Raw genomic sequence first — 40,539 nt, forward strand, 5'->3', positions numbered from 1 at the left:
CGCACTGCAAAGACGATCACCAACCGCACCGCATTGGCAGATACGATCCGCCGCGCCGGCACACAGGGCTACGCGATCGTCGACGAGGAGCTGGAACCCGGATTGCGCTCAATCGCCGTGCCGATCCGCAACAGGAAGGGTAGGATAGAGGCGGCGATCAACGTGTCGACGCAGTCGGCTCGCCTGTCAGTCGCCGAAATGCGAACGGAAATCCTGCCGCATTTGCAGACGGCAGCCGTTCGCATCGAGGCATTCTTCGCTGTCGGCTAGGCCGCGAACGCGAAACGAATGTGCCGGAAGATCCGGCGGGCTACGCGTCGCCGCTCAGCCTCTTCAACTGCTCGGCAAGCGATGCGACCTGCTGCTCGAGGGCGGCGACACGCGTCTCGAGATCCTCCGGATAGGCGCTGACGGCCGGCCGGATGGCTGCCGGCTGGCTCGACACCTCCACCGGGCCGGAAAGCAGGTGCGCATAGCGCTCCTCGCGCTGGCCGGGCCCGCGCTCGATCAGCTGCACCAGCGGCGGCCTGCGGCCGATCATCAGGTCGAGATTGCTGCGAACGTCGTCGATCGAGGAGAACCTCGCCATGCGCTCCGCACGGGCGAGCAGTTCGTGCGCCGTCTGAGGGCCGCGCAGGATCATCAGGCCGAGCAGGGCGATCTGCGCCTGCGTCAGCGAGAAGCGCTGCGCGAGCAGATGCTCGTAGCGCTCGACGCGCGAGGCGAAGGCCTGCCGCACCAGTCCCTTCTGCTCCAGCGTCGAAAGCGCGCGCCGCACATCCACCAGTTCCAGCGCCATCACAGGATCGCGCGCCGTCTTCTGATTGGCGGCCGCATGTGCGCCATTGAGCGTCAGCGGATAGACGTCCGGCGTCAGCTCCTTCTTCTCGACGAGACAGCCGAGCACGCGGGCTTCGATGGGGGTGAGGAGGGGGAGGTCAGGCTGATCGGTCATGGTCCGCACGCACTACACGAGAGACACCGGCGCGGGCAAGTCGCGTCAGGCCCGGCGCTGGCGTCGGCCGCCACGCGAAGACTGGACAGCTCGCGAAGATGTGATCTGATGCGGCGTTTCTCTTGCAGGAGGGGTGCAATGTTCTTCGGGGTTTCCACGCTTCAGACATTCCACGTGCTCGTCAGCCTTGTCGGCATCGTCAGCGGACTGGTCGTCCTCTACGGCCTGCTGACGTCACAGAGGATGAGCACGCTCACCGCAATTTTCCTGGCCACGACGCTGGTGACCACGCTCACCGGGTTCCTGTTTCCCATCACAGTCTTCACGCCTGCGCTCGGCGTCGGCGTCATCTCGACGCTGGTGATGATCGTCGCGCTTCTGGCGCGCTATCCGCGCCGGATGCGGGGCCCCTGGCGCGCGATCTATGTCGTGACCGCTGTTCTGTCGCTCTACCTGAACGTCTTCGTCCTGGTGGTACAGCTGTTCCTGAAGGTTCCCGCCCTCAACGCGCTGGCGCCGAACGGATCGGAACCGCCCCTCGCGGTCGCGCAAGGGCTGGTCCTGCTCTTCTTCGTGGTCACCGGCTACCTTGCGGTGCGCCGGTTCCACCCGGTCGGAGCGTTCGGCCGCGCAGCGGCCCAGGGCAATCCCTAGACCCTGCGCTCCACCATCATCTTCTTGATCTCGGCGATCGCCTTGGCGGGGTTGAGGCCCTTGGGGCAGGTCTGCGCGCAGTTCATGATGGTGTGGCAGCGATAGAGGCGGAACGGGTCCTCGAGATTGTCGAGGCGCTCGCCCTTTGCTTCGTCGCGGGAATCGATCAGCCAGCGATAGGCCTGCAGCAGAACGGCGGGGCCGAGGTAGCGGTCGCCGTTCCACCAGTAGCTCGGGCATGACGTCTGGCAGCAGAAGCACAGGATGCACTCGTAGAGGCCATCGAGCTTCTGCCGGTCCTCGTGGCTCTGCAGCCATTCCTTGGCCGGCTCAGGGGAGACGGTCTTGAGGTAGGGATCGATCGAGGTGAGCTGCGCGTAGGGCACGGTGAGGTCGGGCACGAGATCCTTCACCACCGGCATATGCGGCAGCGGGTAGACTTTTACGGCCCCCGAAATGTCGTCCATGCCCTTGGTGCAGGCCAGCGTGTTGGCGCCGTCGATGTTCATGGCGCAGGAGCCGCAGATGCCCTCGCGGCATGAGCGGCGCAGCGTCAGCGTCGGATCGACCTTGTTCTTGATCCAGAGCAGCGCGTCGAGAACCATCGGCCCGCAATCGTCGAGATCGACGAAGTAGGTGTCGATGCGGGGGTTCTCGTCGTCGTCCGGCGACCAGCGGTAAATCCGGTACTCGCGCAGGTTCTTCGCGCCTTCCGGCTTCGGCCAGGTCTTGCCGGGGCGGATCTGCGAGTTCTTGGGAAGGGTGAGTTCGACCATGGTTCCGTCCCTGCCTCAGTAAACCCGCGCCTTGGGCGCGATTTTCTTGGGGTCGATACCGCCCTGTTCCACCGGCAGCATGGTTTCCGTCTTCACCGGCCTGTAGTCGAGCTTGACCTTGCCGTTGGCATCCACCCAGGAGAGCGTGTGCTTGCGCCAGTTGGCGTCGTCGCGGGAGGAGAAATCCTCGCGGGCGTGCGCGCCGCGGCTCTCCTTGCGCGCCTCCGCGCCGTAGACCGTGGTGATGGCGTTGGCCATCAGGTTTTCCAGTTCCAGCGTCTCGACGAGGTCTGAGTTCCAGATCATCGAGCGGTCGAACACCTTGATGTCCTTCAGCTCGCCCCAGATTTCCGAAATGCGCTTGCAGCCGTTCTCCAGCGATTCCTGCGTGCGGAAGACGGCGGCGTCGTCCTGCATGGCGCGCTGCATCTTCTCGCGAAGATGGGCCGTCGGCGTCTTGCCGTCGGCATGGCGCAGCCGGTCGAAGCGATCCATGATCTTGTCGACCGCGGCCGTGTTGAGATCGGGGACCTTGCTCTCGCGGTCCACCACCTCGCCCGCCTTGATGGCTGCGGCGCGGCCGAAGACGACCAGATCGATCAGCGAGTTGGAGCCGAGGCGGTTGGCGCCGTGCACCGATGCGCAGCCGGCCTCGCCGACGGCCATCAGGCCGAGGATCACGCGGTCCGGATCGAGCGGGGTGGGGTTCAGCACCTCGCCCCAGTAGTTCGTCGGGATGCCGCCCATGTTGTAGTGGACGGTCGGCAGCACCGGGATAGGCTCACGCGTCACGTCGACGCCGGCGAAAATCTTCGCGCTCTCGGAGATGCCGGGCAGCCGCTCGTGCAGCACCGCCGGATCGAGATGGTCGAGGTGCAGGAAGATGTGGTCCTTGTTCTTGCCGACGCCGCGCCCGTCGCGGATCTCAAGCGTCATGCAACGCGAAACGACGTCGCGCGAGGCGAGGTCCTTCGCCGACGGCGCATAGCGCTCCATGAAGCGCTCGCCTTCGGAGTTGACGAGGTAGCCGCCTTCGCCTCGCGCGCCCTCGGTGATCAGGCAGCCCGCGCCGTAGATGCCGGTCGGGTGGAACTGGACGAACTCCATGTCCTGCAGCGGCAGGCCGGCGCGCGCCACCATCCCGCCGCCGTCGCCGGTGCAGGTGTGGGCGCTAGTCGCCGAGAAATAGGCGCGGCCGTAGCCGCCGGTCGCCAGCACGACCATCTTGGCCGAGAAGCGGTGAATGGTGCCGTCGTCGAGGTTCCAGGCGACAACGCCGGTGCAGGCGCCGTCTTCCATGATCAGGTCGAGCGCGAAATACTCGACGAAGAACTGCGCGCTGTGGCGCAGCGACTGGCCGTAGAGCGTGTGCAGGATGGCGTGGCCGGTGCGGTCGGCGGCAGCACAGGTGCGCTGCACGGGCGGGCCGTCGCCGAAGTTCATCATGTGGCCGCCGAACGGCCGCTGGTAGATCTTGCCTTCCTCGGTGCGGGAGAAGGGCACGCCGTAGTGCTCGAGCTCGTAGACGGCGGCCGGCGCCTCGCGCGCCAGGTACTCCATGGCGTCGGTGTCGCCCAGCCAGTCCGACCCCTTGACGGTGTCGTACATGTGCCACTGCCAGCTATCCGGGCCCATGTTCTGCAGGGAGGCGGCGATGCCGCCCTGTGCCGCGACGGTGTGGGAGCGCGTCGGGAAGACCTTGGTGATACAGGCCGTCTTCAGACCCTGCTCGGCCATGCCGAGGGTCGCGCGAAGTCCGGCCCCGCCGGCGCCGACCACCACCACGTCGAACTTGTGGTCGACATAGTTGTAGGCCGCTCCGGCCTTCTTTTGTGCGTCAGCCACGCCTCAGCCTCCGAATGCGATCTTGAGCAGCGCGAACACGCAGGCCGCCGCGACAACGGCGGTGAAGAAGGTGTTCAGCACGATCAGCGCGAGCTTGTTGCCCTCGCTGTGAACGTAATCCTCGATGACGATCTGCATGCCGAGGCGCATGTGGTAGAGCACCGAGAGCACGACCAGGATCATGACGAGCGCAACGAATGGCTGGCCGAGCGCGGCGCGCACCTCGGCATAGCTCGCCCCGTTCAGGGAAATCAGGAACCCCACGAAAAACAGCATCAGCGGGATGTTGGCGATGGCCGTGACCCGCTGCCGCCAGAAATGGCCGGTGCCCTCGCGAGCGGAACCCAGTCCGCGGACCTTGCCGAGCGGAGTGCGCATGTCGCTCATGATCAGAAACCCCTCGCGGCGTAGCCGGCGATCCAAACCAGCACGGTGAGTACGATCGAGCAGACCAGGGTCGCCCAGGCGATCTTCGACGCCGTCTCCTTCTCGAGTCCGGCTCCGGTGTCCCAGATGAGATGACGGATGCCGCCCATCATGTGATGGAAGAGCGTCCAGGTGTAGCCGAACAGGATGATGCGACCGAACCAGCTGCCGAAGACCGCGTTGGCGATCTCGAATTGGCGCTCGGAGCTGGCGGCGGCGATGAGCCACCACGCGACGAGCAAGGTGCCGAAGTAGAGCGCGCCGCCGGTGATGCGATGCACGATCGACATCGTCATCGTGATCGTCGGACGATAGATCGAAAGGTGCGGCGATAGCGGTCGCTGGCGGGTGGCTGTGGATCTGCTCATGGCTCCCCCGGGATTGATGTCACGAGTATCCGCAGGACGGCATGGATGTTCCGTCTCGCAACCCAGGACGATGGCGTTCTAATGCGGTTTTTGCAGTGCGTCAAAGCCGAAAAATCATTCAACTATAGTGATTTACTCTGCACGCGGCGGTGCGGCGCACTTCAATCGATTTGACGTCGTCGCCCCTTGCGGGCGTCGGCCGCCACCGCCGCCCGTTAATCACAAATCGGCACCGTTGCCAACAAATGCTGCCAGCCCCTTAACAAACGTTAACAAAAGGTTAATTTGTGCGGGGAGGCCGCGGCTTCTGATTTGGGAGATCGCTGATGGGTTCGTTGAAGGTTGCGCGTAGTTTCAAGGCTGGCTTGCTGTTCGCCTGTGTGGCCGGCTTTGCCGGTCTTGGGACGCCCGCTCTGGCGGGCGAACGTCTGCGAGATCACGTCTACTCCGATTCGTACGGCAACCTCGTCGTCTACAGCAGCGCCGGCTACAAGCGCATCGTGGTTGGCCAGGGGCACTTGGCAAAGAAGCTGGCGGCCGAGACCGGCGCAGCCCTCGGCGAGCCCAAGGTGGTCTATCTCGACGAGAACGACGCATACTATGTGGCCGACTGCTACCGGCCACCGGTGTTCGTGAAAGGCCGCAGCTACATGTACGGGCTGGCCGATGGCGAAATGCCGGTCTTGTCCGGGTGCGCGCGCCGGTAGCGGCTAGTCCATGACCAATCGCGGCGGACTCGCCGTGACCGTCCGCTCCGACACTCTTACACAATCCCTGCCGCTGCGCTTGGCGGCATAGAGCGCCGCGTCAGCGCGGCGCATCATGTCGTCGGCCCGTTCTCCCGGCGCGAGTTCCGCCACGCCGAAACTTGCCGTGAACCGACGGTCCTCCGGCAGGCCGTCGATCTGCATGGCGCTGAAGGCCGTGCGCGCGCCCTCGGCAAAGAGGCGGGCCGCCACCAGGTTCGTCCCCGGCAGCATGATGGCGAATTCCTCGCCGCCGATGCGCCCCGCGATCTGCGCATGGGTGGCCGCTTGCTGCAGGAAGCGCGCGAAGGCGACCAGCACCTGGTCGCCCGCCGCGTGACCGTAGCTGTCGTTGATCGACTTGAAGTGATCGAGATCCGTGATGACCAGCGAAACCGGCATGCCCTGCCGCAGCGCGCGTTCGACGGCAAGAGACGCCCGGCGTTCGAAACCGCGCCGGTTGTGCAGGCCCGACAGCGTATCGAGCTCCGACTTTTCCGTTGCTTCCTGCAGGATGTCGCGGACGAGCACGACCATCGCCGACAATGCGATCGCGATGGCGAAGACGGTTCCGAGCGCCTGCGACACCATCGCGTAGTTGCTATCGAGGTAGGCGCTCGGGTTCTCGCCCCAGCCGCCGACCGCATGCGCGATGAAGGGCTTTGCCATGAAGTGCAACGCACTGAAACCGAGCAACGCCGCCATTGCATAGTCCATCTTGCGCTTTCGAGCCGAAACCAGCACGACGGCCACGGCAATCGCCTGCATCGCAAAGTATGGCGTCTGGTAGGCGATCATGCGCGTCAGCGAGTGGCGGGGCAGGCCGTCGACGAGTACAGTCGCCAGAGTGCCGAGCAGGACGATCGCAAGCGACGCCACGAACGGCTGGCGAACCTGATAGCGGCAGGCAAGGCCGATGTTGAACGCGCCCATGCCGAGCAGCAGCGCGGCGGCCCCAGCCGCGACGACCGGCGGAGAGCCATTGATCCAGCGCACGCTGAACTCGATCAACGAGTAGGTAATGCCGAACAGGTAGGCCGCCGCAAGCCACCGACCCGGCTCGCGGGTCCTGTCATAGGACGCGATCGCCAGGAAAGCCGCAGCCATCACTCCGGCAACAGCCAGATTGATCGCCAATATGAAAATCGCTCCGCCCATTCCATCCGACCGATTTTGGGAGGTAAAAATCACATCCACGCGAAAAAGCCGTTAACGCGAGACGTTGAAGAGCCAGCGGAGCGACACAAGGCGCAACTATTCGGAGCGGACTGCCAGGGCAAGACGGCCGGGGAGAGCAGCGTCCCCGTCGTGCGTGGAGAGTTTGACCCTGTCGCGTCCGTTCCGCTTCGCCTGATAGAGCGCCTCGTCGGCGCGGCTTACCATGGAGGACAGTGTCTCCTCGCCGTCCTGGACGGCGACGCCGAAGCTGGCAGTAAGCCGGGCACGGTCAGGAAGCCCTTCGATCGTGGAACCGCCGAAGGACGCCCGTACGCCTTCGGCGAAGAGACGGGCTGCTGTCATTCCGGCTGCGGGCAGGAGGATTGCGAATTCCTCGCCGCCGATTCGGCCCAGCACGCATCCGGAACCGGCCATCTGACGCAAGTGATCGGCGAAAGACATGATCGCCCGGTCTCCGGCTGCGTGCCCATAGGTGTCGTTGACCACCTTGAAGTGGTCCAGATCGCACAACACCAGCGACATCGGCACGCCGCGATGCCGATTGGCCGTGAGCGCCTTCGCGGCACGGGCTTCGAAGCCCCGCCTGTTCAACAGGTCGGAAAGCGGATCGGTGTGGGATTCGGCCTGCAATTCCTCGACGAGGGAAAGCGCCTTGGAAACGATCAGGCTGACCGCGATAAGGACGGACAGGACCGCGTGCGACAGCATCACCGTCGTCCAGTAGGCGGATTGATGGAAACCGACGTCGCTGCGATAGGGGCCGTCGAGGCTGATCACAATCAGCGTGCGCACGAGGAAGTTGAACGCGGCGAGGATGGCGACGCCGTACAGCACCTTGTCGATGAAGCCCTTCTTCGCAACGGCGCGGAGCTCGAAGGCGGCGACAAGAGCGATCCCGCCCAGCGCAAAATTGATCGTCAGTATGCGCCAGGTCAGGTCTGGCATGACGAAGGTGAACCACAAAACCGCGGCGAACCCGCCTCCGGTCAGGACCGTCAGGGCAGCGACGGGAACCCGGCGACCATATCGCGCAATGATAGCCCCCGCTAGGCATGACACCGCCACGAGGAACAGCGCATTGGATAGAAGCCTCGTCGGCAGGAGACCTGCCGGCAAGGTGAAATACTGCAGGAGGAAGGCGACGGCTGCCGCCGCGTAGCCGGCCGCTACGACCGCCACGTGGCGATGCTCGCGCTGGTTCAGCCATAGCACGAAGAATGCCGCCCCGAGAACGAACGCAATCGACGGGTTCAGCAGCGCGATATAAAGTCCGTTCTCCAAAACCCTCCGCCCCGTCAGCTTACCTTGCGGCACAACTTAGGGGCGAGACGGAAACAAGCGGTTAAGCCCGTCGGAAAATGCCCGGGTTGGGCGGCCGACACTGGGGCCGCCCGGAAGCGTCACTTCCAGTCGCGGATGTCGACAAAGCGACCGGTGATCGCGGCAGCCGCCGCCATCGCGGGCGACACCAGATGGGTGCGGCCCTTGAAACCCTGGCGGCCTTCGAAATTGCGGTTCGAGGTCGAAGCGCAACGCTCGTAGGGCGCCAGTCGATCGTCATTCATGGCAAGGCACATGGAGCACCCGGGCTCGCGCCAGTCAAAGCCGGCTGCGATGAAGATCTTGTCGAGGCCCTCGGCTTCCGCCTGCTCCTTCACCAGGCCGGAGCCCGGAACGATCATGGCGTTGACCGTCGGAGCGACCTTCTTGCCGTCCACCACCTTGGCGACGGCGCGCAGGTCCTCGATGCGGCCATTGGTGCAGGAGCCGATGAAGACGCGGTCCAGCGTGATGTCGGTCATCTTCGTGCCGGCCGTGAGACCCATGTACTCCAGGGCGCGCTTCTTCGAGTTGCGCTTGTTCTCGTCGGCGATCTCGTCCGGGTTCGGAACCACGCCGAGCACCGAGACAACGTCCTCGGGCGAAGAGCCCCAGGTGACGATCGGCGGCAGCTTGGCGGCGTCGAGCACGACGACCTTGTCGAAATGCGCGCCTTCGTCGGACTTCAGCGTCTTCCAGTATTCGAGCGCCATGTCCCACGCCTTGCCCTTCGGGGCCCGCGGCTTGTCCTTGACGTAGGCGAACGTCGTCTCGTCGGGGGCGATCAGGCCGGCGCGGGCGCCGCCCTCGATCGACATGTTGCAGATCGTCATGCGGCCTTCCATCGACAGCGCGCGGATCGCCTCGCCGGCATATTCGATGACGTAGCCAGTGCCGCCGGCCGTGCCGATCTCGCCGATGATGGCGAGAACGATGTCCTTGGCGGTCACGCCGAGCGGCAGCTGGCCGTCCACACGCACCAGCATGTTCTTGGCCTTCTTCTGGATCAGCGTCTGGGTGGCGAGCACATGCTCCACCTCCGAGGTGCCGATGCCATGCGCCAGCGCGCCGAAGGCGCCGTGGGTCGAGGTATGGCTGTCGCCGCACACGATGGTCATGCCCGGCAGCGTGAAACCCTGCTCGGGACCGACGATGTGGACGATGCCCTGGCGGATGTCGTTCTCGGAATAGTACTCGACGCCGAAGTCGGCGGCGTTCTTGGCGAGAGCCTCGACCTGGACGCGGCTTTCCTCGTTCTTGATGCCGTGCTTGCGGTCGGGCGAGGTCGGCACGTTGTGATCGACCACGGCCAGCGTCTTCTCAGGCTGGCGAACCTTGCGCCCGGACATGCGCAGGCCCTCGAATGCCTGCGGGCTCGTCACCTCATGCACGAGGTGACGGTCGATGTAGAGCAGGCAGGTGCCGTCGTCCTGACGATCGACAACGTGATCGTCGAAAATCTTGTCGTAGAGGGTGCGCGGTGCGCTCATTTGCGTAAATCCGTCGATATGGAGAGCAGGAAAGGCAGTGCGGCATGGCCGCGGGGCGGCGATCAGCTAAGTCGGCTGGTCAGCGCGCCGGAAATCCGCGCAAAGAAACGTGCCGGCAGGCGCTTCTTGTCCTGCAGCACGAAGCCCTTGTAGGCGGGATCTCCGAAGAGTTCTTCCATGGCTGGGTCCATACCAGCCTTTTGCGCGCTCGGCAATTGAGAGCGGTGCGCCGAGGGCCCCTCCGCTCACGCGCCCTTGCTTGGCTTCATATGGGACGGATCGTCTGCGTCCGGAGCGACACGCTGCTCGGAAGCGGCGCCCTTCTCGCCTGGAGCGCCCTCGTGGCGCTTGTCGTCGCTGATGTCGAGCTTGACCTCCAGGACGTGCAGCAGCCCCAGCACGATCAGGACCAGCAGGGTCCCGAGCGCCGCGATCTGCCAGTAGCCGAATCCCGCAGCCAGGCCGATCGCGCCCGCGAGCCACATTCCGGCGCCCGTGGTGAGCCCCTGCACCTCGCCCTTCGAGAACATGATGGTGCCAGCGGCGAGAAATGCGATGCCGGCAGTGATGGCCTCCACGGCCCTGATTGGGTCAAACCTGACAGCGCTTTTCACGTCTTCCAGCTGGAACATCGGCGCATGGGAGATCTCGATGGTGAGTATGCCGAACGTAGCGGCTGCAACGCAGACCAGTATGTGCGTGCGCAAACCCGCGGGGCGGCTGCGCCATTCACGCTCCAGGCCAATCAGCCCGCCGAATAGCGCGGCGAGCAAAAGCCGCGCCACGATGACGGGAAACGAGGTGAAGGTCGGATGACCGAATTCCTCGACGATGGATTCCATGAAGCGCCCTCGACTGCCTGCCGTAACGCCGGCGTCCATCCGAGGTTCCACGGCGGGCGCAGCGACGACACTGATTCCGATGGCCGGCCTGCAGGCAGGCCGGCCTATTGTCCCAGCTGCGTCCCGGACGCGGGCCAACGGCTTGACAGGCGGCTTTTGAAGCGGCGTCCTTGCCCACGATTCGACCGAGATCGCGCGCACAGGGAGAGACCTCATGAGCGAAGTGACAGTCCGCCCCCTGGAGCAGGAGGATCATGCCGCATGGCGCGAGCTGTGGACGGCTTACCTTACCTTCTACGAGGCAACCGCCCCCGAAGAGGTCTACAGGTCGACGTGGGAGCGGCTGTTCGCGGCAGGAGAATTCGAGCCGAAGGGCTTCATCGCGCTGCTGGACGGGAAGCCGGCGGGGCTCGTCCACTACCTCTTCCATCGGTCCTGCTGGTCGATCGAGGGCAACTGCTACCTGCAGGACCTCTTCGCCACCCCCGCAACGCGCGGCAAGGGCGTCGGCGCGCAGCTCATCGACGCCGTGAAGGCGGCCGCCGCCGAGCGCGGCGTCAGCAACGTCTACTGGATGACGCACGAAACCAACGCGACTGCACGAAAGCTCTACGACCGGGTCGCCCGCCGTACGGGCTTCATCGAGTACGATCTGCTCTAGCGGGGTCGGGCGTCGGCCATCTGGCCGTGCCCGCATGAACGACGCCCGGCGAAGTTCGCCTTCAGCCGTTCGCCGAGAGCCATTTCCGCCACGTCTCCTCGCTGCCGTGGAAGACATTGAGATCGATCTTGCCCGTCACGCCGTGCGAAAGCCCGGAGCCGGAATACTGCCAGAACACCCACTTGCGGTTCGGATAGACCTTGGACGGGTGGGCCGCCACCGAACGCAGCCAGAATGGATGGTTCGGGAATTCGCCCTCGAGGTTGTCGCGGTAGAAGTCGGGCGCCGTGTAGATGATCGGACGCTGGCCGTAATGGGCTTCCAGCTTGTCCATGAAGACCTGCATCTTCTCCAGGACCACCGCGCGCGACAGGCGCCGCTTGCACTTGGATTCACCGTTGTATTCGACGTCGATGACAGGCGGCAGCGCGCCTTCCACCTTGGGCACGTTGCGGATGAACCAGTCGGCCTGCTCGCCGGCCGTGCGGCACCAGTAGAAGAAATGGTAGGCTCCGCGCTTCAGTCCGGCCTCGGCGGCTCCCCGCCAGTTCTTCCTGAACATCGGATCGAGGTGGTCGCCGCCGTCGGTCGCCTTGATGTAGGCGAAATTCGCCCCTTGCGTGCGCAGCTTCGCCCAGTCGATCTCGCCCTGCCAGCGTGAAACGTCGACGCCGTGAACCGCCAGCTTCTTGGGCGACTTCGGCCCGAAGTTGATGGGCTTGGCGTCGCGGAACTGGCGGCTGTAGATTTTTCCGGAGGCGAACGGCGATGCCTTCGGTCTATCCGGCGCCATCAGCGCCAAGGGCCTGGCCGAGGGCACGGCCACTGCCTCCGACGGAAGCACCCGTGCCACGGCGAGTTCCGGAGCCGGGGCTGCGGCGACGGATACCGCCGGTTGCGGCTCCTCGCGGCTGGCAACGCCGACGTCCACAGCCGGAACCGGGCCGCTCGGCCTGATGATGGAGCTCGTCGTCTCCAGCGATGGCGTCTGCGGCAGAAGGTCGCTGAGGCCGACGCTTGAGGAGCAGCCGGACAGAGCCAGGCAGACGAACAGGATGGAAGGCAGGCCTGAGAAACGCATGGAGCCCCGTACGCATGAACAAGACGGACTGGCCCTAGAATCCAACCCCCCCAGGCGCCACCGGGGAATTGCTAACAGGAGATTACCAATAAAGACTGAATCCGATCTTTACCTTGATGTGTGGCCGGGGCGCACCGTCGCGACGGCCTTGCCATGACACGCCGGCGCGGCGCAAAGTGCCAGGCATGTTCATCCCGTTCTTCCTCGAGCTGAAAGCTGCGCGCGTTCCGGTTTCGCTGCGCGAATATCTGACCCTGCTGGAGGGACTGGAGGCCGATCTGGTCACCTATGACGTCGAAGGCTTCTACTACCTTGCCCGCTCGGCGCTGGTGAAGGACGAGCGCCACATCGACCGGTTCGACCAGGTGTTTTCCCACGTCTTCAAGGGCGTCGAGGCGCTGTCCGGCGAAGCCGCGATCGACGTTGCGGCGCTTCCGGAAGAGTGGCTGCGGCGGCTCGCCGAAAAGCACCTGACGGAGGAGGAGAAGAAGCTTGTCGAGGCGCTGGGCGGTTTCGAGAAGCTGATGGAGACGCTGCGCCAGCGCCTGGAGGAGCAGAAGGGCCGCCATCAGGGCGGATCGAAGTGGATCGGCACGGCTGGAACCTCGCCTTTCGGCGCCTATGGCTACAATCCGGAGGGCGTGCGCATCGGCCAGCACGAAAGCCGCCACCGGCGGGCCGTAAAGGTGTGGGACAAGCGCGAGTTCAGGAACTTCGACGACGCCGTCGAGATCGGCACGCGCAACATCAAGGTTGCGCTGAAGAGGCTGCGGCGCTGGGTGCGCGAGGGTGCGGACGAGGAACTCGACCTTCCGGGCACCATCCACGCCACCGCCGAACATGGCTATCTCGACGTCCAGACCCGCCCCGAGCGACGCAACGCCGTCAAGCTGCTGATGTTCTTCGACGTGGGCGGCTCAATGGACGACCATATCCACACCGTCGAGGAACTGTTCTCGGCGGCGCGGGCGGAGTTCCGGCAGCTCGAGTATTTCTACTTCCACAATTGCCTCTACGAGGGGGTGTGGAAGGACAATCGCCGCCGCCATTCCGAAGTCATTCCGACCTTCGACGTGCTGCGCAAATACGGCCACGACTACAAGGTCATCTTCGTGGGCGATGCGGCGATGAGCCCTTACGAAATCATCTCGCCCGGCGGCTCCGTGGAGCACTGGAACCAAGAGGCGGGCAGCGTGTGGCTGTCACGGGTGCTCCAGCAATGGCCGCATGCGGTCTGGCTCAACCCCACCGCGGCCAAGCACTGGAGCTACACGCACTCCACAGGGCTGATCCGGGAGATCTTCGGCGATCGCATGTATCCGCTGACGCTCGCCGGACTGGAGGCCGCCACGCGGGAATTGTCGCGGCGGCACTGACGCTCAGATCAGCGTGGCGACGACCAGCCAGGCCGCCGCACCCAAGGGCGCAAGCTGGGCGACCCAGCCGCCGGCGCGATCAGAGGTCCGCCAGACGGCAAGGAACAGGAAAAAATTGTAGGGCAGCGGCGCGAGGTGCGCAGCCAGGCTCACTGCGAGCGAGAAGCCAAGGCCGAGCAGGGCAAGCGCCAGGAGCGTCGTGGCCAGGTTGATAGCGGTTCCGACCACCGCCATGTCGCGCCAGAACAGCGTCCCCAGGGCGACCTCGCCGCGCCAGCGCGAGCGGAAGAAGCCGACCGGGGCTCTTCCGTCTTCATTCGGCGATGGAGCGGCGGACAGATGGTCCATGTCGCCTCAAACGGGCCTGCGCGCGCAGGCGTCACTTGCAGTTATGTCACGTCAAGCGCGGCCTGTGAAAGCGACAGCAGGAACATCAGGCTCTACGGAACCCTGTCGAACGCGGTGATGCCGCCCTCTGCCTCCAGGCGGGCGATCCGCTTTGCCTCCGAATCGGTGAACTTGAGCCGGACGCCGATGCCGCCGCCATTCTCCTCGAGGAATACGGCGCCGAATTCTTCCAGCGCTCCCTTGAGCGCGGCGACGATGGGCGGCTCCGGCTCGTCGATCTTGCGCTCGAAGTTCTCGATGACCGCTTCATCCACTCCGGAACGGCTGGCGAGCTTGCCACGGGTAACTTCGACGAGCGCGCGACCTGCGCGGCATTGGGAGCCGGTGATCATGACAGGCCTCCTGTTTGCGGAGCCAAGGAGCGAAACCGATTCAAGCGATATGCTTGCTCAAGATAGATAACCGGGTTCGCGGCAGCGGCAAACGAAAATCGAAGTCGCGGGACGGGCCGCCTGGCGACGGCGCGTTCCGCATGCGACCCGGAGATGATCAGACCATTCCGAGCGCGGCCTTGTAGAGGTCGAGAATCGACTCTTCCTCTTCGCGCTCGGCCTGATCCTTCTTGCGCAGCCTGACGATGGTGCGGATCGCCTTGGTGTCGAAGCCGTTGCCCTTGGCTTCGGCATAGATGTCCTTGATGTCGTCGCCGATCGTCTTCTTTTCTTCCTCCAGCCGCTCGATGCGCTCGATCAGCGCGCGCAACTGGCCAGCTGCAACGGTCTGGCTGGTTTCGGTGATTTCATCCGCCATCAGGATCTCCGGAATGTGTTTGGATGGGGCGACTCGGGGGACGCCAATTCGGCCGGTTCGATGCCCGATGGCGGCCGGACGGTCAAGCGTTTCGGCAATCGGCTTTCAATCGAGCTGCCAAATCCGGACGGCCGGGCCACAATCCCGCCTCATTTTGAAAAGCGCCCCTTTCCAACGGGAATGCAGGAGCGCTAAGGTCCCCGCCGCATCTCATACAGCCGGCTCGCTCGCTTCAAGGAGTTTCAAAGTGGTACTTCGCGCTCTTTCGATCGCCCTCACGGCGCTCTTCGCCACCACGCTCGGCGCGGCCGCGCAGACGCTGCCGGACCTCGGCGGCAAGACGGTCGTCGTGGTCACCGAAAACGCCTACTTCCCGCTGCAGTTCGTCGAACCCGCAACCGGCAAGCCGGCCGGCTGGGAGTACGACGCGATGGACGAGCTGTCCAAGAAGCTGAACTTCAAGGTCGAGTACCAGAACACGTCGTGGGATGCGATGATCCAGGCGGTCTCCGACAAGCAGTTCGACTTGGGCATGACCGGCATCACCATCAAGGACGACCGCAAGGAGAAAGTCGACTTCTCCGACCCCTACATGCGCTCGGAGATCTTCATGCTGGTGCGGGGCGATGAAACGCGCTTCACCGACGGCAAGTCCTTCGCCGCCGACGAAAAGCTGCTGGTCGGCGCCCAGGCCGGCACCTCGCCCTTCTACGTAGCCGTCTACAACGTGCTCGACGGCAACGAGCAGAACCCGCGCATCAAGCTGATGGAGACCTTTGCGGCGACCGTCGCGGCGCTGCAGGCCGGCGACGTCGATCTGGTGCTGACCGACAGCGCGGCCGGCAAGTCCATCTCCGAGAACTCCGGCGGCAAGCTGAAGATGATCGGCGAGCCGCTGCAGGCGGAGGAATTCGGCTTCATCTTCCCGAAGGGTTCGGACCTCGTCGCGCCGATCAACGCCGGAATCGCCGCGCTCAAGGCCGACGGCACCTTCGACAAGCTCACGCAAAAGTGGTTCGTCGACTACAAGCCGGCCAACTGAACGGCCAGGACCCTGCCGAGACTGTGTTGCGCTTGACCAGCTTGCGGCGCCGGGCCGCCTGACCCATGGCCGCCTCGAACCGCTCCGAGCGCTCGTTCCCATACTGGCTTGCGGCCGCGATCTCCATCGCGGTCGTCGCCGGCGTGCTGGTCGCGGCGAGCGACCTCTACACGCAGGTCTTCACGACCGTCGCCAAGGGCATCGGCATCACCATCTTCGTGACCGTGGTGGGCTTTGCGCTCGCCTCGGCGCTCGGCCTCGCCGTTGCGCTGATGAGCCTCTCGGGCGCGACCTGGCTCAACCAGACGGCGCGCTTCTACGTGGAGATCATCCGCGGCGTGCCGATCATCGTGCTGCTGTTCTGGATCGCGTTTGCCGGCGTGCCGGCCTTTGTCGCCGCCTGGAACTGGCTGGCCACCCCGCTGCGTGATGCGGGCTACGCGGGAGAACTCCTCGTCCGCGACGTCTCTCTGCTGTGGCGCGCCATCATTGCGCTCACCATCGGCTACTCGGCCTTCATCGCCGAGGTGTTCCGCGCCGGTATCCAGTCGGTCGAGAAGGGCCAGGTCGAGGCAGCCAAGGCGCTCGGGCTGTCGCGATTCCAGCGTTTCCGTCTGATTGTCTTTCCGCAGGCCATTCGCACCATATTGCCGCCACTCGGCAACGATTTCGTGGCGATGGTGAAGGACTCCTCGCTGGTCTCGGTCCTCGGGGTCGCCGACATCACCCAGATGGGCAAGGTCTATGCGGCGGGATCCTTTCGCTTCTTCGAGACCTATTCGATCGTCGCCTATATCTACCTGATCCTGACGGTCGGTCTCTCGCTGGCGCTTCGCGCGCTCGAACGCAGGCTGCGCCGGCAGAACGGCGCCTAGGACCCGAGCCCGGGGCGCTGCTCGCTTGCAACTCCCGTCGAACTTGTGATGATGTCGCCGAGTTCCGTTGGGTGAAGCGGGTGCGCGGCACTCGCCTGCCTGCAATCGATTTCGTTCGGGAGGGAAGATGACGACGTCATACTACGAGGTGCTGGACCCGCGTTTCGCGCGGCTTTTCAATGGCACAGCGCATGTCGACAAGCTGTACACCGGCTGCCGCTGGGCCGAAGGCCCCGCCTACTTCGCGGCCGGCCGCTACGTGGTGTGGTCGGACATCCCGAACGACCGCATGCTGCGCTACGACGAAACCGATGGCTCGGTCAGCGTCTTCCGCCAGCCGGCCGGCAACACCAACGGCAACACCACCGATCGCCAGGGCAGGCTGGTCAGCTGCGAACACGGCGGCCGTCGCGTCAGCCGCACCGAGCATGACGGCACCGTCATCACCATCGCCGACAAGTGGAAGGGCAAGCGCCTCAACTCGCCCAACGACGTCGTCGTGAAGTCGGACGGCTCGATCTGGTTCACCGATCCCGCCTACGGCATCGACAGCGACTACGAGGGCAACAAGTCGGAGAGCGAGATCGGCGCGTGCCACGTCTACCGCGTCGATCCCTCGAGCGGCGAGGTGGAGGCGGTGATCACCGACATGGTGCGGCCGAACGGCCTCGCCTTCTCGCTCGACGAGAGCCTGCTCTACGTGGTCGATACCGGCCGCACGCACGGACCGCAGAACCCCGCGCACATGCGGGTCTTCAAGGTCGGCAACAAGGGAAAACTGTCCGGCGGCGAGGTATTCGCCGATTCCACGGTCGGTTTCTTCGACGGCTTCCGTCTGGACACCGACGGCCGGATCTGGACCAGCGCGGGCGACGGGATCCATTGCTACGACCCCGACGGTACGCTGATCGGAAAGGTTCGCGTGCCGGAAGTCGTAGCAAATTGCGTCTTCGGCGGACCGAAGCGCAACATCCTCTACATCTGTGGCACCACCTCGCTCTATGCGGTGCGGCTGATGGTGAATGGGGCCAAGCTCTACTGAGCGGGGCTCCCGACCGGCAAACTCGCGACGCGGCCCCGGCGGCTACATCTGGTCGTTGTAGGGCCTTTTCGCGAGGCCGACGCCGCGTGTCAGCTGGGCGAACGACTGAACCTGATCCTGCGGCTGCCGGAGGTTGGCGAGCTGCAGGAAACGGATCGGAAAACATACTGCGTCGCGGTTGGACGGCGACATGTCCGCGTTCAGCCGCTCGTCGCCGGTCATGGAGGCTTCCGCCTTGCGCAACGCCTCGTCGATCTCGTCGACGGTGAGAACGCCTTTCTGGACGAGGACCTTGTTGACCGAGGCAACGGCCATGAGCAGTCCTTCGAGCTGCAGATTTGCCACGTCCATGATGATCCTCTCCTATGGTTCTGCGGACCTTGCCGTCGGGCGCGGTCGATCAGCCTTCGGCCTTGAAATTCCTGGCGGCTTCCATCAACTTCTCGCGATCATGACCGTATTTGCGGATCAACTCGCGTGCCTGCCTGGGCGACAGGTCCGTGGTTTCTGCGAGATGCAAGGCGAATTCCTCCTCACTGTCGTCGCGATTTTCGATCTCCTTCATAGCACGTCTCCGGCAAACATCATCGTAAACGGTGGAACGTGCGCGGCGTTCCGCGGTCGCGCGCAGAGCCGGCGCATCGGTCTTGCCCATGCGCCCCCACGGGTCCATTGTAGGACATGCGGGCGTCTTCGACCTCGCCGCGCCGTTGACCGGAGTTGCCTCTGCCATGGAGTGCACAGGTTGTGGCTTCGACCTCCAGGAGGGCTTCGCCTTCTGCCCGCAGTGCGGCGCCCGGCAGCCCAAGGCGTGCCACAAGTGCGGGTACCTGTGTTCTTGTGAATTCGCCTTCTGCCCGCAATGCGGCACACAGCTCGACGCGGCGAAAGCCGCCCACAAGCTTGTAGCCATCCGGGCCAGCGAGAGTGTCCCCCTGGGTCGGCGCCCGGGTCTGGGCGGATCGCCTGGGGATGACCTGACCACTCGACCTTCCGCGCAACAATCACCTGCGGAAGCCGACCGCCGCACCGTCACCGTCCTGTTCGCCGACCTGACCGGCTTCACGGCGCTGAGCGAGTCGCTCGATCCGGAAGTCATGCAGACGCTCCAGAACGAAGTCTTCGAGGAACTGACGGCAGCTGTGCAGAATTTCGGCGGCTTCGTCGACAAGTTCATCGGCGACGCGCTTCTGGCGCTTTTCGGCGCGCCGGCCGTCCATGAGGACGATCCGGAACGCGCGCTGCGAGCCGCGCTCGACATGATCGACCGCATGGCCCGCATGAGCGCGCGTTCGGGCCTGAGCGCCGGAGCGCCGCTGGCGCTCCACATAGGCATCAACACGGGACCGGTCGTCACCGGCGGCCTGGGTGTGGGAGCGGCCAAGTCCTACTCCGTGACCGGCGATACGGTGAACGTCGCCCAGCGCCTGCAGGGCATGGCCGCGCCCGGCGCCATCCTCGTCGGGCCGCTGACGCAGCGGCTCACCCGGCACGCCTTTCGCTTTGAGTCGCTCGGCGACGTCACGCTGCGCGGCAAGAGCGGCAGCGTGCTGGCGCACCGGCTGGTCGAACCGCTGGCCTCGCCCCGCACCGCGCGCGGACTGGAGACGCAGGGCCTGAAGGCCCCGCTGATCGGTCGGGATGCGGAGCTGGCGCGTCTTCTCGGCTGCCTCGACCTGACCTGCGCCGGTGAAGCCCAGCTCGTCCGCATCTTCGGTGAGGCGGGAATCGGGAAGTCCCGCCTGGTGCGGGAGTTCGTCGCCCGTGTCGCCGGCCAGCCGCGGTTCCGCAATGTCGCCATCCGGCGCAACGCCTGCTCGCCGCTCGGCGAACAGCCTTACGGCGCCATCGGCGCAGTCGTGCGAAGCGCTGCCGGAATGATGCCCAACGAGACGGCCGCCGACATGCGGGCGAAGCTCGGGACGTTGCTTTCCGAACTGGGCCTGGGCCCGGAGGATGCGCGGAGCCTGATGCCGCTGCTCTACCACGTGCTGGGGATCGAGGATCCGGACGATGCGCTACGCCATGTCGAGCCCGAGCGACTGCGGCGGCAGATCCTCTATGCGGTCCGCACGATCGTCGAGCGGCGGCTCGAACTGTCGCCGCTTCTGATCATCATCGAAGACCTGCACTGGGCCGACAAGGTATCGCTTGAGGCCCTGCGCTTCGTCATGGATCGGCTGGAGCGCGCCAGCCTCATGCTGCTGGTGACGCAGCGGCCGGGACAAAGCCCGGACCTGCCGGCTTCCAGCCGTGTCAGCCAGACGACGTTGCGCCTGACGCCGCTGAGCGCGGACAACGGGCGACAGCTGCTGGAAGCCCTGTTTGGCGACGCCTGGACGGAAGCGTCGGCGCGCACGCTCCGCGACCAGATCCTCGATCGGGCCGACGGGAACCCGCTGTTCATCGAGGAGATCCTGCGCGGCTTCATCGATACCGGCGTGCTGAAGCCCGACGGCGGTCGATGGCGGGTTGCGGGCGAAGCCGCCGCCGACATTCCTGCGACGATCGAGGCGATGCTGCTGTCCCGCTTCGAACGGCTGCCGCAGAACGTACGCAGGCTCGCGCAGGAGGCGGCGGCGATCGGTCCTCGGTTCGAGGCCGGATTGCTCGGCGCCGTCGCCGTCGACCCGACCGGGCTGGAGGCGGGGCTGGAGACGCTGTGCGAGGCGGAGATCGTTGAGGAGGTCGCGGATGGCGCATCCTCCTCGTCCTCCTATCGCTTCAAGCAGACGCTTCTCCAGCATGTGATCTACCAGAACCTGCTGATGCAGAGGCGGGTCGAGATGCACGAACGCATCGGTGCGGCGCTCGAACGGCTATGCGGTGCGAATCCGGAGCGTCTCGAGGATCTCAGGATGCTGGGCCATCATTTTTGCCGCTGCGCCATGCCGGCCAAGGCGGCCCGCTATCTTACCACCGCCGCCGACCGGGCGCGCGCGGTCTATGCGAATGACGACGCGTGCCGCCTCTATGAGCAGGCGGTCGCGGCGCTTGCGGCAGGGGGAGACGCCGGCCATTCGCAGCAGGGCCTGGAGTTGCGCGAACAGATCGCCGATCTTGGCGCGACGGCCGGCCGGCGCGACGTGGCACGGGAGCAGTACATCGCCATCCTGGAAGCGCACAGGGAGCGTGGGGACAGCGTCGCGGTCGCGCGGATACTGCGCAAGCTGGGCGGCCTGCTGTGGCACGCCGGCAAGCGACAGAAGGCCGAAGGCTATTATGCAGAGGCCGCGATCGCCCTCGATGGACGCAATGCGCCTGTGGAACGGGCCCTGCTCCTGCAGGAGCGCGGCCGCCTGGCGTTCCGTGCCGGCGACTTCGCGGTCGCCGCGGAACGGGCGGAGGAGGCGCTTCGCAGCATAGAGGTCGTCGCCGAGGGCGCGGACGCGGTGCCGGAAGGCGCGCGCGCCACCGCCGAAGCGCTGAACACCAAGGGTGTCGCCCTGGCGCGGCTGGGGCGCAACATGGAGGCCATCGCCGAAGTTGAGCGCAGCGTCGCCACCGCCGAGGCGGCGGGGCTGCTCGGCGCGGCGTGTCGGGGCTATACAAATCTTGCCGTCCTCTACACGCTTGTCGATCCGGCGCGGGCGATCGACGTGTGCCGGCGCGGCCTGGAGGTGGCGGCCCGCATAGGGGACCTCGGCTTCCAGGCGCGCCTGTTCGCAAACCTCGCCGTCGCCTCGTGCACCTTCACCGACCGTTGCGCCGACGAAGGCGTGCCGGCGGCCGAAAAGGCGATCGAGATCGACCGCGCGCTGGATCAGCGCGAGCACCTTGCCGTGCCGTTGATCGTTCTCGGCCAGATCCACCAATGCAAGCTGGAGCCGGGCCTGGCGGAACGCTGCTACAGGGAAGCGCTGGCCGTCGCCGAGGAGACCGGCGATCCGCAGCAGCTGTTCCCTTGCTATGACGGGCTGGCGACGCTGGGCCTCGACCGCGACGACTATGCGGAGGCCGAGCGGTATTTCTCGAAGGCTCAGGAGCTGTGCAGCAAGCATGGCCTCGATACCAGCACGCTCGTCGTGCTGCCGTTTCTCGATTGACCGAATGAGGAGAACCGCAAATGTCCGAGCGCTCACCGACAAGCCCATTGCAGCCTGGCGACCGGGCTCCCAACATCGTGCTCGATGCGATCACGCAGGAGGGGCAGATCGCCATCGGGGATTTCCGCGGCCAGAAGCCCTTGCTGGTCGGTCTCTTCCGCGGGTTGCACTGCCCCTTCTGCCGGCGCCACATCGCCGCTCAGGCGGAACTCGACAAGACGTTGCGCGAGCGCGGCGTCGAATCCCTCACTGTCGTCAACACGCCGATCGCGCGGGCCCGGCTCTACTTCCGCTTTCATCCGATACCCGGCCTGCTGGCCGCGGCCGATCCTGACAGGGCATCGCACAGGGCCTTCGGCCTGCCGACGCTGGAGTTCACCGAGGACGAAACGTCGTGGCCGCACAAGGTCAGCATGAATGACGCCATGCAGATGCAGGTGGACGTGCCCGGCGAGCTGCCGGAGCCCATGGATCCTTTCCGCGGGGCGGAACTCCTGAACAACAAGGACGGCTACGAGATGACCGAGGCGGACCAGCAGATGATCGCCGGCGGGCACGGGCAGCTGTTCGGCCAGTTCCTGCTCGACCGCGACGGCGTCGTCCGCTGGACCTTCACCGAGGTGCCAGACGGGGGCGCGAGGATGTTCAGCAAGGCGAACTCGGAAGAGCTGATGTCGGCGGCGTCGCGGGTCGCCGCATAGCGCCGGCGCTGCTCGCCGGCCGGCAAGGCGGCTCTCCTCGGTCGCCGCCGTCATGGCGGCCGTCAGGCGTCCTTCGGCAGGACCTGCAGCACCCGCGCGATGAACAGGCGGAACTCGGCCATGTAGTTGCGCAGAAAATCCTCGGTGGATTTGACCGTCACCTCGCCGTCGTCGGTGATCAGTCCCGGCGTGAACTGGATATAGGCTTCCGGGGCGTTCATCTGCGGCGAGTTGCAGAAGCTGAGGACGCTGCGCAGGCTCTGCTGGGCGACCGCCGTACCGATCGCGCCGGGCGACGTGCCGATAACGGCTGAAGGTTTGCGGGTGAACGAGTTCTTGCCGTAAGGGCGGCTGGCCCAGTCGATGGCGTTCTTCAGCCCGCCGGGGATGGAGCGGTTGTACTCCGGCGTCACGAACAAAACGCCCTCGACAGATGCGATGGCCTTCTTGAAGGCCCGCACTTCGGGCGGGAAATCAGCGTCGTAGTCGTAGTTGTAGAGCGGGAGATCGCGGAAGGAGATCTCCGACATCTGAAGCTCGGGCGGGGCTAGCCGAACCAGCGCCTTGGCGAGCTTGCGGTTGATCGAGCCTTTGGCGAGGCTTCCGATGAGGTATCCGACTGTATGTGTGGTCATGTCACGCTCCGCGGTCTGCGCTCCGCCGCCGTCCACCCCTTAGAGAACATGAAGATGAACTATGGCGGCGGCGCATGGAGGCAAGTCCGGGATTGCACCGGCGACGAGACCCCCCCTCAGGCGAGGTCGAGCGGCTGGACGATCCACTTGCCGCCGGTCTTGGCGGAGTATGCCGTCACCCCATACACCTCGCGGATGCGTTCTGGCGTCAGCACGTCTTCGGGCGCGCCGTCGGCGATGATCCGCCCGCGCTCGAGCAGCAGCAGCCGCGAACACCAGCGCGCCGCCAGGCCGAGGTCGTGCAGGGTGGCGAGGACGCTGCGGCCCTCGGCTGCCAGATCGGTAAACATGCGCATCAGCGAGACCTGATGCGAAGGGTCGAGGCCCGCGGTCGGCTCGTCGGCGAGAAGCAGAGGCGTCTCCTGCGCCAGGGCGCGCGCGATCAGGACTCGCGCCAGCTCGCCGCCGGAGAGTTCCGTGGCCGACCGATCGCGGAAGGCCTCGACGTCCATGCGGCGCATCGCGCTGTCGATGGCTTCGCGATCCCCCGACGTCAGGGGGGCGAACGGCGATCGGTATGGGGCGCGACCCAGCGACACGACCATCTCCACGGGAACGGGCCAGGCCACGTCGCGCTCCTGCGCAAGATAGGCCACGCTGGCGGCGCGCTCCCTGGCCGACATCGAACCGGCGTTCCGCCCATCGAAGGCGACCGTGCCGGTGGACGGGGTCAGGCCGAGGATGCTTCGTAGCAGCGTCGACTTGCCGGCGCCATTCGGTCCAATCAGCCCGACGAATTCGCCCGGCCTCACCGCGAAGGAAACGCCATGGAGCACCGGTACGCCGCCGAGCGAGGCGGTGACGTCGGAGACGGAAAGCAGCGTCATGCGAGCTTCCTCCGGGTGCGGTAGACGAGCCAGAGGAAGAACGGCGCGCCGATGAGCGCGGTGAGAACGCCGAGCTTCAGATCGCGCTCCGGCGCGACGACGCGGACGAGGATGTCCGCTGCCATCACCACGCAGGCGCCGCCAAGCGCGCTCGCCGGCAGCAGGCGGGACGGCCGCGCTCCGACCATGGGGCGCAGGATGTGCGGAACCACCAGGCCGACGAAGCCGATGGCGCCGGCGACGGCGGTGGCCGCGCCGACCGATGCGGCAGTGCCGAACACGGCCAGGAACTGCACGCGGCGCATGTCGATGCCGAGGCTCGCGGCCGTCTCGCTGCCCAGCGTCAGGGCGTCGAGGGCGCGTCCCAGCATCGCCAGCAGTGCCCAGCCCAGGATCATGAAAGGACCGGCCAGCCAGACATGCGTCATCGACCGGTCGGCCAGCGAGCCGAGCATCCAGAACATGATCTCGAGCGCCGCGAACGGATTTGGAGACAGGTTCAGAGCGAGGGACGTCGCGGCGCCGGCGAAGCTCGACACCGCGATGCCGGCAAGGATGATGGTGAGCATGCCGCCGCGCACTCCGGCGAGCGCCTGCACGACGACGACGCCCAGAACGGCTGCGGCAAGCGCTGCGAGGGGGAGAGCCAGCGGCACCGTTGCCGCGAGGCCCGTATATATCGCAAGCACTGCGCCGAGCGACGCCGAGGGGCTGACGCCGATCAGGCCGGGTTCGGCGAGCGCGTTGCGCAAGTAGCCCTGCAAGGCGGCGCCGGAAAGGCCGAGCGTTGCGCCGATCATCAGCCCGAGCAGCGCGCGCGGCAGCCGCACCTCCCGCATGATGAGCGCGATCGAATCCGCCTTGTCGGAAAACAGCGCTGCGATGCTGTCGCCAAAGGCAATCGCCGCCGGCCCCACGGTGAGCGACAGCAGGAAAAGCAGAAGCGTCGCTGCGCCAAGCGTTCCGAGCGTAAACCGATAGCGCGCGCGCTCGCTCATTCGGCCGGCCCGCCTTCGAGCGCGCGCGCCGCATTGCTCAGAATGCGGGCCGCCTCCAAGGTGAACGGCGCGCCGCAGGTGGTGTAGCTTGCCGGGACGATGGCGGATGCGCGTTGCTTGGCGAGCGTGCGATAGGCCGGATGCAGGAATATGTCCTGTGCGAGAGCAGGAGCGGCGTAGTGGGTGTCGTCCTGCGCCAGAAGGTCGGGCTGGGCCACGATCAGCAATTCGAGCGGCAGCCGAGCCGCGCCGGAGAAGCCGAATTCGGCTGCGATGTTGGTCAGCCCCGATGCGGTGATGACGGCGTCGGTCAGCGTTCCGGCGCCGGCCGTAAAACTGTTCGGATCGTAGTTCGCCACCCGGATGCCCGCTTTCGACACCTGCAGCCCGGCCAGCCCGCGGTCGAACTCGTCGACCAGTTCTGTGGCCCGCTGCTTGCGTCCGAGCACCTCGCCCATCCGCTCCAGGTTTGCGCGAATGTCGTCGAACGAGCTTTCGGGCGCGAATTCCTCGACGCGGATGCCGAGCCGCCGCAATAGGTCGACGGTCGCCCGCGTCGTGTAGGTGCCTGCCAGGACAAGGTCCGGCCGCATGAGGAAGATTTCCTCGGCGAGGCCATGATTGGAGACATAGCGCGCGGCTTCCGTGACCAGAACCGAGGATTCGGGATCGGATGCGAGGAAGGACACGGAGTGCAGCTGGCCGGGGCCGGCGACCAGCATTGCAAGTTGGTCGGTGCAGATGTTCATCGACACGACGCGGCGCGGGGGCTCGGCGGCAAGCGCCGAACCCTTGAAGCCCAAGGCGAGCACCACCGCCAACGCCCGCCAGAGACTGCCGTGAACCATTTGCGTCAGAATGCGCCCTTGATGCCGACGAAGGCCGTGCGGCCCTGCGTGTTGTAGCCGAAGACCTCTTCATATTGCTCGTCGAAAAGGTTCTCAACGCGGGCGAAGCCTTCCAGCTGGTCGCTGAATTTCAGGCTGCCGCCGATATTCACGACGGTGTAGGCGTCGAGCCAGACACGCGATGGCAGGGTCGGCACGAAGGCGACGTCTTCCGTCTTGCCGTTGAAGACGGCTTCGCCGAAGACGCGGGCCCGGTCATCGTAGAACGTGTATGCGGCGCCGATCGACCCGGAATGCCGAGGCCGGCGGATCTCGTCGAGGCGCGGTCCGCCCGCTCTCGTCTGCTCCGTCGCATCGGTGTAGGTGTAGGACGCCGTGGCGGTGAAACCGTTGAACAAGTCGACCGTCGCCGAAACCTCGACGCCCTGGCGCTTGCTCTTGCCTTCGCGGTTGACGGGCGACGAAAGAAAGTCGGGCGGCCCGCCGAAGACGACGGCGATCTCGTCCGTCAGGTCCTGGTTGAAGTAGGTGACGTCGGCGATCAGCCGGCCGTCGAAGAAGCGATGCTCGACGCCGATGTCCCATCCGAAGCTCTTTTCCGGAGTGAGGCTTGCATTGCCCTCGAAGGACGACGGAACAAAGCCGTACTGCTCGAAGAAGGTCGGGTTGGTGACACCGGTGCCAACAGATGCATGGAGCCGCGTCTCGCTGCCGGGGATCCGCCACGCGCCGCTCAGGCTGTAGGTCGTGGCGTCGCCGAAGCGATCGTTGAAGTCGCGGCGAATGCCGGCGTTGAGATAGAGCTGGTCGAGGAACTCGCCGCGGTATTCGCCGACGATCGAGTTGGTCTCGCGCTCGAAGGTCTCGTCGAGATGGGACGGCGCAAAGGTCTCGCGCTCCCATTCGTAGCCGCCGGTGAACTGGTGGCGGGCCTCCAGCAAGGTGGGCGTGTCGAACTGATAGGTCGCCTGGTATGCGCCGGTGTAGCGGCTGCCATCGCTGAACGAGAGCATGCCGTCGCTGAAATTGTCGCGGGTGCCGTCGCTACCGGTGAGGCGCAGCTTTTGCGTGAACGCTCCGTCAAGCGCCTTGTGCGTCAAGCCCAGGGAGCCGAAGAGCTCCTGTGTCCGCGTCCAGTCGTTGCCGTCGACGACGAGGCCATAGAACGGGCCAGGCGCGTAGTCGGGCGCGCCGCCACTGTTGAAGTCCTGGGGATCGATGTCGCTTTCCCGGTCGACGTAGCGCAGTGTTCCGTCGACGACGAGATCGGGCGTGATGTCCGCCGTGAACTTGCCGTTCAGGGTGACGTTGCGATCGCCGTCCTTCTCGCTGCCGAAGTCGGAGATGTTGAACCCGTCGGTGCGCCGGAAGGTCCCGGAAAGCGCCATGTCGAAGTTCTCTGCGCCGCCGCTCAGCGACACGCCGCCGAGGAACGTTCCGTCGGTGCCCACTTCCGAGCGGCCGCCGATCTTGAAGCCGTTTCGTTCGCCGCGCCTGGTGATGATGTTGACCACGCCGGCGGTCGCATTCGATCCCCAGAACGCACTCTGCGGGCCCCGCAACACCTCGATCCGGTCCACGTCGTCGGCCAGGAGGCTGGCGAAGTCGAACTCGCCGGTCGAGGTTTCACTGACTTCGACACCGTCGATCATCACCAGCAGGTGATTGGCTTCGGCGCCGCGCACGCGCACCTGCGTCGGCCCGCCGAAGGAGCCCGAGCGCGATACGGAGAAGCCCGGCACCAGCCGCAACGCGTCGGCGACGTAGCGGACCTGGTTCTGCTGCAGCTGCTCGCCGGTTATGACGGTGAACGCACGCCCCGATTTCTCCTGCTCGATCGGCGTCAGGCCTTCGGTGACCAGAATGCGTTCGAGCTGCGTGACCGGCTCGTCGTCGACCGCCTGCGCCCCGGCAACACCGGTCAGGGCCAAGGCAATGATGCCCGCCCAGTAAGATTGTTTCTGCATGTCTGCCCCCACGGCGAATGGCGGGGCGCACGCGCCCCGAAGTTTCTCCTGAACCGCAGGGAGATGACGATGGGCAGACTTCGCCCCTCGGTCGGCTCCGGCATGCGGCAACACCTTCGTTGTGTCACCGCCACGGACGACCGCGCTCGACCACACCCCGTGATCAAGCATGGGTGACCGGAAAAGGCAGGTCTCCTGACTTCCGTGTCCTCGCCTTCCCCCGCCTTCCCGACTGCTCGAGGGCAGTCAGTGGCGTCGTGGAAGAAGGCTCAACGGCTACAGTTGCGGGGGCAGTCCCGGCTTCGGGCGTCGATCACCCTCACCGTGTTCCCTTTTCATCCGCTGTTGCGGAACCATTTCCAACCGCAGGTTTAGTGAGCGAAACACGCTCCTGTCAATCGGGCGGTTCCAGCCGAACGCGAGGACACCTAGCGGTCGTCTCGAGATCAATGTATGTTCTTGGTGCGTGATGTATTGGCGCTGCGTTGCTCACGCAGGCGGCCATCGGTCCAAAGAGTAGGCGGGGTGTACCGAATGCAACGGATCGCATTTTTGTTGTTTCTTGGTGCGGTAACTTTCTTGGCCGGGTGCCAGAGCGGAGCACCCTCTCGTCCAGGGTCTCTGGTCTGCTCGCCACGACTCGAAGACATCGGCGGATGTAGCCCGAATTTCGGCTCGACCTACACGACCGGGCAATATTAGAGACGGCGTCGATCGCCGCTCGACCCGCTGGAATCGCGCCCGGGCGAAAGCGAGGCCGGAAACGGCCGCGTCGCAAACACGCTTGGTCGACCGTGAGCGATTGCCGCCAAGGGCGCGCCCACCCGGGCGCGCTGACGGCCGGGCAGGCGGATTGGCTCAGTCCGGGACCACCTTCCAGCTGTCGTCCGGGTTGAAACGGTCGATGTACTTGACGATCTGCTCGGTCGCCGGCCCCAGATCGGCCTCGTAGACGATGCCGCTCTGGTTGACCGCAAACGTCTTGACGCCTGTCTCGCCGTAGGTGATCGGCCAGGCGAGCAGGCCGAAGCCTGCGATCATGTTGCCGTTAATGATGTAATCGTAGGCGCCGCCGGCGATCTGGTCGCCCTGGCCGGTCAGGATGCGGAAGCGATAGCCGAAATAGCCCTCGCCCTTTTTGGCTCCCTCGAGCTCTGCCTGGTCGGCAAACTCGCCAGCCGGGCTTTCGCCGTTGATCTCGTCGGTCGGCCAGTAGAGCCCGTCAGTCATGCCCTCGCTGCTGACGAGCTTCTGGGCGAATTCGAGCACGCCGTCGCCATCCCTGTCCTCGTCGGCGTAGTCGCGTTGGGCTTCGACATAGTCCCGCGCCGTTTCGATCGCCTCCAGCTCGTTCTCGCCCACCCGCCGATTGACGATTTCCTCGAGCCCGGCGTAGGTGTCGAAAGCCCATTTCCCGTCCTGACCCTTCACCAGCGGAAACGGCAGCGGCCAGAGCTTCGCGCCGATGGCCAGCAGCTTGCGGTCGTCGCCACCCTTCACGATCAGCTGCCTTGCCGTGCCTTCGCGCAGCAGCTTGAAGGTTTCCGCGGCATTTTCATCGGCTTTCAGCTTTTCGGCATCGAGCCCGAAAAGCCGGGCGAGGGCGCCGATATCGTCATCGGCAAGCGCCGTCTTGTACGCCGCCAGCGCTTCGTCAACGCTGTCGAAGGCCGGCGGCTCCTCGGCCGCGGCCAAGGACGAAATGTCGGGTGCGGCCTCGGAGACGTCGGCGGCCTCCTGTGCAAACGAGGTCGTGGACGTCAGGCAGGTTGCGGCGCCAAGCAGCGCTGAGATGCAGATCGAGCCGGCGAGCATGGTTCGAAAGGTCGTGTGCATTGTTGCGTCTCCTCTTGCTCGATCTCAGCGCCGACCGCCGCCACCGCGGCCGCCGCCGCCGCCTCGGCCACCGCCACCTCCAAAACCGCCACGTCCACCGCCGCCGCGACTGATGTGGTGTCCGCCGCCGCGGCTGCCGCCGCCCATCGATTGGCGGCCTCGATTGGAATGCACCTGGGAAACCTTGCCGCGGTTCACGTTACCCAACCCCGACTGCTTCCTCGGTCGATTGTCGACGCGCCCTGCGGCCTTCGGCTTGCCCGCCGGCCGCGTGACCTTGCTGGGCTTCCCCGAACCTTGCCGCGCGACGTCGCGCTGCCCCGCGCCCTGCCGTGCAACGTCGCGCTGACCTGCTGCCGGCCGCGCTCCCTGCTTGCCGATGTCGCCGCGCGCCCTGGCGGCAGCGGCAGGCTGCTTCAGCCCCTCCAGCGTGTTCTTGCGGACGTCGGCCGCCTTCGCGCTCCTGCCCGGAAGATTGCCGGCTGCATTGCGCGCCTTGAGGTCCGTCGCGCGGTTGCGGATCGAGTTGTCGCTGTTGGCCTTCACCCTGTTCTTGACATTCGTTCGGTCGAGCTTGGCGAACTGGCTCTTGTCGAAGTTGATCTTCGAACGGTCGACGTTCTTCCAGTCGACATCGTTGAAGTCGAGCTTGCCGTTGAAATTGCGGTTGTTGAAGCAGTCGTTGCAGTCGATATCCAGGTCGCCGCCGTCCCAGCGGCCGCCCCACACGCCCCAGTCGTCCCAGTCGACGGCGGCCGCCCAGATCGCTCCGGTCACTGTCGCCGCAAAGAAAGTCGCCCCGGGATACCAGTAGGACGGGTAGGGTTCCGGGTAGTACTGGATCGGCTGAGGCGGGTAGTCGTCGACATAGAGCATTTCGGGCTCATAGCGGGGCACATAGACGACTTCGGTGCCGGACGACTGGATGATGACATTGTCGTTTTCGGTCGTCACCTTCATCTTGTCGTCCGACTTGATGATGCCCTTGGCGACCGCTTCCTCGCGCAGCTGTTGGATGGCGATCAGCACGTCCTTCTGCTGGTAGGCGATGGCATCGCCCAGGCTCTGGGTCCAGTCGAGGTCGTCGCTCATCATCTTGACGACCTCGGGATAGTTGAGGAGCGAGATGATGCTGCCGTCCCAGGTGTCCTTCGGCTTCAGGCTCTTGTCCTTGGCGTAGCTGTCAAGGTAGCGCGACGCCTCCACGATCTGCAGCGGATAGAGCGCGGCGGCAGAGATCAACGCGACGAGTTCGTCCGGATAAAGCGCGATCCGCGCAACCAGGACCTCCAGCTCGTCGGCGGTGAGAGGCGTCGGGCTCGTCGCCGGAGCGCTCGCATCGGCAGCCGTCGGAGCACTCGCATCGGCTGCCGGCGGGGTCGTCTTCTCCTGCGAGAAGGCCCAGGGTGGGTTCGCTGTGGCCACAAACAGGCCGAACATGCCTGCCGCAGCGGTTTTAAGGAGAGTTCCTGCCCGCATAACACACTCCTCTTTTCGTTCTCCGGCCGGCGATCAGGTCTTCGGGAACAGGAAGGTGATCGTCGTGCGGATTCCCCATTCGGGACCGTCGTCCGGACCGTCGAGATAGACCCTGCCGCCGAGTTGCAAGCTCACCGGCTGCTTGCCGAACTTGGTCACTTTCGAAATCGCGAGATTGAGCGGCACGGTCCACTGACCAGCCGTCCAGTCGTAGGTCGACTCGAAGTTTCCCGAGAGAGTTACGCCGCCGCCCAGGGCATAGGTCAGGAAGGGCTGCATGAACGTCTGGTTGACGTCAGCGCGCTCGTCGTCGCCAGCCACCGACCAGATGTGGTTGACCAGTGCGCCGAACGTCCACTGCCCTTCCTGAACCAGAGCGACGGCGGTCGGGCCAAGGCCCCATTTTTCTGTGCCGAGGGCGTCGTCGGTGGCTGTCGGCAGAAGGAAGACCGGACCGACGCCCCATATGAGACCGCCGGGCCCAGGCACCTTGGGCGAGAAGAACAGGCTTTGCGTGATGTCGCCGATACCGGCCGGGTCACCCGGGAGATAGTCGCGATAGGCGATGGGCAGGATCGTTCGCGAGATCACGTTCCAGTCTTCGGTCAGCGAGAACGGGATGACCGGCTCCACGTCCAGCGTATAGGCGAAGCCGTCGTCGTCCGGCCCTGCGCCGAAGTCGAAATTGTTCTGGAAGGGAAGGCTGATGAGACTGGCGACGGGGTTGGCCAGTTGCTTGGCCAGCTCATCCGCGTCCTGCGCGGTTGCGGCGGAGGCGCAAATCGCCACCGCCAGCGCACCAGGAGCGGTGCGCATCAACATGTGCCCTCCGCCTGGCGTCGTCATGGCGTGCCTCAGAAGTGCATGGACAGCCCGAGGATCGGGCCGTGCTGCACAACGTCGAACAGGAACCCGTCATCGCTGTAGTCGACGCCGAGGGCGCGATAGCCCAGCACCGACGAGATGCGGTCGTTGAAACGATAGCCCACGGCTCCCGCGACATCCCAATCGAGATCGGCTTGGCCGGCCCCTACAAGGCCCCAGCCGGTCAGAAAGACTTTCGGCGTGATCGAGTAGTTTCCGCGAATGCCGGCCAGCGCGTCCACCCAGGTGGCCCCGTCGGAGGGCGAGAAGCCGTTGAGTGGTCCGCCGCTGAAGGAGATCTCCGTGTCGACCGACCACACCCTGACGCCGGCAACGATGTCGAGGCGCGCGTCGGGCTGGTCGATGATCGCATATCCGCCGCCCACCAGTCCGGCAAAGGTTTCCGAGGTCACCTCGACGCTCGTCGCCAACAGGCCCAGTGGCGTGCCATCCTGGCCGGAAATCTTCGTATACATGATGTCGCCGAAGACGCTGTAGCGGCCGTAACGCGCGTCCATGATCGCCATGGCGCCGAACTTGAGGTGGTCGAAGATATCGCTGAAGCTCGCGTCGACTTCGATGGTAGGCGATCCTAATTGCGCCAGATCTCCCGACAGACCAGCCGCCCAGAAGTAGGGTGCGACCGTGAACGTCCAGCCTGAATCAGTCTCCACCTGCATGACCTCCGGGGCCACCGGCGTATAGACATCCGCCGCGTTGGCGCTTTCGGCGACCCCAAGCGCCGCAACGCACACCAGTACACGAAATGCTCTCATTCCCATGTAATCCCTCCAGCATGAGGCGGCGGATCGGCGCATAGCTTGCAGTATAGCCTTTGAGCTGACGTTGGGGGAGGGCATTCGGAGCATGTTACTGTTACATGCCGATAAAACCCTGGCGTGAGCCCGAACAGCAACACAGTTGATCTTCAGGGCTGCCTCTGACGTCGTCTCTCCTGTTGGCTGGGTCACGATGGCGGAACGGCCACCGTAAGGAGTCAGCCGGCTGCTGCTGCGGACGTTTCTGCCCGCTTCGGGTAGGCAAGATTGGGTGAAAGAACCTCCGGAAGGATGAGTTCGCGCGCCGGCGGGCCGGTGCGAATGCGCTCTCTTGGCACCAGATGCGCCTTTGCGCTTCGCCCGACTTGGCAACTATTCCCGATCATCGAAAGGTGGAATGCTCCGAGCCAAGCGCACCTCTACGTTGCGCAGGGATGGAGGATTCAAATGAACCCCGACGACGTTGCCGGAAACAACATCGACGATCTCGAATTGGACGTCGACCAGATCTCCCAGATCGATGATGACGTTCAACTTGGGGTGACGGTGATCGGTTCGTCGAAGCCGATCATCGAACTCGACACAGAAATCGACCAGAACGGTGAGGAGGACCAGGACCTCGACGTCGATGTCGACTCAAGCGATCAACAGGGCGAGGATATCGGCGTCGAAACCGAACAGCGGCCCGAAGTGGACCAGAGAGTCGAGGTCGATGTCGAGGTCAGCGAAGACGACGGGGTCATCGTCGTCGAGGTCGATGCGGAGGTCGAGGACGATGTCGAGATCGAAGACGACGTCGACGTGGATGTCGATGAAGACGACGATTTCGAAGTCGACGCCGAAATCAAGCAGGATGACGAAACCGACAGCAATGTCGACGTGGACATAGAGGTTCGCGACGACCTGGGCGCCGACGTGGGCGTCGACATCGCGGCGCTGGTTGGTACTGCGGTGGATGCCGCCATCGCGGACGAGAAAGATGACGACGGCACCAAGATCGACGTCGACCTCGATGACAAGGCCTGGGCCGATGCCGACATCGGCATCATCGTCGACCTGAGCGACTTCGGCATATAGGAGCCCGCCTCGCGGGTCAGGCGGAACGGCGCTGGCTCGCCGTTCCGCCTTTTCGTTTCGTAAAGCTTCTTCTTGCGCGGCGACCCGGCCTCGTGTCGGGTGCGCTGCGCAGTGTGTGAAACCCGCGCCGCCCCGCGAGCAGTCGCGCTTTGCCGCTTCAGAGAGGGCAGGCCGCCGGTTCCGGCAGTATTCCAACCCATCGCGGTTCATTCGTTCCGGTAGGCCGTCACCCATGCGGGTGAACCCAGTCGCACCTTGAAGGGCCCGTTGGGCGGAACGCCTATTGGCAGCTGTTTTCCGCCGACGGAAAAGGGAATGCTCCCTGCCTTCGACCGGTTGAGGGGATACCCCCAGGGGTCGCCTTCGCAGCCATCGATGCGTTGGGCCAGCGAGTGCTGGCCTGGCGTCTTTTCCACCGACAGGGAGGGAAAATCCCATGGCTCCTAGCAAACACAAAGACTCGGACGGCGATAGCAGACACACCGACATCAAGATCGATATTGATCCCGATATCTATCAGGATCTCGATCAATATCAGGATCAGGACGTCGACGTTGATACCGATCAGGACTCCGACATCTACAACGACAACAAGAACAGTGCGGATGTCGACAACAAGACTGATCAGGACGCATACACCGACAATGACGCCAAGGCTCACGCTGATGCTGACGCCGACGGCAAGAAGAAGGGCGGCGATGCCCACGCGAAGGCCAAGGCTGACGCCGACGGTGACGCCGACAACGACAACGACACCGACCAATACGTCGACCAGAGCAACAAGAACGACAACGACGTAGACCAGAAGCAGGACGTCGACGTCGATGTCTATCAGGATCAGTATGCAGACCAGTATGCTGACATCGACATCGATTTCGATTTCGACTTCGCCTGATCGCACCGTCTGAGGCACCGCGCCCGGGCCTTCTCCGGGCGCGGCATTCAAGTGCTCCACGCCGGCCGTGGCCTCCAGTCGCCACCAATGGGCGTAAGCAGCGTCGTGTTCCTGCGGAGACCGTCCGTGATCATCGATGGGTTGAAGGTCCGCACCGCGAGCGGGCTTGCGCACGTTCGCGATCTCTTCGAAGCGCTGCTTCTGGCGGCGCTGGTCTTGCGCTTTGCAGGAGGTTCCCTGACAAAGGGTCGCCCGAGCGCGCAAACGCGCGGCGTGAGTCTCGGGCAAAGACTGGCAGATTGGCGTTCGTGGCTCGCCGCGACCCTTGCCCGTCCCATAGAAGCGATATCCGCATGCACGATATCCGCGTTCCAATTGCCTCGGCTGTATGGGACAGCCGCAGTGGATCGTTTGCGTAGAGCCTCCCAGCAGGGGTGGGCTTCGCTTTCGCTCGGCGTTCGGCGTGCCCGCGCGGCCATTGCCGACGCCTCGACCGCCATGAAGGATCGGACGACGGCGGCTTTCGCCGAAATCCGGGCCGCCCTGCGGAAGCTGCTGAAGAGACGCGGGGAGGAAGGCGTTCGACGACTGCGCTGGCGCGACACGGCGCAGGCAGGCACGGCAATCGAGCAGGCGTTCCGTCTTTGCCGACCCTCGCTGGCGATGATCTTCGGCCTGAGTTTCTTCGTGAACCTCCTGGCGCTAACGGTCCCGCTCTATCTTCTTCACGTCTATGATCACGTGCTGGCGAGCCTCAGCATCGATACGCTGGTGATGCTGACGCTGATCGTGATCGTGGCGCTGGCGGTCCACTCCATGCTCGAGGGCCTGCGGCGGGCGATGCTGACCAAGATCGGCGGCTGGCTCGATGACAGCCTCCAGGCTCCGGTCCTCACCTCGGCGGTGCAGGCCGCCATGCGCGGCGACGCCGCCTCGGCTGCGCAGGCGTGGCGCGATCTTGCAAGTCTGCGGACTTTCTTCGGCGGCAGCGCATGCACGGCTCTGTTCGATCTGCCGTGGACCCCGATCTTCCTTCTCACCATGTTCCTCATTCACCCGCTGCTCGGCGCGATCGGACTTCTCGCTTCGTTCGTGCTCCTCGGGCTTGCGGCGCTCAATGAAAGGGTGACGCGCAAGCCGTTCGCCCGCTCCAGCTCCGCCTGGGTCGAAAGCCAGCATCGGTTCGAGAGTTTGATGCGCAATGTCGAGGCGATCGGAGCGATGGGCATGCTGCCGGGCGTTGCGCGCCTGCTCCAACGGGACCAGGCTGATGCGCGCGAGGCGCAACTGGTGGCAACCTCGCGCGGGTCGGCCATCCAGGCGGTGGCGCGCTTCGTGCGGCTCCTCGCGCAGGTCATCATCATGGCCTGCGCCGCCTGGCTCGTGATCAAGCATGATGTCAGCCCTGCGGCGATCTTCGCGACGACGATCCTGCTCGGCCGGTCCCTGGGGCCGGTGGAAGGCGCGATCGGAACCTGGAAGGCGGTCAGCGGGCTGCGTCTGTCCTACGGGCGCCTGCGCAAGCTCATGGCAGCCGCGCCGCCGGCTGTTGCCGGCATGCAACTGCCGCAACCCCGCGGAGAACTCGCGGTAGAGCAGGTGACCTTCATGCCGACCGGCGCGGACAGGCCAGCCGTCAACCGGGTAAGTTTCGTACTCGAACCCGGGGAAGTGCTCGGCGTGATCGGGCCGTCCGGCGCGGGAAAGTCGACGCTCGGCCGGCTCATCGCCGGGGCCGTCTCGCCGACCACAGGCCATGTGCGTCTCGACTCCGCGGACATCGCCATCTGGCTGGCGTCCGGCGGCCAGCGCTACCTGGGCTATCTTCCGCAGGACATCGAGCTGTTCGGCGGCTCGGTGCGCGACAACATCGCACGCCTGCAGGAGACGTCCTCGGAAAAGGTCATCGCCGCCGCCAACATGGTCGGCCTGCATGAGCTGATCATGCGCCTTCCGCAAGGCTACGACACCGATATCGGGGAAGGCGGCAGGCGGCTTTCCGGCGGGCAGCGGCAGCGATTGGGGCTTGCACGCGCCTTCTTCGGCTATCCGCGCCTGATCGTGCTCGACGAACCGAACGCCAGTCTCGATGCGGAAGGCGAGGAGGCGCTGCGGCAGGCCATCGACGAGGTGCGCGCGAAGGGATCAACGATCGTCGTCATCGCCCAGCGTCTCGGCATCCTCAGCATGGTGGACAAGATCCTGGTGCTCGACAACGGCAGGCTTGATGCGTTCGGCAGCCGAAGCGACATTGCCGGCAAGATCAGGGCGGGGCGCACCAGCCTGCCGGCCCGCCGACAGGTCATCACCGCCACGAGTTCCGTCCGGCAGGTGGAGCGCGACGGCCGCAAGCTGACCATCGCCACGAATGGCGGCATCAAGCGGGAGGAACCGGAATGGGCCGGCTCCTGAGAGCAGACAGCCGTGTGCTGGCTTCGGATCTTTCCGACATCCTGCCGCAACCCGCCGAAACCCCGTTTCGCAGGCTGCATGCACTCACCGTCGCCGCCTTCTCGATCGTCGGCGTGTTCATCGTCGGCTTCGGCGTGTGGGCGACGTTCGCGCCGCTGGAAAGCGCGGCCATTGCGGGAGGGGCCGTGGAGGCCGAAACAAGCCGCAAGATCATCCAGCATCTGGAGGGCGGAATCGTGGAACGCATCCTCGTGAGCGATGGCGACGAGGTCGTCGCCCGCCAGCCGCTGATCCGGCTGGACAACACGAGGGCGCGCACCGCCGTCCAGGTGCTTCAGGTCCAGCTATGGGAAGCCCAGGCCAACGAGGCGCGTCTGCTGGCCGAGCGCGACGGCGCCCCCTTGGTGTTCCCGCCGGATCTGCGCTCTGCCGCCCGCAGCGATGCGGATCTGGCCGAGATCATGGCCGGGCAGACCAAGATCTTCGAGACCCGCCGGCGCCTGCAGTCGTCGCGGGTCGATGTAATCCTGCAGCGCAAGGCCCAGACGGAGCAGGAGATCGCGGCCTTGCGGCACCAGGCGGACGCGGCCAGCAAGCGCGCCGCGATCATCAGGGACGAACTGGCGACCGTCGCCCCGATGGTTTCCAGCGGCCTGCAGACCCGCGCCCGGCTGTTGCTGCTCGAGCGCGAGCAGGCCGAGATCGAAGGACGCATCGGCGAGACGCTGGCGCAGATCTCGCGGGCGGAGCAGGCGATCGGGGAATCGATGGCGATGATCCTGAAGCTCGAGAGCGACGAGCAGACCGAGATCGCACAGGCGCTCCACACGACGCAGGCCGGGATCTTCGAACTCCTCGAGCGCAGCCAGGCAGCCAACGACGTGCTCGCCCGAACCATCGTGCGCGCACCGGTGGCGGGCACGGTGACCAACCTGCGCCTTCACACGCGGGGAGGCGTCGTGGCGGCCGGCGAGCCCCTCATGGAACTGGTCCCGCGTCAGGACCGGCTGATCGTGCTGGCGCAGGTCAAGCCCGAGGATATCGATCTCGTGCGCGCGGGGCTCGACGCCCGCGTGCGCCTGCTGGCCTACAAGCATCGCAGGGTTCCGCCTGTCGAGGGCGTCGTCACCTATGTCTCCGCCGACCGCGTGGTCGACAAGGCGACGGATCAATCCTTCTACCTGGCCCGCGTGCGCATCGACGAGGCCTCGCTGCGGGCGCTCCCCGATGTCGAGATGATGCCCGGAATGCCAGCTGAGGTCATGATCAAGACCGGGACCTTCACCATCGCCCATTACGTGCTGCGGCCGCTCTTCGAGAGCTTCAACCGGGCCTTTCGGGAGGATTGAGGAGCGAACGATCCTGCGATGGCGACGACCGTGGATGTGACGCGACGGCATTCCCCCGACGGGGGAGTTCCGGTCCCTCCTTCAGACCGGGGCGAGCGGGAACTGCTGCCGCCCGAACGGTCGCATGACGCAACGATCCGCGCTGCCGAAACGGACACCGGCGACCACGCAGCGGCAAGGGAAGCGCCGAGCGCCGTTCATCAGGATATGGGGCGTCCGGCGGCCGACGCTGCGACGCCGCCCTCCGGCTGGACCGTGGTGGACGATGGCGGCGAGCGAGCGGAGGCGGACCTGGTCTCGGGCGTCTTCCAGCCGGCGGCTACGCCCCGCGCGTTCGATGCTCACGAAAGCGGCCCGCCGCCGCTCTTCGATACGCTTGAGGTGACGTGGCGCGTGCCTCTTCAGGAATCGCCCGCGGCTTCCCCCGGCCCACGAGCCGAAGCGCCGGCAGCGCCGTCGCGCGATGGCGGGACCGAAGGCGCGCCCGAAGCGACCCACCCCAATCCGGCCAGCGCTCGCGCCGAGGACGGCGAGGCTCGCGACGGGCACAGCGTCACCGTCACGCAGGACGCGGTGGTCGAGCAGGACGCCGCGCTCTTCGTCAGCGGCTATGTCGGGGAGGTCGTCGCCCGCCTGCATATCGACCAAAGCCTGGTGATGCTCCAGAACGTGGACATTTCCTTCACCATCGACGGGGACGGGCGTTTCTCCATCCGGCTAGACCAGGACATGACCATCGATCAGGCCATCGACATCCACCTCAGCATCTTCGACGCCGATGGCGTGCTCTACGTGGATCTGTTCCTGCGCGATTCGATCGTCGTCGAGCAGGAAACCTTCGCCGATATCGAAATCGGCGACGGCATTGCGGGCGGCGACGTCGTCATCGACCAGCACCTGACCCTCGATCAGGATGTCGACATCGAAGTCGACATCGAGGACGAACTGGAAGAGCGTTATGCCGTGACCGTGACCATCGACGTGGCGCAGACGATCGACGCCGACCAGGACGCTATAATCGGCATCACGAGCCAGGACGATCAGCTCGACATCGATGTGGATGCCGCCCAGTCGGCGATGATCGAACAGGACACCATCGTGCATGCCGATTTCGTACTGATCTGAGAACCGGCCACCCGGATCGCGAGCGAGCCAAATCCGGGCTCGCCGAAAATCCTTCCAATTTGAAGCAAATCCGACCGTCTTAACCATATCCGCAGTCGAGGCTGGCGGATTAACGGCCGTTTATCGTATAAAAACGGAGGGCGGCAGCAAGCGGGACGTGGATGGCACACTCGTATCCGGCCGAGTCGCTAGGTTCATTCTACGAGCGCCCTTCGATCATCGTCATCAATCGCAGTCCATTTCTGCGAAGCTGCGTGGCGCGCATCCTGCGAAGCGAATTCGAGGAATTCTCGATCGTCGAGATCGAGGCGGCGCAGCAGCTCGACGCGACCGGAAACAGGCTGGTTGGGCTGGTCGCCCTCGACATCGCAAGTTCCGCCATGACCGACGACGAGGTGCTGCGGGATCTCGCCTGCGTTCGGCGATCCTCGGGTGACGTCCCGGTCGTGCTGTTCACCAGCCGCGACGAGGCGAGCATCCCGGACGCGGTGATCTCGGAGGTGATGCGCTTCGGCGCCAGGGGCTATGTCACCCAGTCGACATCGATCGAGATCGCGCTTGCGGCGATCCGGCTGGTCATCGCGGGCGGCGTCCATTTTCCGCGCTCGATGTCCATCGACAGTCAAGACCTGCCGGTCGACACGGCCGCCGCCCTGCCGTCACCTGTCCCGGCGCCGGCGGTCGAACTGCCGGCCGCGCCCAACACCGCCTCCTTCACCGAGCGTGAACGGCAGGTGCTCGCGTCCCTGCTGCGCGGGATGTCGAACAAGGTCATCGCGGGCGAGCTGAACCTGTCGCAGAACAC

Annotated in this window: 40 protein-coding genes and 1 riboswitch (2 of these 41 only partly in view); of the genes, 16 read left to right on the top strand and 24 right to left on the bottom strand. The window is 65.3% G+C overall.

Annotated features, from left to right (window positions below):
• Positions 1 to 270, top strand: partial view of an IclR family transcriptional regulator domain-containing protein gene (locus PD284_RS04695; RefSeq protein WP_274627065.1) — the end only. Its footprint begins 531 nt before the window's first position; only the last 270 of its 801 coding nucleotides appear in the window; its start codon lies off the left edge, out of view; the stop codon is at positions 268 to 270.
• A 40-nt stretch (positions 271 to 310) separates the two neighbouring features.
• Here PD284_RS04695 and PD284_RS04700 read toward each other — a convergent pair whose 3' ends face one another.
• Positions 311 to 955 (bottom strand): YceH family protein, encoded by a 645-nt coding sequence (locus tag PD284_RS04700; RefSeq protein ID WP_274627066.1) that lies wholly within the window; start codon positions 953 to 955, stop codon positions 311 to 313.
• A 138-nt stretch (positions 956 to 1,093) separates the two neighbouring features.
• On the opposite strand from PD284_RS04700, the gene PD284_RS04705 reads away from it, so the two are divergent.
• Positions 1,094 to 1,609, top strand: a complete 516-nt coding sequence (locus tag PD284_RS04705; protein ID WP_274627067.1) for a hypothetical protein — start codon at positions 1,094 to 1,096, stop codon at positions 1,607 to 1,609.
• On the opposite strand, the gene PD284_RS04710 is transcribed toward PD284_RS04705, so the two are convergent.
• The 4 genes from PD284_RS04710 to sdhC are packed head-to-tail and all read right to left on the bottom strand — an operon-like array spanning position 1,606 to position 5,024.
• Positions 1,606 to 2,385, bottom strand: a complete 780-nt coding sequence (locus tag PD284_RS04710; RefSeq protein WP_274627068.1) for a succinate dehydrogenase iron-sulfur subunit — start codon at positions 2,383 to 2,385, stop codon at positions 1,606 to 1,608. The genes PD284_RS04705 and PD284_RS04710 overlap by 4 nt on opposite strands.
• A gap of 15 nt (positions 2,386 to 2,400) precedes the next feature.
• On the bottom strand, positions 2,401 to 4,230 hold the full coding sequence (gene sdhA, locus PD284_RS04715) for a succinate dehydrogenase flavoprotein subunit (protein WP_274627069.1): 1,830 nt from the start codon (positions 4,228 to 4,230) through the stop codon (positions 2,401 to 2,403).
• A gap of 3 nt (positions 4,231 to 4,233) precedes the next feature.
• Positions 4,234 to 4,617 carry a succinate dehydrogenase, hydrophobic membrane anchor protein gene (gene sdhD, locus PD284_RS04720; RefSeq protein WP_274627070.1) on the bottom strand — a complete coding sequence of 128 codons (384 nt, stop codon included), beginning with the start codon at positions 4,615 to 4,617 and terminating at the stop codon, positions 4,234 to 4,236.
• A 2-nt stretch (positions 4,618 to 4,619) separates the two neighbouring features.
• A complete protein-coding gene (sdhC, locus tag PD284_RS04725; RefSeq protein ID WP_274627071.1) occupies positions 4,620 to 5,024 on the bottom strand; it encodes a succinate dehydrogenase, cytochrome b556 subunit in 405 nt (134 codons plus the stop codon).
• A 326-nt stretch (positions 5,025 to 5,350) separates the two neighbouring features.
• On the opposite strand from sdhC, the gene PD284_RS04730 reads away from it, so the two are divergent.
• Positions 5,351 to 5,731 (top strand): hypothetical protein, encoded by a 381-nt coding sequence (locus PD284_RS04730; RefSeq protein WP_274627072.1) that lies wholly within the window; start codon positions 5,351 to 5,353, stop codon positions 5,729 to 5,731.
• A 3-nt stretch (positions 5,732 to 5,734) separates the two neighbouring features.
• Here the strand turns inward: PD284_RS04730 and PD284_RS04735 are convergent, their stop codons facing one another.
• The 4 genes from PD284_RS04735 to PD284_RS04750 form a co-directional block, all read right to left on the bottom strand.
• On the bottom strand, positions 5,735 to 6,907 hold the full coding sequence (locus tag PD284_RS04735; RefSeq protein ID WP_338036633.1) for a GGDEF domain-containing protein: 1,173 nt from the start codon (positions 6,905 to 6,907) through the stop codon (positions 5,735 to 5,737).
• Between the two features lie 117 nt (positions 6,908 to 7,024).
• Positions 7,025 to 8,230 carry a GGDEF domain-containing protein gene (locus tag PD284_RS04740; RefSeq protein ID WP_274627074.1) on the bottom strand — a complete coding sequence of 402 codons (1,206 nt, stop codon included), beginning with the start codon at positions 8,228 to 8,230 and terminating at the stop codon, positions 7,025 to 7,027.
• A gap of 119 nt (positions 8,231 to 8,349) precedes the next feature.
• The gene (leuC, locus tag PD284_RS04745; RefSeq protein ID WP_274627075.1) at positions 8,350 to 9,759 is read right to left on the bottom strand and encodes a 3-isopropylmalate dehydratase large subunit; all 1,410 of its coding nucleotides are present in this window, start codon (positions 9,757 to 9,759) and stop codon (positions 8,350 to 8,352) included.
• Positions 9,760 to 10,004: 245 nt separating this feature from the next.
• Positions 10,005 to 10,601: an MgtC/SapB family protein gene (locus PD284_RS04750; protein WP_274627076.1), complete on the bottom strand. Its 597-nt coding sequence runs from the start codon at positions 10,599 to 10,601 to the stop codon at positions 10,005 to 10,007.
• Positions 10,602 to 10,815: 214 nt separating this feature from the next.
• Here PD284_RS04750 and PD284_RS04755 point away from each other — a divergent pair, with 214 nt between their 5' ends.
• On the top strand, positions 10,816 to 11,262 hold the full coding sequence (locus tag PD284_RS04755; protein WP_274627077.1) for a GNAT family N-acetyltransferase: 447 nt from the start codon (positions 10,816 to 10,818) through the stop codon (positions 11,260 to 11,262).
• Between the two features lie 61 nt (positions 11,263 to 11,323).
• On the opposite strand, the gene PD284_RS04760 is transcribed toward PD284_RS04755, so the two are convergent.
• Complete coding sequence (locus PD284_RS04760; RefSeq protein WP_274627078.1) at positions 11,324 to 12,343, bottom strand: glycoside hydrolase family 25 protein; 1,020 nt, start codon at positions 12,341 to 12,343, stop codon at positions 11,324 to 11,326.
• Between the two features lie 185 nt (positions 12,344 to 12,528).
• Between PD284_RS04760 and PD284_RS04765 the strand changes: the two genes are divergently transcribed.
• Positions 12,529 to 13,719, top strand: a complete 1,191-nt coding sequence (locus tag PD284_RS04765; protein ID WP_274627079.1) for a vWA domain-containing protein — start codon at positions 12,529 to 12,531, stop codon at positions 13,717 to 13,719.
• A 3-nt stretch (positions 13,720 to 13,722) separates the two neighbouring features.
• Here PD284_RS04765 and PD284_RS04770 read toward each other — a convergent pair whose 3' ends face one another.
• The 3 genes from PD284_RS04770 to PD284_RS04780 form a co-directional block, all read right to left on the bottom strand.
• Positions 13,723 to 14,067 carry a hypothetical protein gene (locus PD284_RS04770; RefSeq protein WP_274627080.1) on the bottom strand — a complete coding sequence of 115 codons (345 nt, stop codon included), beginning with the start codon at positions 14,065 to 14,067 and terminating at the stop codon, positions 13,723 to 13,725.
• A 92-nt stretch (positions 14,068 to 14,159) separates the two neighbouring features.
• A complete protein-coding gene (locus tag PD284_RS04775; RefSeq protein ID WP_274627081.1) occupies positions 14,160 to 14,459 on the bottom strand; it encodes an XRE family transcriptional regulator in 300 nt (99 codons plus the stop codon).
• 157 nt (positions 14,460 to 14,616) lie between these two features.
• Positions 14,617 to 14,877 carry a DUF2312 domain-containing protein gene (locus PD284_RS04780; protein WP_274627082.1) on the bottom strand — a complete coding sequence of 87 codons (261 nt, stop codon included), beginning with the start codon at positions 14,875 to 14,877 and terminating at the stop codon, positions 14,617 to 14,619.
• Positions 14,878 to 15,124: 247 nt separating this feature from the next.
• On the opposite strand from PD284_RS04780, the gene PD284_RS04785 reads away from it, so the two are divergent.
• The 3 genes from PD284_RS04785 (at position 15,125) to PD284_RS04795 (ending at position 17,836) form a co-directional block, all read left to right on the top strand.
• On the top strand, positions 15,125 to 15,919 hold the full coding sequence (locus PD284_RS04785; RefSeq protein WP_274627083.1) for a transporter substrate-binding domain-containing protein: 795 nt from the start codon (positions 15,125 to 15,127) through the stop codon (positions 15,917 to 15,919).
• A 65-nt stretch (positions 15,920 to 15,984) separates the two neighbouring features.
• Positions 15,985 to 16,794, top strand: coding sequence for an amino acid ABC transporter permease (locus tag PD284_RS04790; RefSeq protein WP_274627084.1), 810 nt, complete (start codon positions 15,985 to 15,987; stop codon positions 16,792 to 16,794).
• Between the two features lie 127 nt (positions 16,795 to 16,921).
• The gene (locus PD284_RS04795) at positions 16,922 to 17,836 is read left to right on the top strand and encodes an SMP-30/gluconolactonase/LRE family protein (protein ID WP_274627085.1); all 915 of its coding nucleotides are present in this window, start codon (positions 16,922 to 16,924) and stop codon (positions 17,834 to 17,836) included.
• A gap of 42 nt (positions 17,837 to 17,878) precedes the next feature.
• Here PD284_RS04795 and PD284_RS04800 read toward each other — a convergent pair whose 3' ends face one another.
• Together PD284_RS04800 and PD284_RS04805 are read right to left on the bottom strand one after the other, a co-directional pair.
• Positions 17,879 to 18,187, bottom strand: coding sequence for a hypothetical protein (locus tag PD284_RS04800; RefSeq protein ID WP_274627086.1), 309 nt, complete (start codon positions 18,185 to 18,187; stop codon positions 17,879 to 17,881).
• 49 nt (positions 18,188 to 18,236) lie between these two features.
• On the bottom strand, positions 18,237 to 18,401 hold the full coding sequence (locus PD284_RS04805; protein ID WP_274627087.1) for a hypothetical protein: 165 nt from the start codon (positions 18,399 to 18,401) through the stop codon (positions 18,237 to 18,239).
• Between the two features lie 166 nt (positions 18,402 to 18,567).
• Between PD284_RS04805 and PD284_RS04810 the strand changes: the two genes are divergently transcribed.
• Positions 18,568 to 21,882 (top strand): adenylate/guanylate cyclase domain-containing protein, encoded by a 3,315-nt coding sequence (locus PD284_RS04810; RefSeq protein ID WP_274627088.1) that lies wholly within the window; start codon positions 18,568 to 18,570, stop codon positions 21,880 to 21,882.
• Between the two features lie 20 nt (positions 21,883 to 21,902).
• On the top strand, positions 21,903 to 22,583 hold the full coding sequence (locus PD284_RS04815; RefSeq protein WP_274627089.1) for a redoxin family protein: 681 nt from the start codon (positions 21,903 to 21,905) through the stop codon (positions 22,581 to 22,583).
• Positions 22,584 to 22,645: 62 nt separating this feature from the next.
• Here PD284_RS04815 and PD284_RS04820 read toward each other — a convergent pair whose 3' ends face one another.
• The 9 genes from PD284_RS04820 to PD284_RS04860 form a co-directional block, all read right to left on the bottom strand.
• Positions 22,646 to 23,218, bottom strand: a complete 573-nt coding sequence (locus PD284_RS04820; protein WP_274627090.1) for an NADPH-dependent FMN reductase — start codon at positions 23,216 to 23,218, stop codon at positions 22,646 to 22,648.
• 116 nt (positions 23,219 to 23,334) lie between these two features.
• Positions 23,335 to 24,105, bottom strand: coding sequence for an ABC transporter ATP-binding protein (locus PD284_RS04825; protein ID WP_274627091.1), 771 nt, complete (start codon positions 24,103 to 24,105; stop codon positions 23,335 to 23,337).
• Positions 24,102 to 25,103 (bottom strand): FecCD family ABC transporter permease, encoded by a 1,002-nt coding sequence (locus PD284_RS04830; protein ID WP_274627092.1) that lies wholly within the window; start codon positions 25,101 to 25,103, stop codon positions 24,102 to 24,104. The genes PD284_RS04825 and PD284_RS04830 overlap by 4 nt, the downstream gene beginning before the upstream one ends.
• Complete coding sequence (locus tag PD284_RS04835; RefSeq protein WP_274627093.1) at positions 25,100 to 25,951, bottom strand: ABC transporter substrate-binding protein; 852 nt, start codon at positions 25,949 to 25,951, stop codon at positions 25,100 to 25,102. Before PD284_RS04835 ends, PD284_RS04830 begins: the two co-directional genes overlap by 4 nt.
• Before the next feature lie 5 nt (positions 25,952 to 25,956).
• Entirely contained in the window at positions 25,957 to 27,918 is a 1,962-nt protein-coding gene (locus PD284_RS04840) for a TonB-dependent receptor plug domain-containing protein (protein WP_274627094.1), read from the bottom strand.
• 168 nt (positions 27,919 to 28,086) lie between these two features.
• Positions 28,087 to 28,291: riboswitch (cobalamin riboswitch) on the bottom strand.
• A gap of 485 nt (positions 28,292 to 28,776) precedes the next feature.
• A complete protein-coding gene (locus tag PD284_RS04845; protein WP_274627095.1) occupies positions 28,777 to 29,754 on the bottom strand; it encodes a DUF2950 domain-containing protein in 978 nt (325 codons plus the stop codon).
• A 24-nt stretch (positions 29,755 to 29,778) separates the two neighbouring features.
• A complete protein-coding gene (locus PD284_RS04850; RefSeq protein ID WP_274627096.1) occupies positions 29,779 to 31,233 on the bottom strand; it encodes a DUF3300 domain-containing protein in 1,455 nt (484 codons plus the stop codon).
• Between the two features lie 33 nt (positions 31,234 to 31,266).
• Entirely contained in the window at positions 31,267 to 32,055 is a 789-nt protein-coding gene (locus PD284_RS04855) for a transporter (RefSeq protein WP_411956177.1), read from the bottom strand.
• 32 nt (positions 32,056 to 32,087) lie between these two features.
• Positions 32,088 to 32,879: a hypothetical protein gene (locus tag PD284_RS04860; protein WP_411956178.1), complete on the bottom strand. Its 792-nt coding sequence runs from the start codon at positions 32,877 to 32,879 to the stop codon at positions 32,088 to 32,090.
• A 444-nt stretch (positions 32,880 to 33,323) separates the two neighbouring features.
• On the opposite strand from PD284_RS04860, the gene PD284_RS04865 reads away from it, so the two are divergent.
• From PD284_RS04865 to PD284_RS04890, 6 genes are all read left to right on the top strand, one after another.
• Entirely contained in the window at positions 33,324 to 33,953 is a 630-nt protein-coding gene (locus PD284_RS04865) for a hypothetical protein (RefSeq protein ID WP_274627098.1), read from the top strand.
• Between the two features lie 436 nt (positions 33,954 to 34,389).
• Complete coding sequence (locus PD284_RS04870; RefSeq protein ID WP_274627099.1) at positions 34,390 to 34,848, top strand: hypothetical protein; 459 nt, start codon at positions 34,390 to 34,392, stop codon at positions 34,846 to 34,848.
• Positions 34,849 to 35,250: 402 nt separating this feature from the next.
• Positions 35,251 to 37,260 (top strand): type I secretion system permease/ATPase, encoded by a 2,010-nt coding sequence (locus PD284_RS04875; RefSeq protein WP_274627100.1) that lies wholly within the window; start codon positions 35,251 to 35,253, stop codon positions 37,258 to 37,260.
• On the top strand, positions 37,245 to 38,609 hold the full coding sequence (locus PD284_RS04880) for an HlyD family type I secretion periplasmic adaptor subunit (protein WP_274627101.1): 1,365 nt from the start codon (positions 37,245 to 37,247) through the stop codon (positions 38,607 to 38,609). The genes PD284_RS04875 and PD284_RS04880 overlap by 16 nt, the downstream gene beginning before the upstream one ends.
• 18 nt (positions 38,610 to 38,627) lie before the next feature.
• Complete coding sequence (locus PD284_RS04885) at positions 38,628 to 39,734, top strand: hypothetical protein (RefSeq protein WP_274627102.1); 1,107 nt, start codon at positions 38,628 to 38,630, stop codon at positions 39,732 to 39,734.
• A gap of 161 nt (positions 39,735 to 39,895) precedes the next feature.
• Positions 39,896 to 40,539: the 5' portion of a LuxR C-terminal-related transcriptional regulator gene (locus PD284_RS04890; protein ID WP_274627103.1), read on the top strand. 130 nt of this gene lie beyond the right edge of the window; the window shows 644 of its 774 coding nt (coding positions 1-644); the start codon lies at positions 39,896 to 39,898; its stop codon lies off the right edge, out of view.

This window comes from Mesorhizobium shangrilense (assembly GCF_028826155.1).
In the GTDB taxonomy this organism is placed as follows: domain Bacteria; phylum Pseudomonadota; class Alphaproteobacteria; order Rhizobiales; family Rhizobiaceae; genus Arvimicrobium; species Arvimicrobium flavum.

Bases quoted from the DNA above. Each gene is read 5' to 3' on its own strand.
- PD284_RS04700 (WP_274627066.1), bottom strand. From the start codon at position 955: ATGACCGATCAGCCTGACCTCCCCCTCCTCACCCCCATCGAAGCCCGC.
- PD284_RS04705 (WP_274627067.1), top strand. From the start codon at position 1,094: ATGTTCTTCGGGGTTTCCACGCTTCAGACATTCCACGTGCTCGTCAGC.
- PD284_RS04710 (WP_274627068.1), bottom strand. From the start codon at position 2,385: ATGGTCGAACTCACCCTTCCCAAGAACTCGCAGATCCGCCCCGGCAAG.
- sdhD (WP_274627070.1), bottom strand. From the start codon at position 4,617: ATGAGCGACATGCGCACTCCGCTCGGCAAGGTCCGCGGACTGGGTTCC.
- sdhC (WP_274627071.1), bottom strand. From the start codon at position 5,024: ATGAGCAGATCCACAGCCACCCGCCAGCGACCGCTATCGCCGCACCTT.
- PD284_RS04730 (WP_274627072.1), top strand. From the start codon at position 5,351: ATGGGTTCGTTGAAGGTTGCGCGTAGTTTCAAGGCTGGCTTGCTGTTC.
- leuC (WP_274627075.1), bottom strand. From the start codon at position 9,759: ATGAGCGCACCGCGCACCCTCTACGACAAGATTTTCGACGATCACGTT.
- PD284_RS04750 (WP_274627076.1), bottom strand. From the start codon at position 10,601: ATGGAATCCATCGTCGAGGAATTCGGTCATCCGACCTTCACCTCGTTT.
- PD284_RS04755 (WP_274627077.1), top strand. From the start codon at position 10,816: ATGAGCGAAGTGACAGTCCGCCCCCTGGAGCAGGAGGATCATGCCGCA.
- PD284_RS04760 (WP_274627078.1), bottom strand. From the start codon at position 12,343: ATGCGTTTCTCAGGCCTGCCTTCCATCCTGTTCGTCTGCCTGGCTCTG.
- PD284_RS04765 (WP_274627079.1), top strand. From the start codon at position 12,529: ATGTTCATCCCGTTCTTCCTCGAGCTGAAAGCTGCGCGCGTTCCGGTT.
- PD284_RS04770 (WP_274627080.1), bottom strand. From the start codon at position 14,067: ATGGACCATCTGTCCGCCGCTCCATCGCCGAATGAAGACGGAAGAGCC.
- PD284_RS04775 (WP_274627081.1), bottom strand. From the start codon at position 14,459: ATGATCACCGGCTCCCAATGCCGCGCAGGTCGCGCGCTCGTCGAAGTT.
- PD284_RS04780 (WP_274627082.1), bottom strand. From the start codon at position 14,877: ATGGCGGATGAAATCACCGAAACCAGCCAGACCGTTGCAGCTGGCCAG.
- PD284_RS04790 (WP_274627084.1), top strand. From the start codon at position 15,985: ATGGCCGCCTCGAACCGCTCCGAGCGCTCGTTCCCATACTGGCTTGCG.
- PD284_RS04795 (WP_274627085.1), top strand. From the start codon at position 16,922: ATGACGACGTCATACTACGAGGTGCTGGACCCGCGTTTCGCGCGGCTT.
- PD284_RS04800 (WP_274627086.1), bottom strand. From the start codon at position 18,187: ATGGACGTGGCAAATCTGCAGCTCGAAGGACTGCTCATGGCCGTTGCC.
- PD284_RS04805 (WP_274627087.1), bottom strand. From the start codon at position 18,401: ATGAAGGAGATCGAAAATCGCGACGACAGTGAGGAGGAATTCGCCTTG.
- PD284_RS04810 (WP_274627088.1), top strand. From the start codon at position 18,568: ATGGAGTGCACAGGTTGTGGCTTCGACCTCCAGGAGGGCTTCGCCTTC.
- PD284_RS04815 (WP_274627089.1), top strand. From the start codon at position 21,903: ATGTCCGAGCGCTCACCGACAAGCCCATTGCAGCCTGGCGACCGGGCT.
- PD284_RS04820 (WP_274627090.1), bottom strand. From the start codon at position 23,218: ATGACCACACATACAGTCGGATACCTCATCGGAAGCCTCGCCAAAGGC.
- PD284_RS04825 (WP_274627091.1), bottom strand. From the start codon at position 24,105: ATGACGCTGCTTTCCGTCTCCGACGTCACCGCCTCGCTCGGCGGCGTA.
- PD284_RS04830 (WP_274627092.1), bottom strand. From the start codon at position 25,103: ATGAGCGAGCGCGCGCGCTATCGGTTTACGCTCGGAACGCTTGGCGCA.
- PD284_RS04835 (WP_274627093.1), bottom strand. From the start codon at position 25,951: ATGGTTCACGGCAGTCTCTGGCGGGCGTTGGCGGTGGTGCTCGCCTTG.
- PD284_RS04840 (WP_274627094.1), bottom strand. From the start codon at position 27,918: ATGCAGAAACAATCTTACTGGGCGGGCATCATTGCCTTGGCCCTGACC.
- PD284_RS04845 (WP_274627095.1), bottom strand. From the start codon at position 29,754: ATGCACACGACCTTTCGAACCATGCTCGCCGGCTCGATCTGCATCTCA.
- PD284_RS04850 (WP_274627096.1), bottom strand. From the start codon at position 31,233: ATGCGGGCAGGAACTCTCCTTAAAACCGCTGCGGCAGGCATGTTCGGC.
- PD284_RS04855 (WP_411956177.1), bottom strand. From the start codon at position 32,055: ATGTTGATGCGCACCGCTCCTGGTGCGCTGGCGGTGGCGATTTGCGCC.
- PD284_RS04860 (WP_411956178.1), bottom strand. From the start codon at position 32,879: ATGGGAATGAGAGCATTTCGTGTACTGGTGTGCGTTGCGGCGCTTGGG.
- PD284_RS04865 (WP_274627098.1), top strand. From the start codon at position 33,324: ATGAACCCCGACGACGTTGCCGGAAACAACATCGACGATCTCGAATTG.
- PD284_RS04870 (WP_274627099.1), top strand. From the start codon at position 34,390: ATGGCTCCTAGCAAACACAAAGACTCGGACGGCGATAGCAGACACACC.
- PD284_RS04880 (WP_274627101.1), top strand. From the start codon at position 37,245: ATGGGCCGGCTCCTGAGAGCAGACAGCCGTGTGCTGGCTTCGGATCTT.
- PD284_RS04885 (WP_274627102.1), top strand. From the start codon at position 38,628: ATGGCGACGACCGTGGATGTGACGCGACGGCATTCCCCCGACGGGGGA.